The organism is Paenibacillus salivarius (assembly GCF_051307165.1).
Lineage (GTDB): Bacteria > Bacillota > Bacilli > Paenibacillales > Paenibacillaceae > Fontibacillus.
Genome location: NZ_CP195592.1, coordinates 3,624,044 through 3,679,994 on the forward strand (window position 1 = coordinate 3,624,044; position 55,951 = coordinate 3,679,994).

At 47.1% G+C, this 55,951-nt stretch carries 59 protein-coding genes and 2 pseudogenes; 6 read left to right on the forward strand and 55 right to left on the reverse strand.

What is annotated here, in order from left to right; translation table 11 throughout:
• Positions 1–312: 312 nt before the first annotated feature.
• The 14 genes and pseudogenes from ACSFXJ_RS16630 to ACSFXJ_RS16695 form a co-directional block, all read right to left on the reverse strand.
• Positions 313–1,329, reverse strand: a complete 1,017-nt coding sequence (locus ACSFXJ_RS16630; RefSeq protein WP_435921458.1) for an ABC transporter substrate-binding protein — start codon at positions 1,327–1,329, stop codon at positions 313–315.
• Between the two features lie 51 nt (positions 1,330–1,380).
• On the reverse strand, positions 1,381–2,442 hold the full coding sequence (locus tag ACSFXJ_RS16635) for an ABC transporter ATP-binding protein (RefSeq protein ID WP_435921459.1): 1,062 nt from the start codon (positions 2,440–2,442) through the stop codon (positions 1,381–1,383).
• A gap of 34 nt (positions 2,443–2,476) precedes the next feature.
• Complete coding sequence (locus ACSFXJ_RS16640; protein WP_435921461.1) at positions 2,477–4,132, reverse strand: ABC transporter permease; 1,656 nt, start codon at positions 4,130–4,132, stop codon at positions 2,477–2,479.
• A 33-nt stretch (positions 4,133–4,165) separates the two neighbouring features.
• Entirely contained in the window at positions 4,166–5,239 is a 1,074-nt protein-coding gene (locus ACSFXJ_RS16645) for an ABC transporter substrate-binding protein (RefSeq protein WP_435921463.1), read from the reverse strand.
• 203 nt (positions 5,240–5,442) lie between these two features.
• Positions 5,443–6,708: a PTS ascorbate transporter subunit IIC gene (locus tag ACSFXJ_RS16650; RefSeq protein ID WP_435921464.1), complete on the reverse strand. Its 1,266-nt coding sequence runs from the start codon at positions 6,706–6,708 to the stop codon at positions 5,443–5,445.
• Positions 6,709–6,769: 61 nt separating this feature from the next.
• Positions 6,770–7,063, reverse strand: coding sequence for a PTS sugar transporter subunit IIB (locus ACSFXJ_RS16655; protein WP_435921466.1), 294 nt, complete (start codon positions 7,061–7,063; stop codon positions 6,770–6,772).
• A complete protein-coding gene (locus ACSFXJ_RS16660; RefSeq protein ID WP_435921468.1) occupies positions 7,060–9,135 on the reverse strand; it encodes a BglG family transcription antiterminator in 2,076 nt (691 codons plus the stop codon). Before ACSFXJ_RS16660 ends, ACSFXJ_RS16655 begins: the two co-directional genes overlap by 4 nt.
• Positions 9,136–9,527: 392 nt before the next feature.
• On the reverse strand, positions 9,528–9,938 hold the full coding sequence (locus ACSFXJ_RS16665) for a hypothetical protein (protein WP_435921469.1): 411 nt from the start codon (positions 9,936–9,938) through the stop codon (positions 9,528–9,530).
• Between the two features lie 51 nt (positions 9,939–9,989).
• A complete protein-coding gene (locus ACSFXJ_RS16670) occupies positions 9,990–10,640 on the reverse strand; it encodes a DUF3885 domain-containing protein (protein WP_435921470.1) in 651 nt (216 codons plus the stop codon).
• A gap of 19 nt (positions 10,641–10,659) precedes the next feature.
• Positions 10,660–12,156: a serine hydrolase domain-containing protein gene (locus ACSFXJ_RS16675; RefSeq protein WP_435921471.1), complete on the reverse strand. Its 1,497-nt coding sequence runs from the start codon at positions 12,154–12,156 to the stop codon at positions 10,660–10,662.
• Between the two features lie 115 nt (positions 12,157–12,271).
• Positions 12,272–12,868: pseudogene (locus ACSFXJ_RS16680) on the reverse strand (CPBP family glutamic-type intramembrane protease); the annotation flags it as partial.
• Positions 12,869–13,600: 732 nt separating this feature from the next.
• Complete coding sequence (locus tag ACSFXJ_RS16685) at positions 13,601–14,032, reverse strand: hypothetical protein (RefSeq protein ID WP_435921472.1); 432 nt, start codon at positions 14,030–14,032, stop codon at positions 13,601–13,603.
• 222 nt (positions 14,033–14,254) lie between these two features.
• Entirely contained in the window at positions 14,255–14,824 is a 570-nt protein-coding gene (locus ACSFXJ_RS16690; protein WP_435921473.1) for a DJ-1/PfpI family protein, read from the reverse strand.
• Positions 14,825–15,039: 215 nt separating this feature from the next.
• Positions 15,040–15,492 carry a hypothetical protein gene (locus ACSFXJ_RS16695; RefSeq protein ID WP_435921475.1) on the reverse strand — a complete coding sequence of 151 codons (453 nt, stop codon included), beginning with the start codon at positions 15,490–15,492 and terminating at the stop codon, positions 15,040–15,042.
• A gap of 359 nt (positions 15,493–15,851) precedes the next feature.
• Between ACSFXJ_RS16695 and ACSFXJ_RS16700 the strand changes: the two genes are divergently transcribed.
• The gene (locus tag ACSFXJ_RS16700) at positions 15,852–15,935 is read left to right on the forward strand and encodes a putative holin-like toxin (protein ID WP_220687457.1); all 84 of its coding nucleotides are present in this window, start codon (positions 15,852–15,854) and stop codon (positions 15,933–15,935) included.
• A gap of 423 nt (positions 15,936–16,358) precedes the next feature.
• Here ACSFXJ_RS16700 and ACSFXJ_RS16705 read toward each other — a convergent pair whose 3' ends face one another.
• The gene (locus ACSFXJ_RS16705) at positions 16,359–16,985 is read right to left on the reverse strand and encodes a hypothetical protein (RefSeq protein ID WP_435921476.1); all 627 of its coding nucleotides are present in this window, start codon (positions 16,983–16,985) and stop codon (positions 16,359–16,361) included.
• 306 nt (positions 16,986–17,291) lie between these two features.
• On the opposite strand from ACSFXJ_RS16705, the gene ACSFXJ_RS16710 reads away from it, so the two are divergent.
• Positions 17,292–17,687: a hypothetical protein gene (locus ACSFXJ_RS16710; protein WP_435921477.1), complete on the forward strand. Its 396-nt coding sequence runs from the start codon at positions 17,292–17,294 to the stop codon at positions 17,685–17,687.
• Positions 17,688–18,092: 405 nt separating this feature from the next.
• Here ACSFXJ_RS16710 and ACSFXJ_RS16715 read toward each other — a convergent pair whose 3' ends face one another.
• From ACSFXJ_RS16715 to ACSFXJ_RS16745, 7 genes are all read right to left on the reverse strand, one after another.
• Complete coding sequence (locus ACSFXJ_RS16715; RefSeq protein ID WP_435921479.1) at positions 18,093–19,085, reverse strand: tyrosine-type recombinase/integrase; 993 nt, start codon at positions 19,083–19,085, stop codon at positions 18,093–18,095.
• 103 nt (positions 19,086–19,188) lie between these two features.
• On the reverse strand, positions 19,189–19,581 hold the full coding sequence (locus tag ACSFXJ_RS16720; RefSeq protein WP_435925786.1) for a DUF2628 domain-containing protein: 393 nt from the start codon (positions 19,579–19,581) through the stop codon (positions 19,189–19,191).
• Complete coding sequence (locus tag ACSFXJ_RS16725) at positions 19,476–19,979, reverse strand: hypothetical protein (protein ID WP_435925878.1); 504 nt, start codon at positions 19,977–19,979, stop codon at positions 19,476–19,478. Before ACSFXJ_RS16725 ends, ACSFXJ_RS16720 begins: the two co-directional genes overlap by 106 nt.
• A 144-nt stretch (positions 19,980–20,123) precedes the next feature.
• Positions 20,124–20,771, reverse strand: coding sequence for a pentapeptide repeat-containing protein (locus ACSFXJ_RS16730; protein ID WP_435921481.1), 648 nt, complete (start codon positions 20,769–20,771; stop codon positions 20,124–20,126).
• A gap of 141 nt (positions 20,772–20,912) precedes the next feature.
• Positions 20,913–23,123 (reverse strand): DEAD/DEAH box helicase, encoded by a 2,211-nt coding sequence (locus ACSFXJ_RS16735; RefSeq protein ID WP_435921482.1) that lies wholly within the window; start codon positions 23,121–23,123, stop codon positions 20,913–20,915.
• Positions 23,120–24,481, reverse strand: a complete 1,362-nt coding sequence (locus ACSFXJ_RS16740; protein WP_435921484.1) for an ATP-binding protein — start codon at positions 24,479–24,481, stop codon at positions 23,120–23,122. Before ACSFXJ_RS16740 ends, ACSFXJ_RS16735 begins: the two co-directional genes overlap by 4 nt.
• A gap of 332 nt (positions 24,482–24,813) precedes the next feature.
• Entirely contained in the window at positions 24,814–26,835 is a 2,022-nt protein-coding gene (locus ACSFXJ_RS16745) for a TerB N-terminal domain-containing protein (protein ID WP_435921485.1), read from the reverse strand.
• Positions 26,836–26,971: 136 nt separating this feature from the next.
• Between ACSFXJ_RS16745 and ACSFXJ_RS16750 the strand changes: the two genes are divergently transcribed.
• Complete coding sequence (locus ACSFXJ_RS16750; protein ID WP_435921486.1) at positions 26,972–27,661, forward strand: M50 family metallopeptidase; 690 nt, start codon at positions 26,972–26,974, stop codon at positions 27,659–27,661.
• 520 nt (positions 27,662–28,181) lie between these two features.
• Here ACSFXJ_RS16750 and ACSFXJ_RS16755 read toward each other — a convergent pair.
• The 32 genes and pseudogenes from ACSFXJ_RS16755 to ACSFXJ_RS16910 form a co-directional block, all read right to left on the reverse strand.
• Positions 28,182–28,937, reverse strand: coding sequence for an aminoglycoside adenylyltransferase domain-containing protein (locus ACSFXJ_RS16755; RefSeq protein ID WP_435921487.1), 756 nt, complete (start codon positions 28,935–28,937; stop codon positions 28,182–28,184).
• Positions 28,934–29,635 carry an HAD family hydrolase gene (locus ACSFXJ_RS16760; RefSeq protein ID WP_435921488.1) on the reverse strand — a complete coding sequence of 234 codons (702 nt, stop codon included), beginning with the start codon at positions 29,633–29,635 and terminating at the stop codon, positions 28,934–28,936. The genes ACSFXJ_RS16755 and ACSFXJ_RS16760 overlap by 4 nt, the downstream gene beginning before the upstream one ends.
• A 21-nt stretch (positions 29,636–29,656) precedes the next feature.
• Positions 29,657–30,808 carry an aminoglycoside phosphotransferase family protein gene (locus ACSFXJ_RS16765; protein WP_435921490.1) on the reverse strand — a complete coding sequence of 384 codons (1,152 nt, stop codon included), beginning with the start codon at positions 30,806–30,808 and terminating at the stop codon, positions 29,657–29,659.
• A 123-nt stretch (positions 30,809–30,931) separates the two neighbouring features.
• Complete coding sequence (locus ACSFXJ_RS16770; RefSeq protein WP_435921491.1) at positions 30,932–31,453, reverse strand: DNA topology modulation protein; 522 nt, start codon at positions 31,451–31,453, stop codon at positions 30,932–30,934.
• A gap of 24 nt (positions 31,454–31,477) precedes the next feature.
• Entirely contained in the window at positions 31,478–31,969 is a 492-nt protein-coding gene (locus tag ACSFXJ_RS16775; protein WP_435921492.1) for a GNAT family N-acetyltransferase, read from the reverse strand.
• A 17-nt stretch (positions 31,970–31,986) separates the two neighbouring features.
• Positions 31,987–32,866, reverse strand: a pseudogene (locus tag ACSFXJ_RS16780) (aminoglycoside phosphotransferase family protein).
• 59 nt (positions 32,867–32,925) lie between these two features.
• On the reverse strand, positions 32,926–33,507 hold the full coding sequence (locus ACSFXJ_RS16785; RefSeq protein ID WP_435921494.1) for a DJ-1/PfpI family protein: 582 nt from the start codon (positions 33,505–33,507) through the stop codon (positions 32,926–32,928).
• Positions 33,508–33,604: 97 nt separating this feature from the next.
• The gene (locus ACSFXJ_RS16790; protein WP_435921495.1) at positions 33,605–34,423 is read right to left on the reverse strand and encodes a hypothetical protein; all 819 of its coding nucleotides are present in this window, start codon (positions 34,421–34,423) and stop codon (positions 33,605–33,607) included.
• A 284-nt stretch (positions 34,424–34,707) separates the two neighbouring features.
• On the reverse strand, positions 34,708–35,205 hold the full coding sequence (locus tag ACSFXJ_RS16795) for an 8-oxo-dGTP diphosphatase (RefSeq protein ID WP_435921496.1): 498 nt from the start codon (positions 35,203–35,205) through the stop codon (positions 34,708–34,710).
• Positions 35,187–35,873 (reverse strand): class I SAM-dependent methyltransferase, encoded by a 687-nt coding sequence (locus ACSFXJ_RS16800; protein WP_435921497.1) that lies wholly within the window; start codon positions 35,871–35,873, stop codon positions 35,187–35,189. Before ACSFXJ_RS16800 ends, ACSFXJ_RS16795 begins: the two co-directional genes overlap by 19 nt.
• Before the next feature lie 203 nt (positions 35,874–36,076).
• On the reverse strand, positions 36,077–36,595 hold the full coding sequence (locus ACSFXJ_RS16805) for a CarD family transcriptional regulator (protein ID WP_435921498.1): 519 nt from the start codon (positions 36,593–36,595) through the stop codon (positions 36,077–36,079).
• A 159-nt stretch (positions 36,596–36,754) separates the two neighbouring features.
• A complete protein-coding gene (locus tag ACSFXJ_RS16810; RefSeq protein WP_435921500.1) occupies positions 36,755–37,177 on the reverse strand; it encodes a hypothetical protein in 423 nt (140 codons plus the stop codon).
• Positions 37,178–37,260: 83 nt separating this feature from the next.
• Positions 37,261–37,719: an NUDIX domain-containing protein gene (locus tag ACSFXJ_RS16815; protein WP_435921502.1), complete on the reverse strand. Its 459-nt coding sequence runs from the start codon at positions 37,717–37,719 to the stop codon at positions 37,261–37,263.
• A gap of 184 nt (positions 37,720–37,903) precedes the next feature.
• Positions 37,904–38,269 (reverse strand): DUF4180 domain-containing protein, encoded by a 366-nt coding sequence (locus ACSFXJ_RS16820; RefSeq protein ID WP_435921503.1) that lies wholly within the window; start codon positions 38,267–38,269, stop codon positions 37,904–37,906.
• Between the two features lie 43 nt (positions 38,270–38,312).
• Entirely contained in the window at positions 38,313–38,786 is a 474-nt protein-coding gene (locus ACSFXJ_RS16825) for a GNAT family N-acetyltransferase (RefSeq protein ID WP_435921504.1), read from the reverse strand.
• A 13-nt stretch (positions 38,787–38,799) separates the two neighbouring features.
• On the reverse strand, positions 38,800–39,651 hold the full coding sequence (locus ACSFXJ_RS16830) for an ornithine carbamoyltransferase (protein WP_435921506.1): 852 nt from the start codon (positions 39,649–39,651) through the stop codon (positions 38,800–38,802).
• Between the two features lie 118 nt (positions 39,652–39,769).
• Positions 39,770–40,318, reverse strand: a complete 549-nt coding sequence (locus tag ACSFXJ_RS16835; protein WP_435921507.1) for an AAA family ATPase — start codon at positions 40,316–40,318, stop codon at positions 39,770–39,772.
• Positions 40,319–40,385: 67 nt separating this feature from the next.
• On the reverse strand, positions 40,386–41,171 hold the full coding sequence (locus ACSFXJ_RS16840) for a DUF695 domain-containing protein (RefSeq protein ID WP_435921509.1): 786 nt from the start codon (positions 41,169–41,171) through the stop codon (positions 40,386–40,388).
• Positions 41,172–41,210: 39 nt separating this feature from the next.
• On the reverse strand, positions 41,211–42,086 hold the full coding sequence (locus tag ACSFXJ_RS16845) for an alpha/beta fold hydrolase (RefSeq protein WP_435921511.1): 876 nt from the start codon (positions 42,084–42,086) through the stop codon (positions 41,211–41,213).
• A 27-nt stretch (positions 42,087–42,113) separates the two neighbouring features.
• Entirely contained in the window at positions 42,114–42,539 is a 426-nt protein-coding gene (locus ACSFXJ_RS16850) for a DUF1801 domain-containing protein (RefSeq protein ID WP_435921512.1), read from the reverse strand.
• A gap of 358 nt (positions 42,540–42,897) precedes the next feature.
• On the reverse strand, positions 42,898–43,419 hold the full coding sequence (locus ACSFXJ_RS16855; RefSeq protein ID WP_435921513.1) for a hypothetical protein: 522 nt from the start codon (positions 43,417–43,419) through the stop codon (positions 42,898–42,900).
• Positions 43,420–43,485: 66 nt separating this feature from the next.
• The gene (locus ACSFXJ_RS16860; protein WP_435921514.1) at positions 43,486–44,475 is read right to left on the reverse strand and encodes a GNAT family N-acetyltransferase; all 990 of its coding nucleotides are present in this window, start codon (positions 44,473–44,475) and stop codon (positions 43,486–43,488) included.
• 49 nt (positions 44,476–44,524) lie between these two features.
• Positions 44,525–45,268, reverse strand: a complete 744-nt coding sequence (locus tag ACSFXJ_RS16865) for a class I SAM-dependent methyltransferase (protein WP_435921516.1) — start codon at positions 45,266–45,268, stop codon at positions 44,525–44,527.
• A gap of 133 nt (positions 45,269–45,401) precedes the next feature.
• On the reverse strand, positions 45,402–46,421 hold the full coding sequence (locus tag ACSFXJ_RS16870) for a hypothetical protein (RefSeq protein WP_435921518.1): 1,020 nt from the start codon (positions 46,419–46,421) through the stop codon (positions 45,402–45,404).
• A 107-nt stretch (positions 46,422–46,528) separates the two neighbouring features.
• Positions 46,529–46,750: a helix-turn-helix domain-containing protein gene (locus ACSFXJ_RS16875; protein WP_435921520.1), complete on the reverse strand. Its 222-nt coding sequence runs from the start codon at positions 46,748–46,750 to the stop codon at positions 46,529–46,531.
• A gap of 10 nt (positions 46,751–46,760) precedes the next feature.
• Positions 46,761–47,243: a DUF2975 domain-containing protein gene (locus ACSFXJ_RS16880; protein ID WP_435921521.1), complete on the reverse strand. Its 483-nt coding sequence runs from the start codon at positions 47,241–47,243 to the stop codon at positions 46,761–46,763.
• A gap of 144 nt (positions 47,244–47,387) precedes the next feature.
• The gene (locus tag ACSFXJ_RS16885) at positions 47,388–47,870 is read right to left on the reverse strand and encodes a hypothetical protein (RefSeq protein ID WP_435921523.1); all 483 of its coding nucleotides are present in this window, start codon (positions 47,868–47,870) and stop codon (positions 47,388–47,390) included.
• Entirely contained in the window at positions 47,871–48,473 is a 603-nt protein-coding gene (locus ACSFXJ_RS16890) for a hypothetical protein (protein ID WP_435921524.1), read from the reverse strand.
• Complete coding sequence (locus tag ACSFXJ_RS16895; RefSeq protein ID WP_435921526.1) at positions 48,470–48,874, reverse strand: SRPBCC family protein; 405 nt, start codon at positions 48,872–48,874, stop codon at positions 48,470–48,472. Before ACSFXJ_RS16895 ends, ACSFXJ_RS16890 begins: the two co-directional genes overlap by 4 nt.
• A gap of 58 nt (positions 48,875–48,932) precedes the next feature.
• Positions 48,933–49,415 (reverse strand): tetratricopeptide repeat protein, encoded by a 483-nt coding sequence (locus ACSFXJ_RS16900; RefSeq protein WP_435921527.1) that lies wholly within the window; start codon positions 49,413–49,415, stop codon positions 48,933–48,935.
• Between the two features lie 76 nt (positions 49,416–49,491).
• On the reverse strand, positions 49,492–50,061 hold the full coding sequence (locus ACSFXJ_RS16905; RefSeq protein WP_435921528.1) for a hypothetical protein: 570 nt from the start codon (positions 50,059–50,061) through the stop codon (positions 49,492–49,494).
• A gap of 63 nt (positions 50,062–50,124) precedes the next feature.
• A complete protein-coding gene (locus ACSFXJ_RS16910; protein ID WP_435921529.1) occupies positions 50,125–51,114 on the reverse strand; it encodes a phosphotransferase enzyme family protein in 990 nt (329 codons plus the stop codon).
• A gap of 189 nt (positions 51,115–51,303) precedes the next feature.
• On the opposite strand from ACSFXJ_RS16910, the gene ACSFXJ_RS16915 reads away from it, so the two are divergent.
• From ACSFXJ_RS16915 to ACSFXJ_RS16925, 3 genes are all read left to right on the forward strand, one after another.
• Complete coding sequence (locus ACSFXJ_RS16915; RefSeq protein WP_435921530.1) at positions 51,304–52,851, forward strand: hypothetical protein; 1,548 nt, start codon at positions 51,304–51,306, stop codon at positions 52,849–52,851.
• Positions 52,848–54,782, forward strand: a complete 1,935-nt coding sequence (locus ACSFXJ_RS16920) for a TOMM precursor leader peptide-binding protein (RefSeq protein ID WP_435921531.1) — start codon at positions 52,848–52,850, stop codon at positions 54,780–54,782. The genes ACSFXJ_RS16915 and ACSFXJ_RS16920 overlap by 4 nt, the downstream gene beginning before the upstream one ends.
• Before the next feature lie 113 nt (positions 54,783–54,895).
• Positions 54,896–55,003 carry a YjcZ family sporulation protein gene (locus ACSFXJ_RS16925; RefSeq protein ID WP_435921533.1) on the forward strand — a complete coding sequence of 36 codons (108 nt, stop codon included), beginning with the start codon at positions 54,896–54,898 and terminating at the stop codon, positions 55,001–55,003.
• A gap of 136 nt (positions 55,004–55,139) precedes the next feature.
• Here ACSFXJ_RS16925 and ACSFXJ_RS16930 read toward each other — a convergent pair whose 3' ends face one another.
• Positions 55,140–55,757 carry a hypothetical protein gene (locus ACSFXJ_RS16930; protein ID WP_435921534.1) on the reverse strand — a complete coding sequence of 206 codons (618 nt, stop codon included), beginning with the start codon at positions 55,755–55,757 and terminating at the stop codon, positions 55,140–55,142.
• Positions 55,758–55,951 lie beyond the last annotated feature (194 nt).

Sequence of the window (55,951 nt, forward strand, 5' to 3'; positions counted from 1 at the left end):
TAGCTCTTATCTTAGGCCGGGTCGTGTGTGGGACTAAATGCAACACGTTTAAGCCATCAACTTTGCTGACACTACCATTTATACCCAATATACACCATACGTAAATTTGAGGAAACCGCAAAAAGAGCCTAGCACACTATGGCAGGCAGGCTCACGATCATTCTCTTATTATCCTACAATTCATTCCAAACCAGGTTTACAAAAACGCCCCAGCCTTAGATAGCTCTGATCTTTGGCTGGGACGTTTATTTTGAGCTTATTTTCTTGTCTGGAAGATTGAGCTTGAAACACGTTAAGCAAAACGATTACCAATTACCCCGCCCCCAGCACCTCGGTCGTCCAATTGTTAATCAGACGCTCGCGGTTTTGGCCGGCCCAGTCGAGGTCGTAGGGGATGACGTTGAGCTTCTCCAGCGGAATGGCTTCCTCGGGCGCGACGGCGTCGCGATTGGTAAGCTGCTGGTAGTTGCCTACCTGCTTGCCGAGCTCCTGGGCTTGCTTGGTCAGCGCCCAGTCGACAAATCGTTGGGCTTCCTCCTGTTGCGGGCCGCCCTTGATGATGCCGACGGCGCCGGTCTCGTAGCCCGTGCCTTCCGTCGGGAAGCCGATGATGAGGTTTTGGAAGCCCTCTTTGTAGAACTTCAGCGCGTCATGGGAGAACATGACTGCCGTCCCGACCTCTCCCATTCCAACGGTGCGTCCAGGGACACTGCCGGAGGTAGTGTAAATGACATTCTGCTGATGCAGCTGACGCAAGAAGTCAAACGCTTCGTCCTCGCCGAACAGCTGCACGAGCGTCGCTAGCATGGTATAGGCTGTTCCCGAGGAGCGTGGATCCGCCATTGAGATCATGCCCCGGTATTCCGGCTTCAGCAGATCGTACCACGATTGAGGAGCCTGCAGACCGACCTCCTGCAGCCAGGTTTTGTTGGAGACGAAGGCGATCGCTCCGACATATATGCCGGTCCAATACCCTTCCGGGTCGCGATATTCCGGCGGGATGGCCCCTACATTCTTGGATACGTACGGCTCCAGCAGACCTTCGGACTTGGCCTGGATGAACGTATCGGCCGGCCCGCCGAACCAGATGCTCGCTTTGGGGGAATTCCGCTCCGCCCGAATTCTCGACAGAATCTCTCCGTTCGACATGCGCACATAATTTACTTTGATACCGGTCTGCTTCTGAAAAGTCTCCATCGCCTTGATCGCATGGTCCTCATACAATCCGGCATACACGGTCAGCGTGCCTTTGCTCTCCTTACCGCAGGCAGAAAGAAGAAATGACATCAGCAGGGAGAGCAGCAACGCGGACAGCGCTATTTTTCTCATGCAATCCCTTCTTTCTTGGCGTGATGTCATTTCTTCGGTTGTGTACAGAAGTTAAATTACATGAAGGGCGTCCTCCGCAAACTGTAGCGATACGGAAGAGCCGACCGGGTACACCTTCTCCTGAATCGGGTTATGCTCGGTAATCTGAAACAGCTGGCCTTCGAACAAAACCTCGTATTCCTGGGTCTGGCCCATGAACACGCTTTTCTGCACGATGCCCTGGTGGCTTGTGCCTTTAGCCAGGGTGACGGCTTCCGGACGGATCACCACGGTCACGCGATCCCCCGCTTTGTGCCCATCGCGGCGAATCCGCAGCACACCCGATGCTGTCTCCACGAGCAGCCGGCCGTCTTCCGTTCCCTTGACAGTGCCTTCCAGGAAGTTGGCGGTTCCGATGAAATCGGCCACGAACTTGGTCTTCGGACGCTGATAAATTTCCATCGGCGTGCCGACCTGCTCGATCTTTCCTTTATTCATGACGATGACCTTGTCGCTCATGCTCATCGCTTCGCTCTGGTCATGCGTTACATACACGGCGGTGATGCCGATCTGCTGCTGAATGCGGCGGATTTCATCCCGCATCACAAGGCGCAGCTTCGCGTCGAGGTTGGACAGCGGCTCATCGAACAGCAGCACGCCCGGCTCCATGACGAGCGCTCTGGCCAGCGCCACCCGCTGCTGCTGACCGCCCGACAGCTGGTTCGGCATCCGATCCCGGTAATCCTGTAAATTCATTATATCCAAGACGGATTCAATTTTCGAGATCATTTCGGATTTGGCCATTTTCTTGATTTTAAGCCCATATGCGATGTTGTCGAATACGTTCAGATGCGGAAACAACGCATACGATTGGAACACCATCGTGCAGTCCCGGCGGTTCGGCGGAATTTGGTCCACCGCCTCGTTTCCGAAGTAGATGTGCCCCTCGGTGATGTCCTCGAATCCGGCGATCATGCGGAGCGTCGTCGTTTTGCCACAGCCGGACGGACCGAGGAGGGTGACGAACTCGCCTTCTCCGATGTCCAAGTTCACCCCGGAGACAGCGTAGGACTTCTCGCCTCTATCGTTCGTGAAGGCTTTCGATATATTTTTCAATGTGACGGATTTAGCCATTTCCACATACCTCCTTAAGGATGGACGCGGCCGCTTATGCGGACCGCTCTTTGCCGCCCATCCATCTCACGAGCAAGTTTAACAGAATGAGCGCCACGATCATGATCAGGATCAGAATCGTACAGTAGGCGCTTGCGACACCGATCCGGCCGGCTTCGACCTGCGCCAGAATCGACGCGGTAATCAGATTGTACTTGGCCGAGATGAGGAAAATAACGGCGCTCATCGCGGTCATGCTTTTAACGAAGCTGTTCACGAGACCGCTGAAAAATGCGGACTTGATCAGCGGCAGCACAACACTGGTGAACACTTTGCTTCCGCTGGCGCCGAGATTCGTCGCGGCTTCCTCGATGCTCGGATCGATCTGCTGCAGGGCCGCGACCCCGGAGCGGATGCCCACCGGCATGGAGCGAACTACGAATGCGGCAACGATAATGATGCCGGTTCCGGTCAGCGCTAACGGCGCTTTGTTGAACGCAAGAATGTACCCGATCCCGATGACCGTACCCGGTACGGCGATGGAGAGCATGCTTATGATTTCCAAAGCTTTTTTACCGAAGAAACGTTTGCGGACAATCAGGAATGCGATAATCATGCCCAGCAATCCTGCAATCGGCGTGGCGACAATGGCGAGCGTCAGCGTATCCTTGATCGCCTTCTGTCCTATAGAGAATACATATTTGTAATGATCCAGCGTCAGGCTGTTGTTGATGCCCCACAGCTTGATGAACGAACCGATCGGTACAAGGGCATAGAAGGCAATAACGGCGAACGACATGATCATACAAAATGTGAATAGTCCATGTTTTATCGCCCCGGACTCGATCATTCTCCGTTGTCCGGTAGGCTTGCCTGTGACGGTAACGTAGCTTTTTTTGCCGACCCAGAAATTTTGCAGAATATAGACGATGATCGTCACCGTCAGCAGCACCATCGCCAAGGCGGCCCCGGCTTGCAAGTTGTAGCTTCCGACAGCCTGCAAGTAGATCTCTCTGGCTACGGTGGAGTAGTTCCCGCCGATCGTCATCGGGTTTCCGAAGTCCGCAAGCGACTGAACGAACACGAGCAGGAACGCGTTGGCGATTCCCGGGACGGACAGCGGCAGCGTGACGCTGATGAACGTCTTCAGCCGGCTGGCCCCCATGTTCTGACTGGCCTCCTCCAGTGAGGGGCTAATCGAACGCAATAGTCCGGACAATGTCAGGAAGGCAATTGGGAAAAAAGAAAGCGTCTGTACAAGAACCAGGCCATGCAGCCCGTAAATATTCGCATTTTCAAGTCCCAGCAAGTTTTTCGTAATCAGCCCCTGCTTCCCGAGAAGCAGCATGGCGGACAAGGCAATGACAAACGGCGGTGAAATGACCGGCAGAATGGCAATGCCGTTAAAGAGCTTTTTGAACGGTACCTTTACATAAGCAAACGTATATGCAAAAACATAGGCAATCACGGTGGACAACGTCGCCGTCAGGACGGCCAGCACGAGGGAGTTGATCAGGGCGTGGAATAATCCGCCCCCGGACAGCACCCGCTGATATCCTTGTAAGCCAACTTCGCCGGTGGACCCGACGAAGCTGGACTTTGCGATTTGGAATAGCGGATAGACGATAAAAACGAGTAAGCAGAGCATGACCAACACGATGAGAATCGGCAGGAGCGGCTCGCGCTTGAATCTCTTGAACATGGCGCTCATTCAAGCTCTCTCCTCTCTGAGTTCAAACTGTTATTATTTCTTAACTTCGGCACTCCATTTGTCGATCAGGCGCTGACGCTCTTTACCGGCTTCAACGACGTCGTAATCGATCGTATTAATTTCGGACAGATTAACGGCTTGCTCTGGTCCAACGGCATCCGGGTTCGTCAGATTCTGGAAGCTGCCTACGGTTTTACCCAGCTCTTGAGCGGCCGGGGACAGGGCCCAGTCTACGAATTTTTGCGCCAGCTCTTCGTTCTTCGTGTTCTTGATAATGCCGATCGAACCCGTCTCATAGCCGGTTCCGTCCTCTGGGATCGTCATTTCAAGGCTGCTAAAGCCTTCTTCCTGGTACTTGATAATGTCATGCGCGAACAGGATGCCTACGCCGGCTTCGCCCATACCGACCATCCGGCCCGGTGCGGCGCCGCTCGTCGTATACTGCTGAACTTGCGGATGCAGCTTCTTGAGGTATTCGAAGCCCTTCTCTTCGCTGCCCATTACCTTCAGCACCGTGTACATCGCGGTGTACGCGGTTCCGGAGGAAGCCGGGTCCGCCATGACGATTTCGCCTTTAAACGCCGGGTTGAGCAGATCTTCCCATGTCTTCGGGGCTTCTACGCCTTTTTTGGCCAAAAATTCTTTATTGGAAGCAAAGCCGACCGCGCCGACATAGACGCCTGTCCAATTGCCGTCCGCATCTTTATACTTCGCATCGATCTTCTCGGCAACCGGCGACTTGTACGGCTGGAGCAGTCCTTCCGAAGTCGCTTGCACGAAGGTGTCGGCCGGTCCGCCATACCAGACGTCCGCCTGCGGGTTATCCTTCTCCGCCCGGACCTTGGCGAGAATCTCGCCCGCCGACATCCGGATCATGTTGGCTTCAATGCCGGTGTCCTCGGTGAACTTCTTGATTGCGGCGACCGCGTGGTCTTCCTGGAATCCGATGTATACCGTCAGCTTGCCTTGCGGCTTCGCCGGAGCGGCATCTCCGCCTCCGTTAGCTGCTGGTGCAGCCGTGTTACCGCCTGAAGATCCGCAGCCCGTGAACAGCAACGCGGCCATCGTCAAAGCGGAGATTGTGCTGATCCATTTTTTCTTTCCCATCTGTAAAATCCCCCTTCAATGTTTATGGCTTAATTATATTGGTTGCGCTTACAAACCTGTGAGTCCAAGTCTCTGCCACTTCTCGCGGCAATAAAACAGACACACGAAAAAGCCCGATCCCCCTCTGATGAGGATGAGATCAGGCTCTCGTACTGCTGTTGTTTTAGAGGCATAACATATATTTTCCGAGGCGAGTACCGGTGTTATTGGAACCAGCTGAACAGCTGATGCACCAGCACCCCGATGACCGAGAAATCGCTGTCGGCAAAAGTCGCGCGCAAATATCCGAGGTTCGTCAGCAGCGGAATGAGGAATGCCGGCAGAATCGTAATAACGAATCCGTGGATCAAGGAGGACACGATCAACCCTTTGCGGCCGCCGATTTGATAAGCGATAACGCCCGCCGCGCCGCCAGCGAAGAAATGCGGGATGACTCCCGGAATAATGACGGTATACTGCACCTGCAGCAGCACGACCATCGCCGCCAGGCCACCGGTGAAACTGAGCAGGAATCCGATCATCGCGGCAAACGGCGAAAATTTGAACAGCACCGGGCAATCCAGCGCAGGAATCGCGCCCGGTACGACCCGGTCGGCAATCCCTTTGAAGGCGGGCACGATTTCGGACAACAGCATGCGCACCCCTGCCAGAATCACGTAGCAGCCCCCGGCGAACCAGGTTGCCTGTATCAAGGACACAACGAGAATATGCCGTCCCGAGAACATCTCTTCGATCCCGCCGGGCGAGATGAACAACCCGGAGAAGAGGAACAGCACGAAGGTAAACACCGTAATGACAACCATATGATCCTGAAAAAAAGAGCGCAGCTTCTGCAGCCCCTTCGACTCCGGCGGCTCCGGTCCCTTTTTGAACCAGGAAGCGACGAACCCGGTCAGCACATAGCCGATACTGTTGAAATGTCCCACCGCAAAGTCATTGTTTCCCGTTACCCGCCGAATATATGGCTGAGAGATCATGGGCGCCAAGGACATGCACAAGGCCAAGACGATCCCCCCGGCAACCGCGACCTTCCATAGCGGCATCGACATCGACACGAGCACTCCCGCGAGAAGCGAAGCCATGAAGAGCATATGGTGTCCCGTTAGAAAAATATATTTGATCCGCGTAAAACGGGCGATCATCAAGTGGACGATCATCCCGGCCAGCATAATGAGCGCGATCTCCTCGCCGTAATTGATCTGTGCGAGCGCCGTAATCGTCTCGTTATGCGGAATGATCCCGATGATTTGAAATCCCTTCTGGATGACCGCCGATAAATTGGATAGGGACGAGCCGGCGGCGTTCGCACCGATCTGGAGCAGCGTGTAGCCGAGCATCGTCTTGATCGTGCCGTGGATCAACCGTTGGAAGGGCTGCTTCTGCAGCAGCAATCCGAGAAACGCGATTAACCCGAGCAGCAGGGCAGGCTCCCCAAGCAGTCCCTTGCTGACCAATTGCGTTGCGTTCATGGGCAACCCCCGCTTTTGTCTGTAAGTTATATTGGTAATCCGCTCAATGACTCTAACAAGCCTACCCGGCCAGCCACTGTCTGAACGTCTCGCTGTCCAGCAGCTTCGCTTTCAAATATTGCCGGTCCGTAATATCGTCCAGGCCGATGATCTCGACCCCGCTGATCAGTTGCAGCGATTCCATAATATAATTGGAGCCGATAATCAGATCGGCATCAAAGGTGTCGACCGACGAAATGTCCGTGTGCTCGACCCAGGCCTTGAGGCCCCACTCCTTCAGGAGTGCCTCCACGTTCAGCCGGATCATCAGGCTGGTGCCGAGCCCGCTGTTGCAAGCTACGATGATTTTTTTCATTCGAAGCCCTCCTTCTCCCGCAGTCTCTGCCAAATCTCCCGGCCGTCGCGCGAACTTTTAAGCTCCTCCATAAACGCGTTATCGTTCAACGCATCCAGCAGCGTGCCGAGCGCGGCGACATGCCGCTCCCTGTCCACCGCAGCCAGCGTGATGACGAGCCAGACCGGCTGACCGGACGGCCCGAAGGCCAATGCCTCTCGAAAGGTCATAACACTGAAGCCCGTGCGCTTCACGCACTCCGGCATGTATAGGTGAGGAAAAGCCACTCCCGCACGGATGATGAACGGATGCTTGTTGGTGGAGATGATCTCAATCAGCTTCTCTCCATACCTGGCGTCCGTGACGCCTTGCTGCATAAGCAGCCGATTCCCCTCGCGCACCGCGTCCTCCCAAGGCATGGCCTCCCCTCCGAGCGAGATCGATTCCGGGGCCAGCAGTGCGGTCAAGCCATAATCCTCTTCGCGGGGTTCCTCCAACCGGCTGCCGCCTTGGAACAGATGCAATAGTTCTTCCAGCAGCCTGTTTCGGTTGTGGATATGCGCGTTTCTTTCGACCACCTGAAAAATATCGTTCACCGCCTGCACCGCCGCCGCAGCCGCCGCCGATTCGCCCGAAGGCGATACGCCCAGAAAGCCCGTGATCTGCTTTTGATCCTCCTGGTTCAGCAGCGGCGATACTTTCATCCACGGCACCTGCAGGGCATGGCTGATCTCCATCGTGCTGAGGATGGCATCCGCCGTCTGCAGCGTAATCTCCGCCGATTCCTTATACGAATAGGTACCGACGATATCGACCTGCGGAAAAATCGCCGCCACCCGACGCTTCAGCATCGCGGAGGTGCCGAGCCCCGAGCCGCATACGACCGCTACGCGCTTACGTGTCGGAGCCTTCGGCGGAATGAGCCCGCTGCCGATATGGAACATGATATAGCCGACTTCGTCCCGATCGAACGTAACGGACCAAGGAGCCATCACCTCATTGACGATCCGCTCCAGTACATTCAAGAGCGAGCCGTACTGGGCTTCGAGCTGTTCCATGAGCGGGTTTTTGGACTGCAGTCCGAATTTGGCCCGGTAAATCGCCGGCTTCAAATGAATCACGAGCCCTTGCACGATCTGGTCGATCATTTGCAGCGGCCGGCCGAGCTCTTGCTCGGTGAGCACAATGATTTGCTTGGCGAGATCGGCAATAACAAGATCTTCAGCCGGAAGGCTCTGCTTCTGCGCGCCCAAAATATGCTGCGTGATATACCCGATCTCCGTGGCGGGCAGATTCACTTGGAAATGCCGCTCAATCCGAGGTACGACCTCGGTCTTGACGAGTTCATACGCCTCATGGTCTTGCAGCTCGGACAGTGATTCGCGGTCCATCTCGATCGAATGCGTGCCTTTCAGCCGCTCCATCGCCATCAGCAAATGCAGAATCAGCGTGGAGTAACCCGCATCCGTAAATTGCACGCCCATCTTCTCCTCAAGCCGCTGAATCGTGTCGAACAGCATCGCCGCATCGTCGGCCTCGAACCAGTCCTTCCACGGCGTCATAGGCGAGTAATTCGCTCCCCGCTGATCGAGAATATACCGGAGCAGCTTGTCGTCCGTAATTTCCAATCGCAGCAGCTGCAAATAGGCCCTGCGCTTCCGCTTCTCCGAGCCTTCGATATGCAGCTGCCCGCGGTCTCTGATCAGGGTCAAATCCCAGCCGGTCAGTCGCTCCCTGATTTCGTTCAAATCCTGCAGCAGCGTATTCTTGCTGATCCCGAGCTCTTCCATGACCGTCTTTACGGACAAGCTCGTCTCCTGAAGCAGCTGCTTCATAAGCAGGCTGACCCTCTGCTCGGCATCCATGTAATCCGGCCGCTCCCCCATCTGGAGAGCCAACTGCTCCGATTGGCCGGTCGCAAGTCGCAGCAGAACCCCGGCGGAGCGGTCTCGCACCAGGCTCACACCGCGTTCCCGCAGCCAGTCTTCCAACTGCAACAAATCCGCCCGCACCGTCCGCAGAGAGATCCCGTATTCATCGGCCAACTGCTGCAGCGGAATGTACTTGTCGCTCTCCATCAGCTGCTTGACCATTCGCTGTTGCCTGCTTGATATCATCTATGATCACCCGAGCATTTAGTAAATTTGTATGCGCTATCATAACTATATAAGATAAACTATTCGAATGTGAGAGGGGCCAGTAATTGAATATATATAATTATTGCATATTTAAAAAGCAAGATATAGAGCAAGCGCGAAAAAAAACGGCCGCTCATCCGAGCGCCCGTCCAGTTATTGCATGAGTTTTCCTCGATGTCCTGATGCTTCCTCTTGCTTCGCGATTCTGGATCGCGGGGGCGGATAGCCCCGCAGCATGAATACGGTGTTTTATATATTAATCACGAACCAATTCATCTTCTTGAATTAACCTTGATACAGCATTCAATTTCGGAAGCACCTTCTTTCATGTGTATTTATTGGCGGTTTCATCTTGGCTCTTTCTTCAATTTTAGTTCGAATTCTTGGCATGCAATAACGAACACATCGTCATATGTATAAACTATGTATTGCTTCAACTCCAGACCTCTTGCATCCTTTATATCTTTAAGAATTTTTGTATTCTGTATTTCTGCAAAGCTACTATTTTCATTGTATGGATCATTAAACATCTGCATACTTACGTCTAATTCAACCATATTAAAGTAATAAACTTTCTTGAATAACAATTCAAAGCCAATAAACCCATCATCATTTGATGCTGAGCATAGTAGCCCGTTAATCTCACCGATTAATCTAACTTCATTCTTTTGATAATTGAATTGAATATCATCGAGGAAGATCGCGTCTCTTCCTTGAATTTCTCCTAGTTCGGTTTTTATAGCTTTAATTTTCTCCATTAAATTAATACCTCGCAGATTTAACTAAATTTCCTGAGGAACCGGGCGGATCTAGGATTTTCCTTCAAATGTCTTCTTTATTTCTTCTCTATCATAGTCTAAGATCCATTCATTAAACTTAATGTATATATCCTTCAACTGTATAATTGAGTTTGAAATCACATCACATCCACGATCATCATAAATATGAAAAATCAAACCTTTGTTCATATTGATGAAAAAAACATCATGATGAATTGAAGGTTTTATTCCTACATCCTGATTGCAGATAGCTTTGAGTAAGTTTAAATAGTCTACATCGCTTACTTTGCAATTTATAATATATCGGTACGTATTATTTTCTTCGTTAGGCTCTTCATCATCCTCAGCAAAAATATCGGGAATTATAGTGAGTTTTAAATTCTTTAACACTTGTTTGTTTCTAATGTATCTACTATAAAGTTTTAACTTCTTAACTTGATATTTATATCTGTAAGCGAAAGAGGCATTTGTAACAATAAAAATATCATCATCTCTCATGAACAGTGCTCGAAACAATTCAGTAGATCTACTATAGACCTGTTCCATATAATGACTTACATCCAGATCATATAAATGTGGATCACCGAGTTTAAATCGAATACCAATATTCCAATTATTAAAAAGCGGCGGTCTTACAATAAGATTAGGAAAATAATCATTAATAAATTTATCAAAAGTCATTTGATTCCTCCTTGTTCTTTTATAAACTGCTTCTAATAATACCGATTTTCTTCATATTAATTATTATCGATAAAATACAATTGATAGAAGTTAGCCCCATCCAAATAAAAATTGAATACGACATCCACACCCATATCATTAAATAACTACTGTCTAATAGATAAGGCCAGGTCATTACCAATACCAAAAGCATAATGCTTAAAATAAGTGCGATACTGCTTCCTGTCATTTTTCTGAACCTTGTTTTTTCATCTTTAATATTTAGTTTTTTTCCCCTAACGAGTTTAATTGCTTGGACACATAAGATAACGACAGCTATTATTACTAAGAATGAAAATACCCAATCAATTAATAGATACGCGTCATCATAATTAAATTTGTTCATATGATTTCCATTCATATTCTTATAAATGTTATGAGCAATAAGCGATGGTGCAGTTGAATTCAAATTAGCCAGAACAAATATGGCCTGCTGTTTGTCCAAATCAATAAGAACCTGTGAGGAGTAATTAGGATTAGATCCATTATGACTAACAACTCTATTTTTCGTATCAATGCTCCATCCGAATGAATAGTATTGATTCTCAGCTTCGTATCCCGCGGTTTGGATGTCGACTTGATGAGATTGTTCGATCGCTTTCAATAAATGATCCGATATATCGCCAATCCCCATTTGGGCATTGATCCAGCGTTCTATGTCTTTTGAATTCGTAACCAAATATCCCGCAGCGATATTCCCATAATATCTTGGGGCATCATATTCTAAGCTTCTTCCAAAAAATATACGATATCCTTTGGTAAGTTTATCAGATTCCTTTTCCTGACCTGTTGAAAAATAACTATCCGTCATCCCTAAAGGAAGCAGTATCTTTTCAGTCATGTAGTCCTGATAACGCTTGCCTGTGACCTTTTCAATCATCATCGCTAAAATATCATAATTAACTGTAGCATAATTATAGGCTGTCCCAGGATATGTATGTAATGCAATGTCTGACACATGATGTATCGTTTTTTCAAGCATATCCTCCGTAGTACCTTCAGGAATTAACCGAATACTCCACGGTGGAATTCCACTTGTATGGGATAACAACTGATGAATCGTAATATTAACTTTCTCACCCTTAATGGTTGGCTCAAACGATGGAATATAGTCTGTAATAGAATCTGAAAGTGATAAGTAGCCCTCATTTTCCAATAAAATAACGGCCAAAGCCGTAAATGCCTTTGTAGTCGATCCCAACTCAAATAATGACTCTTCCGTTACCCTTTTCTCATTATTAACATCTGCATATCCGTAACTCTTATATTTTGTCTTGCCCTGCTCCGATACTACCAAAGCCACCCCTGGAGTCGCTGACTTGGCCATGATGGTTTCCACCATATTATCCGTATTATCATAATTCCCCGTCCTTACCAAACTCCCAAGTTCATCCCAACACACTATAGTAGTAATGATTGCGATAAGTAGGATGACACATATTGTTGATGTGCTTGTTCTACTTAGTATTTTCTTCATTGTGATTCTCCCTATTGTAGGTCTTCTAAAAAAATAGGCATAACGGCCTGATTTGCGAGTAATTCTGCAAGTCGTACTTTCACATTGTTGGACTAAGACATACTGGAGAAAATACTTATACTATTCGCCTGCTCTTTTTGTGGTATATCACAACGGTTACAATGGAACCAAGAACGATCACAGCATTTGCGGCAATTGTTCCTGCCCAAGTCATAGGCAGGATGCCAGAGACGGAGCTCGCCGAATTGAACATTGGTATGGCATAATACGCACCATAAACACACGGCTTTTGCCTGATATTTTGTAGATTGCCCCGTATAAAAACCGAAACGCAATGAGTTGAACTGCAAACATTCAGAAGTCAATGAGGCCCTCATAGTGACCCGACCCTGGAATGAAGAAGAGAGGGACTTGCCACAAAATTGGAATCATTTGGAATAAATAGATGATACTACGTAACCATATTTCTTGTTAAACCCAGGCTGCAATATGTACGTCCAGCCAGTCTCCTCCAAGCCACCAATAATAAGGTTGCCAGGCAGGGCAAGGAAGAACATATAAAATGGAAGAGCCGTGTCAGTGCGGCCTGAAACTGCAAGATGTATCAAAAAATATAGCGCAAGCCCTGCAACAACGACAAATAAGGAAATGTGTTGTTTTTGGCGTAAAAAACAGTTTTCAACCATTCCTTAAAGTCTGCTATTTTGTTATTTGTGGTACCCATATACTCAATAGTCTTTCTTTGGTTTTATAAGATTCCTAATCAGATTACTCATCATCCATATAAAAATGGATAGGTTCACAAACAAAAAATACGTATTCAAATTGAAAAATTGGTTGTTTATGTGTATTGAAAATCCTGAAGTTATACTATTTATGTACTCCCAATCTATACTTCCGAACTGATCCTGATATACTTCAGCAAGGAATTCCCGATATTTACCGTGACTCACGCTTTGATAATATACTCCTACAATAAAATGGCTAAAAATTATAACAAGTACTGTTATCTTTTTAGTTTGACTTACTACCCATTTTCTAAAGAGAGTTTTCCATTGAACTATCAATATAATAAACAGTATGAGAAGAGGAAATAATAATAGAATAGCAGGGTTTCCATTCCCGGAACTGTGTCCTGGAGTAGTCGTCATTGAATTTCCAAATAGAAATATAAATAAAATTACTATCAAATTAAGTAACAGAAATATCTTGTTTTTCATTTTACCTCCTCGAGATAACCTACATTACCATATTGCAGTTGTTTCAGATAGCGTTTCTATATTTACGAACCCGAGAGGCTTGAGGCGCTTAGCGCCGGGTCGAAGACTTAGCCTCGCAGGGTTGTCTGAAGTCATAACTTCCTCGCCTTATCTTCTGCAGACCAAGGGGCCGTCAGGGCCCGCAGCGTGAATGTGATGTTATCTGCTGTTCCTCACTTCTTCGACTAAACAGTAAGTAAGTCTTTCATTAACCAATCGTTGTAGTTTCCATCCTTCGAGACAAACCATATATTCGTATATTTACTTGGCTTATATATCAAGTCTTTTTCTCTTAGAAAGCAACTCATTCCAAATATAGGGGAGGCGTTTCTAATTAATAGTGTTATTGGATATATAGTTTCGTACTTAAGTATCTTCTTTTCTTTTTGTTTTAGTAGTCCATTTAGTGTTTCTATATAATCTTTGGAGTTTTCTAATCCATGTATTTCGTTTGTAGATCTGCCTAGTTCGCCTTTCTCGTTTTTTAGTACAAAATCCGGACACTCACGTCTTTCTGCTATTTCCAACTTATCTTTGTGGTTTAGATTATATAGGTTTATATATATGCTAACTGCTGCTTCTTCTAATGCATATTTCTCATCATTATGATTGTTCATATCTTATAGTTCCTTTTATAGGTTTTGAAGAATTGCAGATAACGTTTTGTATTCACGACGTCCGACGAATGTCGGATGTGTCCGGCTGACTCTGCTCCCTGTCTACTGAAATGCTGCTTTGAAACTCATCGAGCTTCAGTCCGGGCCGAGGGGCGAATGCTCCGATGCGTGTATATGGTGTTATCTGCTGTTCGTCGCAGCTTTGAAGTTACATCCAATAATTTATCTATCCATAATATCTTTAAATAGTTCAATTTTGTCGCTATCTTTTTTATAGATTCCAAGATATTCAAATAATTCAAAAGAAAAATCAATGAAAGCTCGTCCTTTTGCTGTAATTATATGTTTATCTCTAACTACCCTCTTATCGATATAATTCTCCCGTGGAAAGGGATCTTCTACTTTCAATGTATTTATCTTTTCTATTGAGCATGATGTGGTGAACTTACATCTATTTAATATGCCGGCTCTTCCTAAATATTGTGGCCCGTTACAGATGGCTGCAAGCATCTTTTTAGATTGGTCAAGTTTAATTATCAAATCTGATAGCTCATCCTTCTGATTTCGAATCGGGCCACCAGGGATAATGAGTCCTTCAATATCGTTTAACTCTATTGCTTCTTTAACTAACAAATTAGGCCTATATTGCAAGCCAGATTCACTAATTATCGTTTCATATTTATATCCTACTGATAAAACTTCTTTCTTTCCTACATTTCTAATTTTATGGAGCGCTAAAGTAATCTCAAAATCTGCGAAATCTTCAGATATAAAACAAACTATTTTCCCCATCGATGATACCACCCTAAAATTAAATATAAGGTTTGACGAATTGCAGATAACGTTTCCGTGTTCACGAAACGACCCAGCCTTAGATAGCTCTTATCTTAGGCTGGGTCGTTTGTTGTCTGAGCTTCTCCCATGATTATACATCTTGACAACCAAGGGGCGATAGCCCCGATGCGTGAATGCGGAGTTATCTGATGCCAGTGCCATCATTGAAATACTTAAACCTGTCTACGTTCTACTTCTTTTATTATTGGACAACTACTTGCTACCACATCAATTATATGATCATAACAAACTACACCGTAATGCTTAAAAGGTCCTGGATAATCTTCTGATGCAAATGTTCCGATAGAAATAAAATCTAAGTATCTTGACCTTGAGTATATTCTAAAAGATTTCCCTGCAAAAACTTGATAATCATCCCATGACGTGAACGATTCATTCAAGACGGAATATCCAATATAGCTTTCAAAATCAATCTGAATGACAGGCGACTCTTCATCCACATTAACTGAATAACTATCGCCAAAGTTCTTATCATTAATAATTAATGGTTCAGGAATGTCACTTACTTTGCTTCTGCTAAAATAGAGGCTCAGTGAATTGCAACTAGGTTCATTGAGACCTAAAAAAAATATGTTCTTGAGATCCATAAGATCTTCGTACTTCATCGAATCACCCTTCGTACTAGTAATTGCAATGGTTTCAGATAACGTTCCCGCATCTATGAAACGACCCAGCCTTAGATAACTCTTATCTTAGGCCGGGTCGTGTGTTGTCTGAATTTACTCCTATGAGTTATCTTCTGACAACCAAGGGGGGAATGCCCCAAAGCATAGAGGCATAGTTAAGTGATGTTACTGCCTTCCCTGCGTTTAAATTCTCATATTCAGTTTGATTCCTATGTATTCTAGATAGTTATTTATAGTATTTTAATGGTATTTCATTACGTCTTATATGTTATAATTTTCTAGTACAATAAACGGCTAAAAGGGCGGTCGGCTAATCTCCCAGAAGGGAGGTGATGCCCATGGAGGTCAAAGATGCACTTTCCTTAATGTTCATGTTCGGCATGTTCATTCTGGCATTGCTCACCTACATGAAAAAGAAATAGACCGCCCTGGCTAGGATAACGGTCTATTTCCGACCCATCTTACGTGGCCGACTGCTCTTTATGCAGTTATTGTACTTTGGAGTCGTGTTCGCGCACGGCTCCTTATTTATTCTTACCTCAGTATAACTCAATTTATAACGATTTTATAGATATTATTTGTTAATTTTGCATTTCCGGTCTGTTATTCCTTATCGCAGTAATTTCACTTAACGTTCTTGTATTTACGAACCCTCACTGGCTAAAGCTGCCGTTCGATCTAGCGTAGCGATCGGAACTGCCGGGTCGGCTGCCGACTTTGCCCGTGCAGGGTTGTCTGCTGATTCCGCTTCTTCGAAACTCCTCTGCAGACCAAGAGCCGTCAGGACCGCAGCGTGAATACGGTGTTAGATGAAGGGTGTGCCATCTCTGAGTAAGCCCCGACATTTAGCCCTTAATACTTATTTTCAATAATTTCATTACTTCATCTTTACTCTTTGATAATTTGTTCATCATATCGTTTATCAAGTTATCAGAAAAAACGATTTCTCCATTAAAATTACTTAAATGTTCTTTGTAAGATACAATAGCACCCTCAACATCAATTTGTTCAAGCAACTGCACTCGATTAACTGCTAAATTTAGAAAAATGTCACAAAAGACTTTGACGCACTCCTCAATAACAGCTATGTCTATACCATTATTGGGATGCCACATTTCAAAACTTCTTGGCTTAACCCCATATTCATTTAGAGGTAGATTCGAATAAGGTAATTGATAAAAATCTTCATCTGAAGGATTATCATAAAAAAAGTGGTAGTGAATCTTATCACCATTTAAATATTCAATAATATGATCTTGAAATTCTCTCTCTTCGGGATCATCTGCTAGATCCTCTAATACATGACTAAGATAATCTTTAGTACAAATACAAGTTGATCCCAACTTATTTACTCCATATGGATCGTCGTAGATAAAAATGTCTTCCCAGCCTGTTAGCGGACATAATCCATATATTCCCCACCAGAGATTATATGAATTTGTACTTACATAAACGTCTTTTGGATTTTCCATAAATTCTTCTCCTGATTAACGTTCATAAAATAGTCTTTGCACATCTTTCATCTAACGTTGTTGTATTCACGAAGCGACCCAGCCTTAGATAGCTCTTATCTTAGGCTGGGTCGTTTGTTGTCTGCTATATCTTCCTCGATTATACAACTGACAACCAAGGGACGGTAGTCCCGCAGCGTGAATACTATGTTATGTGAAGTTGATTCTTCTAGAACCTACTAAAACCAGAACTTCTATTCTTGCAAAAATATAAGTTCTGGTTATTAATATTTTCTATGCCTTGATTATTTAGAACCAGTAAAAATAATGATCACGGAAGCTATTGTGGATATTTTCCCAAAAATCGAAAGGCCTCGGCCTTTGCTACAGTACAGGGGAATCTACGTCAAATTCAGTGGTTCCATACAGGCTGCGGCAATGAATTTAAAAATAAAAAGATGGACGAACTTCTGGAAACCTTTGAGATTGGTCGTTCCTTGCATGCAAGGCTGTCTCTATGACAACGCCGTAGAGGAAGCCACCTACAAGGTTATGAAAACCGAGTTCGTCAACCAAATGGTTGTGAGTATGTTGCATAACTTGCTTGGAGTGCTGCCATCTTTTGCTGCCATGCTGCCGATTCACTTGCAAGTTCGCTCTTTAACTACTCTTTACTTTTTTGGTGAACACTGCAAGCAATTTTCTTTATTAGCCAATCGATAAAGGATCCAACCACAAACCAAATTATTAAACTTAACAAATAAAATATTTGTATATTGTCAAAAGCTCTATGAATATCATTAATGAACCATAGTGGAGGGCTAGTAAAATAAATCAGTAAGTTTTTGTCGTCAATCTTCCAGGCAACATCAAGCTGAGTCCAGTTTAACAGCGCGATAACGAAATATATAAAGCTTAATAAATATTTGAACCTAATTAGTCTTTTCATTAAAGAATTTCCATCTCCGTACAACATATTTTGAGCTTATTTTAAGCCTCAACTACACTTCTGAATCCACCTTAGAGTGATTATAACTTATTTATCTCCATATGGGAATATTATACAAATACAGATGTAATGTCACCTAGACATCTACTATTTTCCAAAATGCATTGTATTTGCTCATGCTAAACTCCATCTCTGACATCGGACCGTCCTAGTGCTTCGGAAAAAACTTTTTGAAGCGATCGCTCGTGCAAATGGGTTCCCGGATATTGCCCAGGAAAAAGCCAGACGGACGGCTTCTCTAACTTGACGTATTGTTGCACAAGTTCCCATGCCGTTCGGGACAAAAGGGTGTGACGGTCTTTTTTCCCCTTCCCTTGCCGAATGGAAATGGTTCCCCGATCCCAATCGAAGTCGGTCAGCTTCAGCCGTACCACCTCACTGACACGCAATCCTGAGGAATAGGTCAAAAAAAGCATGGCACGATGCTTCAAATTGTTTGGGGCTTCAAGAATGCGAAGAACTTCTTGCCCGGATAAAACGTAAGGAAGCTTCTTCTCCTTTTTGGGACGCAGGTAACGCGCTTCTTCCGCGGACCGTTTCAAGACTTTGGCAACAAGAAAGCGCAAAGCGCTAATCGCTTGATTGACATAGGCATGGGAATGGCCCTGCTCCAATAGCTTTAAGGCGTATTCCCGAACTATCGTACGTTCGAATAAGGGCATGCTGTGATCGTCACGTTCTTCTGGCGAAAGAATGTTTTCTCGTTGCACATCAATGTACTCCAAGTACCTCCTAATATGCCCGCGATAGGCTTTGATCGTTTTGTAACTATAGCCCTTTGCTTTTAGAGTAAGAACTGTATCTTCTTCTACTTTGGCGACTAAACTATTCCGTTTCTTCGGCTCCCCCGGCTTGGCTTCCCCTTCCTTTATTGCTTCCAGAAACCGCGAGTCCACGGCAAGTTGCTCACTAGGCACAAACTGTCCTTCCGGAAAACATCCATACAACCGCCGAATCATATCCACGGAAAAAGAAAATCGCCAACTCTTTGACTCTGAATCCCAACGACAACCTGGTAGCGCAGAACGCAACCTCTTCAAATCCTCCGATTGGAAATGCCGTAATTTTACCCATAACTCCTTGTCATTGACCCGCCCGATATGAATGATCATCGCTTTAACCCCTTTCATTCTTTTTCCCCACAAAAAAAGACAGCCCTCCGCAGAGTTCTGCCTTTCCGATGCTTTCGGATACCCGGTTATGTATGATCGATCTTCAATATAAGAACATTTCATCCAACAAAATTTGCGCAAAAGCTCCAAATAAAATCATGCCGATCCCAAACACGATCCCCCACCCGGAGGTTCCGCCTTTTTGTAAAATTAATTGACGGCAAACTTCCGGATCCCGATGGATTCGAAAGATTTGATCCATTTCTCTCTTTGCTTTTTGGTAATACAGTTTATTTCCAAGCGTTCCATTTAAGATATAAATAGCAATAAAGGCGCCTTTTAGCGGGAAGCCCAATAGTAATTCAATAAAGGCCAACAAAATAATGATTCCTACGTAAATCGCGCACTCGGCGTACATTTTTCGATAACCGAACCATACCGGGTTAAGTAGAAAAGACGCCCAATTCCATTTTGAATTTTTTCGCCATTTTTCAATGTACCTTTGATTCTGGGTATACACCAACAGCCATTCTTCTTCCGGCGACATGGGAATTTGTTGTTGATATGGCTGCTGCGCGTATCCCTGTTGCCCATATCCTTGCTGCCCGTACCCTTGTTGCTCGTATCCTTGCTGTCCATATCCTTGCTGCCCATATCCCTGCTGGCCGTACCCTTGCTGTTCATATCCTTGCTGTCCATATCCTTGCTGTCCATATCCTTGCTGCCCATATCCTTGCTGCCCATATCCTTGCTGCCCATATCCTTGCTGTCCGTATCCCTGCTGCCCATATCCCTGCTGCCCATATCCTTGCTGTCCGTATCCCTGCTGGCCGTACCCTTGCTGCGGATAAGCTTCCTGCCCGGAAGCTTGCTGCTCAAATGCTTGTGGTTCACTCGCATACTGCTGAGTTTCTTGTTGCCCCAATGCCTTTCCGCAGCTCTCGCAGATACGGTCGGATTCGCTTAAACGCTGCCCGCAAAAGAAACAAAACTTCGTTTCCAAACCCATTCCCCTTTCTTCGCCATTTGGCCGCTCTTCTACCCTTTCACCTTCAACCCCAACAACTTCGAAAAACCGATTGCCTGCTCCGGCGCCACGGTACATCCAGCCAGTGCCTCTACCGGAACGTCGATTCGGTCATACGTGCAAGTACTGATGTCCATGCCCTTCAGCGAGGTGTTGTTGAAGTCCGCTTCGTTCAAGTCGCATTCATGAAGCTCCACGTCTTTGAATTTGCAGCCGTAGAACGTCGCATTCTGCAAGGCGCTGCCGGTGAAGCGCACCTGCTTCAGGGAAGCCTCGCCGAAATCGGACAGGTTCATGACGCAGTTTTCAAAAGTGACGAACCCGAGGTTGGCCTTGCTCAGATTAACGCCGGTCAATTTGCAATCCTTGAAATGGACGCGGTGGATCACGCCTTTTTGCAGGACAGCGTTGGACAGGTCGCAGTTCTCCAGAACCGCGTCGGTCAGGTCCATCCGATCGAAGGTGGTATGGGCAAAAGAACACCCGCGCAGCAGCACTTTAGCCAAAATGCACCGATCCATGACCTCATATTCGAACCGGTCTCCGCTGAGCAACCCGTTCACCAGTTCGCGGTCTTCGTCCTCCAGGACATCCTCCCACCGCACTTCGTTCAATTCCGCCGGAAGCTGAGGTGCCATCATTTTTATTTTCGCCGCCATGTCTTTATCCCCTTCAAAAATTAAATTTAATGCATATCTAAAGCGCTCATGCTCCGCCAGCTGTACGGGTTACAACCACAAAATTGCCGCAAAAAAGCACGGACCCGAGCACCGCAAACAAGTAAACCCAACAAGGTGTAACTATCCGGCAAAACCGGACCCCGGCACGCCGTTGAACGCTCCCTTCAAGCCCTTCAAATCCAATCCGTCCACGGCAAAAGCTTTCCGCACCAGCTCCGGAGGCACAAACTCGTCGTACTTTCCGAGATAAGGGGCTTCGGACGCATCCAGCAAACTTTCGGCGTCCAGCGCGCCGGACAGTTCGGATTGAATGGCGGCCAGCAGCTCATCCGCCCCGGCCCGTCCGGCGACGACCATGTAATACGGCTCCATCGGGACAACCTGCCGCAGTCCCATGGGCTCGGTCAGGTTGTGCTTCAGCAAACGCTCCAGCGTGCGGAACTGCTTGCTTCCCGCCCAAGGCAGCACGAACAGCGAGTCCCCGCCCGCCGGAATGACGGGGCTGCGCAGCAGACCGCTCTCCCGCGCCAGCCTGCGGGCCCGTTCCAAGCGGTTCACCGCGCCGGGCGCCAGGTACGGATAAAGCGTCTGCTCCTCCAGGACCTGGCGCATTTTTTGCACGACCCGGGTGTGGACGTCGCCCCCGGCACCGAGCCAGAGCGTGTCCACCTTGCCCCGGGAGGACTTCACGTACACGGCCTTGTGCTTGTTGTCCACTTCCTCGACCTTCCAAAGCTTGCCGGCCAGCGAAAAGCAATAACCCGGCGGCGGTACCGTCGTGATGCTTCCGATCTCTTCCGAGCCGTTGTACACCATATGTTCTTCATCGTCCTTAAACACGGCGTAGAACCGGAAGTTGTTCACGATCTTTTCCCCGCCGAGCCCGATGATCAGCGTGCCTTCCTCTGTCTGCTGAATATGGTCGGTCTGCAGCAAATACTGGAGCAGCTGCTTGTACTCGCCGGGCTCGACCTCCCGAAAAGCGGGCAGCGTCAGCACTGCCCGCGCCAGATCGGCGGGCTCGGCCTCGCCGATGCTTTTGAGCGTGCTCATCGTCTGATGATAGAGCACGCCGACCGGGAGCCGCCGCAAATCCAGCGGCTCCACCCACCGTTCGCGGACATACAGCTCGATGACCGCGATCGCCCGCAGCAGCATCCACGGCATGCGTGCCGGGAGCTGCGCTCCCTCGTCCTCCTCCTCGGCGACGAGGAACATCATTTCGGACGCCGCATCCCCCCGGCGTCCGGACCGGCCCAGCCGCTGCACGAAGCTCGAGCAGCTGTACGGCGCGCCGAGCTGGACGACCCGCTCCAGCTCGCCGAGGTCGATGCCGAGCTCCAGCGTCACCGTCGCAGCGGCCACCGCCGGACCCGGGCCGGAGCGAAGCGCGGCCTCGGTCTCCTCCCGCAGCATCGCGGATATGCTCCCGTGATGCACATGAAACACGTCGCGCTCCTCCCGCTTCGCGGCGATCCGGCGCATTTCGAGCGTGGTCATCTCGGCGTCGGACCGGCTGTTGGTGAAGATGAGCGCTTTTTTACGGTGCGTGTTGTCGTAAATGAAGTTGTAGTAGTTCTGCTTCGCGAGCTCCAAATGCTCGGCTTCCCGCTCGTCCCGCGCATCCGGGAACGAAAAATGCTCCACCGACAGCTTCAGCTTCCGCCCGCCCTGCGGCGCGACGACCTCGACCGGCTGCCCGGTGCCCGCCCCGAGCCAGCGCGCGGCGGTGTCGTAATCGCTCAGCGTCGCCGACAGCCCGATCCGGCGCGGCGAGCAGGACGCCATGCGCGTCAGCCGGGTCAGCTGGCTCAGCACCTGAATGCCCCGGTCCGCGCCCATAAACGCGTGCACCTCGTCGATCATGATGTACCGCAGATCATGGAACAGCGCCGGAATCGCGTTCGGCCGGTTCATCAGCAGCCCCTCCAGCGACTCGGGCGTAATCTGCAAAACGCCGGAAGGCCGCTGCATCAGCTTCGTCTTTTCAGACTGTGAGACATCCCCATGCCAGTGCCAAACCGGCACCTCGCCCTCGCGCAGCAATTCCTTGATCCGCTCGAATTGGTCGTTGATCAGAGCCTTCAACGGCCCGATATACAGAATGCCGACCGACTCCGACGGCCGTTCGAACAGCTCCGTCAACGCCGGAAAGAACGCCGCCTCCGTCTTCCCCGACGCCGTCCCCGAAGCGATCAGCAAATGATGCGGGGTATCGAACAGCACGCGGCAGGCTTCCACTTGCGCTTCGCGCAGGGTGTCCCACTTTTTGCGGTAAATGTATTCCTGAATAAACGGCGCCAGTCTGGAAAACGCATTTTTCCCGCTCATAGCTCAAACTCCGCCAAAAAGTCGTCCAACTCGTCCTGCCCGTCCCGCTTGCCTCCACCGCCGTGTACGCCGCCCGATGCAGCCGCAGAAGCATATTCCTGTTCCCGCTCGCCCATCAGCTCCTCGAACGTCAGATCCTCATGCTGGTGCAGGATGTGCAGCACATCCATAAAGTCCCGCACGACCTCCCGGGTCGTCAGCAGCTCCTCGGCGCCCAGCCGGTTCACCGCCGCCTGCATGAACGCGATCAGTTGCTCGTCGCGGAGCCGCGGCTCATAGCCCATATGCATCGCATGGATGTCGCGCAGCTTTTGCAGCAGGATCAAAATTTCCTCGTGCGACAGCATTTCCAGCTTCAAAATCGGCGACGTATACGTCCGCCGGCTTCCGCTGCTATAGCGCCCGTCCATGAGCCGCGACCGCAGGGCGTCATAGCTGAACAGCCCTCTGCGCTCGTCCTCCACAAACTGCGGCGTACCGCCCAGGTAAATGCCCAAATGCTGCGCCTTGCCCTGCATCGTGTCGTTGAACATCGTCAGCAGCTTTTCGTAATTGCTTTGGCGGGACACGCTGTTCGTAATTTTGTACAGATTGACCCCTTCATCGATAAAAAGCAGCAGCCCCTTGTATCCGATCTTCACCGAAAACTCCGCCCACAGCTTCATGTACTCGTACCAGTTGTCGTCATCAATGATGACGCCGACGCCGAGCTCCTTGCGGGCTTCCGTCCGCGTTCCGAACTCCCCGCGCAGCCAGCGGAGCGCCGCCGCCTTCAGGTCATCGTCCCCAAGCTTGTAACCGGACCAATACGCGGCCAGCACCTTGGCAAAATCAAACCCGTGCACCATGCTCTGCATCTCGTTCGTCACGGCATAAATGCGGAGCTCCACCGCTTCATGCAAACCGGGATCGCCCGGACGCAAGCCGGTTGCTTGCATTTCCTGCTGCTGGAGCGCGGCGATCCACTTTTGCAGCATCGTTTCCAGCGCGCCGCCATCCGGTCTCGTCCGGGTGGACAGATGCATCATGAGCTCGCGGTATGTAGCCAGCCCCTGGCCCTTGGTCCCGACCAGCCGCCGCTCCGGCGACAAGTCCGCATCCGCCACGACAAATTCGCGGTCCATGGCATAATTACGGATCATTTGCAGCAAAAAGCTTTTCCCGCTGCCGTACCGTCCGGTAATAAGCCGAAAAGCCGCTCCGCCTTCCGCGATATTGTCCATGTCCTGCAAAATCGACGCCACCTCGGGCTTGCGTCCGACCGCGATATGCTCCAGCCCAATCCGCGGCACCACGCCGGCGGTCAGGGAATTCACCAACGCGGTGGTGAGCCGTTTCGGAATTTGCATCGGTTTCATCGTTCATCACCTCATTAACTCGTCTTAAATCAAAGGTAACTCTCTTTAACGGAACTAGCAGACGCTATTCTCGTTAGATTGAGTTGTTTTAGAAACTTAACGGAAATGAGAGCCCTTATGGCGCGATATTCCAACGATTTTGGCACATATCGAGGCAATTAAAGGCGCTTATTTCCGTTAGATTCTGCAAACCGCCCCATTTTGGCAAAATAAGATCTCTAGGTTCCCTTAGCTTAACGTCAGCGAAGCGAATACGGGGGATAGGGGAACCCAGGGAATCCGGTCAAAAATTTACGATAACACGATAGCACTTCACCTACTGTTCACTACCATCAACGTCCAACCGCCCGCCACATCCCCTCGACCTTGCCCATGTAATCCTCGGCAATCTCATCGCCGTCAATCAACAAATCTCCGATCACGTCCATGGCAGCCTCGTTGATCTCATCCATGAGCAGTTCCGGCATCGAGCCCGCTTGCTCCGCAATCCGTTGCCGCTCCGCCGATCCTTCTCCATTCAACATTATAGCCAGTATATTGAAATGAACCTCGGATAACCGGTCGCCAAGCGCACGCCATTCTTCCTCAAGCTCCACGCCGCTATCATCAAAAATATCCGGCACAAGCTGTGCAGGGGGCAGCGCCTTTTCAGGTGCCTCCCCAGGGTTCTCCGTTCGTGCTGCTTCATCCTCGGATCCTGCGAAAACGAATACTCCTTCTGCTTTTTCAACCTGTACCCCTGACGAGACAATTGTTCCCGCTTCTTCACTCGGTGCCCTTACGGAGTCAAATGCTTCCGCCGCTTCATTCGGTACTCCTCCGGCTCCAGCCGCTGATTCATCATCCTGGAACCCTACCGAGACAGCTGCCCCCACTTCTTCACCCTGGGCCCCTGAGTACATCTCCAACCTATGTTCCTCAACCGCCGCCTGGGCCACCTTCCCCGGCACTTGATCTCTGTCATCCAGTAACGCCGGCATTTCTGTCTCCCGCTTCGCTGCCCGTTCTTCCTCCTGACCGATCCATCCCCGCTCAAAATCAAACTCGGCTTGCACCGGCCCATTCGGGGCCTTTCTTCGTCCGCTTCCTTCCGGTCTCCGATCCTCCGCCACGCGTCCCCGCTCTTCCGCGGCCCCCGGCGGATCTTCGGTCAGCAGCATATCCCGGACCTCGTCCGACTCCCGCTGCAGCTGCCGCAGCTTGGCGGCATTGATTTTGACCGCGGGAATGCTTTTCTTGGCTTCCGCCGCTTTTCGCTGTTCGAATTCCTTGTGTAGAAAACGATGCACCAGCTGCTCCACTTCGGGCTCCACTTCGATACCCCGCAGTTTCCCTTTGAACCCTGTAAGCTCCCGCAGCTTGTTCTCCGTCAGTCTGACGAGCTGCGTCAGGTAGGCGCGAAGCGGAAGATGTCCGCTGATCGGCAGCATCGTTACCGTCACGGTGCGTCCGTACAGATCGTGATCATAAACGGCGCTCCGAAAAAGATACCGTGTCGCCGTTTTTTCCCTCGGCATGAACCGTTCCAGCAACCGCTGCCCCTGGATTTTCCCTAAATACCCGTCCACCAGAGTCACGACCTTCGGAACATATTCCCTCAGTTCCTTCCGCCCCCGCTCCGCATAAAAACGGCTCTTCTCGACCTCGTAGTCGATCAACTGCAGCAGCATATCCCACTCCAGCGCCAGCGGTTCGGCGGAAAACCGTCTTTTCCACTCCAGTTCCTTCAATTCGGGAGACATGCTGCGCGGAAGCTTCCGCATCGGTAAGCTCGGCTCCAAATCCAGCTTATACGCGAGTCCGAGATCATACAGCCATTCCCGTACATACCCGTCCAGTTTCGGGTACCGCTCACGGTATCCCAGCCAAACCCGCTCCATCAATTCGTATCCTTGCGCCGGTTCCTCCCAGCCCACGCCATGGATCAGCTCATACAAGTACACAAAAAGATAAGACAGGTCCGTATCGGGATACCGCCCCGACCGAACCTCTCCGCGCCAGTGCAGGTACCAGCTCAGCTGCCTCGGCTGCATCTCGTCATACGTCGGCCAATACGTTTGAAAAGGGACGAATTCCGCCGGATCCCCCGATTTCCACTCCAGCTCGCGCGCCTTCTGCACAAACTGCTGTTCCCGGGAGACATAGCGAAATTGCTGACGAAAATCCAGTTCCCTTTCCCCGGTGTCCGGCTCCACGATCCTGCTGATGACAGGCTCTGCCACTCCTTGCCCCTTCTCCGATGCCTCCGAAGACCCGCCGAGATCGAATTCCGCAAAAATAAGCCCCCGCTCACGGGCGGCTTGTCCGTTATTCAGTTCTATGTGAAAGTTTTGCCGATCTTTTTCGCCACTCATCTTCCATAGACCTCCATCATACAATCATTATACCATCGAATGGACGTTCTAACCGAAAATTTGTTCGCTTTTTTGAAAGGCTTTTTGAACTCTATTATAATGAAACCAATCCTTCTAGATTTGAAAGGAAAACCTAATGAATAAATGGCTGAAAGCATTTCTGTTCCTGGCGGGGGCCGGGATATTGACGAGGCTGATTCCGTTCTCCGACTGGTTCCGCGTCCTGGATACGATGGTCCATGAGCTGGGCCACGCCGTGATGACGCTGTTCATGTCGGGCCGGGTGCTCCGTATCGAATTGAATCCCGATCACAGCGGGGTGACATACTCGATCCTGGGATCCACCGGGTGGAGCCAGGTGGCGGTGTCGCTGGCCGGTTACATCTCCGCATCCTTGTTTGCGATCGCCTTGTTTTACGGCTATTACAAGCAAAAACAAGCCGCAGGACTTGTTGTCAACACCGCGCTCGCTATAACAATGATCGTCTTTTTCGTGCGGTCCGGTTACGGGCTGAGATGGCTTCTTATTTTTATCGTCGTCAACGTGTTGTTCTATCTGATCGGCGGGCGGATTCGGAATTTCTATTATTTGCTGCTGGCGTTTCTCTGCTTGGAAGAATCGGTCATGGGGCCGTTCACCATATTGGTGAGATCCCTCACCGCTCCGGGTCAAGCCGGGGATGCCACGAATTTGGGAACCATCACGATCGTCCCTGCTTTCGGGTGGGCACTGCTTTTCCTCGTCATTTCACTCTTTTGTGCCCTGGCCGCATTGCAGCTGTTCTGGAAAGAAAGACAAGACAAAAAGACCGCCGCTCCAGGCTAACATGCCGGGCAGTGGTCTTTTTTCATGGGGATAGTGGAATCGGTGCGACTGTTTATGATATTTAGACTAAATTTTGCTTGATGGCTACTATTGGGTGGCATGCTGTAGGAGCATTATGGCGAGTTTTCCGCACACATTTTTCCAGATGTATAGCTACGTGGCGAGTTGGGGTCGATTTTTCATACACATTTCGCAAAAAACCGCCGATTCCACGCATTATGGTCGATACTTCATACACATTTCGCACAAAAACCGCCAATTACTCATAATATGGTCGATATTTCGCCCACAATCCGCAAAATGGGTCGTATCACGCATAATATGGTCGATTTTTCATACCCAACTGCACCATTTCGCTTCGACCTTGCTTAACCACTCCACCGTACACGACAGCCATCCGAACATGCCCCGGAACAATGCCCCCGTACAGGGAAAAGTGCGCACGATGCCTGTTCAACATGCCGGCGGCGACTTCAAGTTACTGGGCAAAAAAGTTCATGACGAGCATACACCGCAACAGCTACTTCATCCCCATCCGCTCCAGCATAAACTCGGCGAAATCCTTCAACTTTCCGGCATCCAGATCCACGTCGCTTCTTTTTCCCGTATACTTATCCAGGCAATGCTCCACGATTTCCGTATAAGGAGCGGGGAGGTGGGACAGCCCCCATTCGCCGCCTTCTTTTTTGGAGGCAACGCCTCCCTCTTCCTTGTAAAAAAGCACCCGGCACAGGTTCAGGACATAATATACCGGATTGTCCGCAATTTCTTCCGCCGCATTTTCGATATCGCCCTTTATGGCATTCAAGTAGTATTTTTCGTCGATCGGGTTGAACCGTTCGTGAAAAGGCCTGCCGTACAGGGCAACCCCGCGATGATAAGCTACCATGAAATGCGCCGCCAAATCGGGATCCCCGAACCCGCCGCACATATAATTGTCGTCGGTCCGATATCTCTCCCTGTGGAAAGCGGAGTAATGAAACTCAAACGGCGCCGGGTGCGTGAACTGCTCAAAATTCCGATCCAGCACCACGCTTAATTCGATGCCGTTCGCGGCGGTCAACTTTTCCTCGGCTACGATCAGGCGTTTGGCAATTCGCTTGTACGTCTCATGGGCCTGAGGCGCGCCGACGGTAATCAGCAAATCGATATCGCTATGAGACGGATGAAAGCAGTTCATCGCCATCGACCCGTGAAGATAAATCCCTGTCAGCGCATCGCCCAGTTCTTCTTTAAAAATCCGGACAATATCGTCCAAATGGACTTGATGATTCATAACAGTTCCCTTTCTTTTATCCGACGAATCAGATCCGTCACTTCCGTTAAGTTGTTGCAAATATAATCCGGCTCCGGGCCACCCGTTTTTTGTTTGTTCAAGCGGTTCAGCCAGACCGTTGTGATGCCGACGCGGCTGGCCCCGCCAACATCGCTCGTTAGCGAATCCCCGATATGGATCACTTCCTGCGGCAATAGCCCGTTTTTGCTCAGAGCCTCAAGAAACAGCTCCGGCCTCGGCTTGTACGACCTGACATCTTCGCTGGTATAAATGCCGTCCACCCGGATTCCGTGTGCGGTGGTTGCCGCAAGTACATCGGCGGTATCTATATTCGATAAAATGTAAACTTGGAACCCTTTCAGCTCCTCCAAAAAAGGAAGCGTATCCGCATAGATTACTGGCTCCACCCAATGAGCGAATTGTTTTCGGACAAGTTCACGAACATCGCCCGTCGACTTGAATCTGGACATCGTCTCCTGCAACGAATCGATGGTGAGCTCCCGTTGGGATCGGAAAGAGTCGCCGTAACTATTCTGGAACAAATTCGAGAATCCCTGCCACCAATGGCTTCCGATTTCTTTGATGTCGCAGGGTTCAACCGCATTCTGCCGCACCTCTTTACAAATCAACGGGATGATCTCATCATCCTCATGGACCAATGTTCCGTAAAAGTCCAAAAATATCGCCTTTACGCTCATCTTGCCGGCTCCTCCCGCGGATTAAAATGGTTCCTCACGTACAATTCCTTTCCAATAGTCCCATGCCTTCAAGTACTCCGGCAAATCATGAGGATGGTGTCTTATACTCAAACCAACCCGGCAATACAGCTGCACGGATACCTCGGCGATTAACTTCCGCTTGTCCACCCGCCCTTGCTCCAGATGCTCGTAGGCACCATACAGCGTATCCAGGCTGATTTCTTCGGGTGAAGAACAAAAGGCGTAAACAAAGTCATAGATGAGCGGCCCAGCCATCGGCGAGGGATCGATGACACCTGCCAACAAGGAGCGGTCAAACACAAAATTATGCACCCCGGTATCACCATGCAATACATACTTTTCTTCGGGTGGCATTCCAGGACCAAACCATTTTTCGACCTGCGCTTGGATGAACGTATAATCTTCCTCTGTCAGAATATCTCCGATATTGTCTTTGGCTTGCTCAATGCTGATTTCATGGAATCTCTTCCAGGACTCGAGAGGATATTCGAGCCTTCCCCACGCTTCGAGCGGCGCCGGTTCGTATCGATTCAGCAATTCCTTAACCAGCTTGGTTAGCCATTCTTGTTTTGGACCCTGGGGAATATGAGTGGTCCCTTCAATGAAAGTATAGATAAAGAACGAGTGGTCGGGAGCCGTATAAAGGAGCTTCGGAAGTAACGGGGAGCTTTGATAGGTAGCCAAAAGTCGCCCGACCATTTCGATTTGGTAGGGATCGTCAAATTTCAATGTATAAGCTTGGCCCTGGTCGGATTCCAGCTTATAGACAAGACCGCTCGTTGTCCCGGACAAGCGCTTCATGTTTATAATCTCACCGCGGCCGATATACGACCCAAAAATATCGTTTGCTTCATGGAGCGTAATTTCCGTTCTCACGGATCCTCCTGGCCTTTTCATATCGTTGACGGATTTAATTTTATTTTGATCAAAAGCGAATACCCACTTTTCGGCCTTTACCGCATAATCGTCTTCTGCCGTTACGCGTTGCACGATTCTTACCGTTAAACCCGTAGCCGTTCGAGCAACGGGCCTCATATCTACGATACTTCCCATATTATACGTACCTGCCGGAAATTCAAGGTAAACATTGGTTATAAAATCATCGGTAACGAGCGAATTGACTTCATCACGATCCCGTTCGTCATAGGCCATAATCCACCTTAATGCCACATCACGATTTGCGGTATAGGTCACGCTCGAATTGGAACATAGATAGATCCATCAATGATTTTAGGTTCCGTGCTTGTTTTGACGTGAGTTTCTCATAAAAACCTCCTAGTTCATCTTTTTTGATCCCCAGCTTGCTATAAACGCCTCGGCTTCCTTGGTAGATTTGAAAATATGAATCTCCTTATCGCTTTGGACCCGTTCCAAGGTGTTCACGATCTTTCCTCTGCTGCGCTTTTTAAAATTCCAAATCCATTTCAAAAATTCGAAATCTATTTTTTCTTTGCAGCCTTCCGCCATATCCGCCCTTGTTTTCCCGTGATACATCACCCTTCGCTTGATGACCCTGTAAATGCAAAGCCATCTGGGCAGGTCGAAGAAAAACACGGTGTCCGCACCCGCCAGCCGCTGCTCCAGCGTCCGCGAGAAATTGCCGTCCATTATGAATGCATCCCGCCGCAGCAGCTCTTCGATCGTCCGGTCCCATTCCTCCTCGGCCGAGGCGACCCAGCCCGATTTCCAATATAACGCGTCCAGATGGATGACCGGCAGATTCGTGACCATCCCAAGCCTTTTGGAAAAGGTGGATTTTCCCGATCCGGCACAGCCCAGGACCAATACTTTTTTCATGACTGACAATGCCTCCACGATTTGTTATGAATCTGTTTCCGTCTGTACCTTATATCTCATCCGAATCATGTCCCTGCACTGAATCCCGTTCTCGTAGATTTCTTCGTCGTAGTTTCTGACAAAAAAATCCGGGTCCACGCCGACGATGCGAAACCCGCATTTTTGATAAAGCGCCAACTGCAAGAGACTGGAATTCCCGGTTCCGATTTCGATCGTTTTGACGCCCTGTTCCTTTGCGATTTCGATGGCTTGCCGCACTAAAAATTTGCCGTATCCTTTTCCCTGGGCATCCTCCCGAACCGCGACATTCATGATCTCGACCGTCTCCGGTCCGGTATTCAGAAGAACAAAAACTCCAATCACTTCCTCGGAGCTCGAGGCCGGGTGGGCCACATAACAGCTCCCTCTACTTAAGTATTCGTCCACCTTCACCCGGGAAGGGTCCGCTAGCAGCAGCAAATCATAAGGAATGGGATCACCCGGTGAAAGTTTTTTTAACGTTAGTGTAATTTTCATAATTCCTCTCTTTTCCTCTAATCCTGATACCAACCCGGTTGAATCCGGTCAAAATAATGATGATCCTCCAGCACCATGTCAATCTTCTCCATCATATCCCGGAGCGTGTCGGGGACCACTTTTAAAGTCCAAACGACGGACGAAAACACGGAACATGGCCGTGTAAACGGAGTAGAGTCTCCAAAACGCCTCCGGTGGCCGCCCGCCTTTAAAATAACCATGAATTTGCCCGATGGAAAAAGGGACGCTAATCTCTCTGCTGAAAAATCCGAGCTTCAAAAATTCGTGCACGGGGTCGCCCCAATCGTACCGGTTGAAATCAATCACGCCCGATAACCGCTTGTCCTTCACGATCAGATTGCCGACGTGAAAATCATCGTGCTGAAACCGGTTCGGCCTGTTCTCCATACAGCTGAGATTATGTTCAATGAACGACATGATCCGGTCGTCGTTTTTCACCCTCACTCCGCAGCTCAGATACTGTTCGATATAGCGCTTATGCTTGGCCGCTTTCCGTTCAAACCAGGGCGGGACGTCGGACGGGGCGGGGAGCTGATTGATTTTCCGCAGTACTTCTCCAGCCTCCAATCCGATGGCGTACTGTTCGCTTTCCGAACAACTAGGCAGTTCATCCGTCGCATCCATACCGTCAATATATGAAAAGAGCATGTAACCGGCCGTTGAAAGCTTGCCGATTTCCACCGGCTTCGAGCAATTCACGCCTAGCATTTCCATCTGCCGCATGAGGCCAAATTCTTCATGTTTGCGTCCATATTCGTTTAAATCAAAGATTTTGAGCAGCAGATGGTTGCCATCCTTGGTCCGGACCAAAAACTTTTGATCGCCGGAATATCCTTTATGTATGGGTTCTATGCTGCATTCTTGGATCGATTCCATTTCCGCGCGAATGCTCCCGATGTCATTTTCAGAGCTCACCGTAAAACCTCCTGTCCTGGTTACCATTCAACGATGCCAGTGGCGGTATAAGGGTAATCGAGCTGCTTTTTCACCAATTCAGCCGCTTCCGCTCCCGCAAATTTTTCAATCATATAAACGCCCAGGTCAATGGATGTCGCCACGCCCCCTGCCGTAATGACGTTGCCGTCCTTCACGATTCGGGATCGGATGACCTCTTGGCAGTAGGGCTCAAGCAACTCGTACACGTTGGGATGCGTCGTCGCCTTTTTGTCCTTTAAAAATCCCGCAGCTCCCCAGATCAAAGCCCCCGTGCAAACCGAGACTTTATAGGGGGCAGGTTCCGCCGTTTTGATCCAGTCGACGAATTCCCGGTCATCCTTTAATTTTCTTGTGCCCATTCCTCCGGGAATAAAAACAAGATCGTATCCGCCAAGATCAGGTTTAAGCACGTTTACTTTCACCTTCATACCAAGCTCATCCGTGACCTCGTCGGTCAAGCCGCAAATATCCCAGGTGGTGCCTTTCGTGGGCTCGAACAGATTTAACCGGTAGATCACGTCATAGAATCCGACAAAATCAAGAAACGTCACGCCGTTGAACAATACGAATGCGATTTTCATAATAGGCCCCCTTTTTCCCGAAAAACGAAATACCCGACAGCCTCTTGTTCTGTCAGGTATTCATCGATGAAAGTATTCTTTTTCCAATATATCATCCTCACGGCATTAATTCATCTCTTCTTTGCCGGATTAATTTTTCGATGTACTCCGCGTTTTTTTTCGATTCGTCCGTTCCGTGCCCCGACTCCAACCGAATGATGTCCCGATAAGAGACTTCCTCCGTATTGCCCCATTTTTTCCAAGGCTTTTTATCATAGAGATGATGTTTAAAATACTCTATCGGATGAATCGATCCGGGGGCGTAATTATAGGTTCCCATGTTATAGGGGTCCACGACCATTTGCCCCGTCTCCGTATTGTAAACGGCCTCAAACCTGCCGTTCGCCGAAACGAACTTGACGTTTAATGCGGCGTTCAATCCTTCGTTGCTGTACTTATGATATTTTGCGCTGAATAACCTCCACTCGCCTTTCGCGGCCAAGGTGATCATGTCGTCCAAATTCTCGGGTGCATCGCTGTACTCGTTCAGCGTGTTCCTGAAGTAATGCAATTCCTGGGTGATCCCGCCCAGTTCTCGAACATGTTTATCAAAGGTTTCGAAGAACCGGTTAAAGTTTTTATGATCGGTTAAGGCATCCGGGTTCTTTTCGAGATCTTCCATCATTCTGCTTAGCACGGATTGGGCCGCGATTTTTTTTGAACCGTCGAAAACATACCATGTATCGTTCCGGTTGTTTACCGTTTCAAACAGTTCGCCGAGTTCCAAGAAATAATCATCGGATAAAAATTCCGACGTCCGGGGGTGATCTATATTTGCATTCCAAACCGTTCGGTTCTCGGCGAGACCCATGGATAGGAGACCGATGATTAGAATCAAGATGACAGTGAAGTATTTAGCCGCTCTTTTTCTAACCATGGATCATTCCTCCTACCCTTTTTCTTCCTGTATTATATCCATTCATGCCTCCGATTGATCCGGTTTCCACCCGTTTGATGAACCGGAAATCTTCCCGCTAATTTCGCCACATATGGTGATTTCCCATCACTAACGGGAATTTCTCCCTCTAATTCGGGTAAAAACCCGACTCCACGGCCAAAAGGAACGATTTAACGGGAGCTTTTCCCGTTAATCCGGCTCATCATGCCCTATTGGCGAAATTAGCGGGAGAAATTCCTGTTTTTCTCAGCCCTGCCCCCGGCTCAAGTCCGTTTCACCGATTCCTTGATCGTGACGTCTTCCGCCTGATCGTAAATTTCATAAATTTCAAAGGTCCCCTCTTCAAAAAATAACGGGAATCTTCGCTGAAACCACGGCTGCATCGGGTAATTCAACGCCTCACGGATCGGGATCCACGCCAACTCTCCTTCCGGAGGGTCCGCCAGCAGTTCGCCTTCATACGAAGTCGCCACGTAGTTGAAGACCATGTATCTGAAATTTTGCTTCGGATCCACAAATTCATCCAGGCCCTTGTAAACAAGGTCCTTCACTCTCAACCCGGTCTCTTCCCAAACTTCGCGGATCGCCCCTTCGGTTAAGCTTTCGGGAAACTCCACCTTCCCGCCGGGACCGATCCACCCGGGAAACCCGCGTTTGCTGGGCCGGTTGACCAATAATACCTTGTCCTCATCCCGAACCAGGCACATCGTGTAAAGCACAACTTTAATATCTTCTTGTTTGTTTATATATGTTTCCACCATATCCCCGCACATTCCGGAACCGTTGTCCATTGATTGTTTTTTACTTTCGCCGCCAGCTCGTCACCGAAGAAAAATCCGGTCAGCTCCTCCGCCTCTTCCAGACTTGAAAAAGCGTAATCCATCCTGATCCAGCGATGATCAAATCCATAATCTTCTTCAAGAACGCGGTAATACTCCGTAAGAAAAGCCGGAGGATCCGGAAGCTCCGTGCCGGTTCCCATCGTTTCGAAAATGATGACCGTACCGCCCGGCTTTAACACGCGACGTATTTCCGACATCACCCGGTCTATATTTTCCCGCCAATTCGGATCATTGGAACTCGCCAAATAACAAATGCTCCACCCCGACACGACCAAATCCACGCTTGCGGTCTCGAGGGGAAGATCCCGGTGATCGGCTTCAACCGTAGACCAACGGGTTAGCTGCAGCGCGGACATTTTTTCGGCCAGCACATCCAGCATCGCCTGCGAACTGTCCGTGCAAATAAGCGACTTCGTTTCGGCCCCGATCACGCACGACAATCTACCCGAGCCCGCGCCAAGATCCGCGACATCCAGATTCCGGTAAGGCCGGATCTCCCGGATGACCTCCGCGAGACTCGGCTGCCTGCTGATCATTTTCTCGTACATTTCGGCTTGCTTCGCATAGATTTCCTCATGATTCGGCATGTTAAAAATAACCCCCTTTTTACGGTTTTCGCCCTTCATTCATACACAATGTATACGAATTCATAGGAAATTGTAAAGATTTGATTCTTCGCCAAGTTTCAAAAAAAACTTGAAATTTATAAATATAAAAGAAACGGGGCTGTCATCCCATCTAACACTGCATGTGTTTGAGATGACTCCCCGTTTGATTTTTCCGTATGAATTTAACCGCAAACCTTGATCATCCATGCCGACAACGCCTTTTCAATAATGGATTTCGTCGTATCCAGGTCGTTGCCCGAAGCGACGGACAATTCGCTGCAAAGCAATTCTTCCGCTTGTTTCAACATCCTTTGATCGGTCATCGTCAGTTTTTTTCCGTTTTGGGTGCATTCGTATCTTTTAAAATGGATGATTTTCATCACGCGAATCAGATCTTCGCAATCGTGAGTTTTCAGCAGTGCTTGACATTCGTCCGGCGTATTCGGCTTCGGATTCGACGGAGTCTTGGTTTCGCCCGTAATTTCCACAACCAGCTGCTTGGCTTGCTCTCTAGTGACCACGGGACGCATATACACTTTGGTATCTACCGGCGTGTAGATCACCTCCGAGCTAAATACGGGCACCAACTTGTAATACAGCTTTTTTTCGCCGCCTTGGACTACAACTTGAGGATAATCGATCGAAGTAATTTGACACACGCCGCTTTGACCGTAAACAATGAAATCTCCAATTTCAAACATGGGTTACCTCCTTCGTAAAGTCGGAAAAACCCCGAAGCAAACGGGTCACAAGCGATCCTTTGCTTGGGGCGAGTCAACTTACTATCTTAAATTCGATATATCTTAAGTATAACACATATATGTCAAGTACCTTCGTTCAGACTTTTCCATTCCAGCCATCTAGATAATCGTCGAACACTTCCCGGTGGATTCTCCTTCTTTTACCGCCTGGATATATCCCTCAAAATAGAACGGAATATGATCCTCCTTGCCATTGACGATTCTTCCCCTGGCTTTTTCAAAAGCAAATATCGATACCGCAAACGCCGGCTCTCCCGTAACAAGAACCGGTTGTTCTTTTTCCTGAACCCAATAGTAGTTCCCGCCGAAATTCCTTCTCGCCACCTCAAAAATATAGCAGCCCGCCATGGATGACGCGGAATCCAACGTATCGCCGTCAACCTCGAATTCGCTGAGTTCATCCAACAAATCGTCTACACCCTGCAAACTTTCCACACTAAAATCAAAGTGTCCGCGATCGGCAAAGTTTTCTTTAAAGCTTTCCGCCGTGGCGACAATGTCTTCCAGCAGCCGGTTTTCCATCCTGGATTCCTCCTATTTTACCTGAATTATTTGCAGTGCTCATGAGAAAATCATACCCCGTGGATTCTCTAACATCAGGGTACTCATGTTCTAAGCAAAGCCGACTTATTGTTTTTTAGATCTTCAAATATCGGTTTCTGTACAGCATTAATATCTTCGATTCGGATAGATTCAAGATCAACGAATTTAAGCTGCAATGACTCTTTAGAATTATCCTCATATATTAAAGTTTGTCCGTCGGGCTCTATTCGATCTCGCAAATCTGCATCCGCATTAAAAAGAAACATGACGAAAACCACTTCATTGCCATCAGGGTATGTATACTGCATTCTTTCTCCGCTATAAACGGCATAAAACTCGCATTCACCTACTTCTAATCCCGTTTCTTCCAACACTTCTCTTCTCATGGTGGCCTCGACGGTCTCCCCGGGTTCCATGCCTCCACCAGGTAAGCCCCAATCCCCATAATCCGATCTTCTCTGGAGTAGGATCCTTCCTTCAGGATCCCGTATGATTGCTCCAGCGGTAACTAAGATGTTCATGTTTAAGGGCATCCCCTTTCCCTTTTCATTTCTTAAAGATTCAGGATATAAGCTTCCTTTTCTTATATGATCGGTTATTTTATGCCTAAAAACGATCTGGCGGCCGGGTTTGAAAAGATCTCATTTCCTCCGCAAACGTATGCTATTTTCTCCACGGGAATATATCCCGACGGGGATAATCGCCTTAAACTACGCTCAACTTCTCGATCGCCTGTTCTTGAGTAGGCAGGAAGAAAATATCTTTTCCATGATTGCATTCATAGATGAAATCCTTGAGGCTTTTGCTCGAGTACTCGGAAAAATCCCCGACAATCGCAATCTTGGCTTGGTAGTTGATGAATTTTTGCAGGATTTCCCCGGCAATTCGCGTTTTCAAATCAAAAAACGGTTCGCTCACCGCCGTCTTGTCCACAACGATTCGATCGCACACCGCCTCATACCGTACGGTTGCCATAAGATCCAATGCGGATTGAACATCGGTAATCAGTTCTTCTTCGCTATCGACAATGGCAATCTCTACGCCGTTCCGATGAACTGTCGTTATTTTCATAAACCTATCCTCCATTCGTTTTCATGCATAATATGTTCAAGCATCAAAGTTCTTTTAACATTTGGATCGTGATAACCTTCTTCTCCTCAAGGCTTTGAATCTTCATTCCAACCGGAGTAAAGCCGAGCCTGTGGTAAAAAGCTAAGCCCCTCGTATTGGTGTTGTGGCAAGAAAGTATCAGTTTTTTCGCGCCCAGGGTATGCTTGGCTTTCTCCATCATTGTGCTTATCAGCAATTCGGCGGCTCCTCTTCCCCGATGTGCAGGGGAGCAGATCACATTTCCAAGCCAGCAAAGCTCCTCGGTCTTGTCATACAAATTCGCGTAGGCTGCAACCTGTCCGGTCGAGGAATGCTCAATCACGGTAGGTTCAAAACGATTGGCCAATAAGGACATGATTTGATCGGGAGTTAACGGATACCGGAATTTGGGGCTCATGTAAAACAACTCTTCTTCGGATTGGGGAAAGGCGCATATGGCTTCCAAGTCGTTCTCCCGGAGCTTTCTTGCGACATACATGGCATTCACACCCTTACATCTGGATTTGAAGGCAGTTTAATAGAATGGCTTGCTGAATATAAAGCAAATTTTTCTTAAATGCATAGCCGACAAAATAACCGGAATCGATCACGTCCTTGCTCACTTCCTGATTTCTAAAAAAGGGCGGACAAGGATTGAGCAATGCATTCGGTTTTGCCAATTTCATTCTTTGCATATTAATTTGATACTTGGAATAGTATTCGTCGTTTTGAAGCTCTTGCGGCAATGAATCGGTAAGCACGACATCCGCATGGACCATAGCGGCTTCCAGGTCTGTCGTGAACGAATAGTTTTTATCTAAGCGGCTCATTTGGTGGTTAGCGGTACAAACATGATGGAAATCAAGATCCAGTACTTTGGCGATTTCAACCCATGACTTCAAGATGTTTCCCGCCGGTCCTACAAATACATACTTGAGTTCTGTAAAGTCGGGCCGAAGCTGACGGATGGAATAGATGTCGGACAGGATTTCGCAAGGGTGGTTTTCGGAGGACATCGCATTAATGATCGGTATTCGAGCATATTTGGACATTTCAGTCATCTTATGTAGTTTCGGATACCTAATGATGACCCCATCGATCCAGTTTTCCAAATAACCCATCACATCCGTAAGATCTTCCTTCTTGTCGAGCGTTTCGGGAGGAAAAAGAATGCATTCCCCGCCCAACTCTTTAATCCCTTTCTCAAAGGTGATTCTGGTTCTGAGGCTCGATTCCGGGAAAAACAAGGCAAAGCATTTCCCTTTAAGATACTGGCCGCCGTCCCCGGTTCTTAGCTGATCCCCCATCCGGAATATCGCTTCAATTTCTTCTACGGATAAATCGGAAAGATGCAAAAAGTTCATGGGTTAGCTCCTGAAATGGTATAGTTACATATCTTATAGAACGCTTTGTTGCGGGGATTAGTTCCCAAAAAGATAACCCTCCGTCATTTCAAATGGAGGGTTATTCTTTAAGTTGCCTTTAAAGAGTGGACACCAGCGCTTCCTCGCGGAATCTCTTTAAGATTTCATCCACGGTTTCTTCCTCCGTTAGGTCCGAGGAGTCCAGCCACATTCCGATCCGAGGCGTCTCCTTGCGTAGAACTTCATCCAGCGCCTCAACGCTCCAGATCCCGTATCCTTTCTTGGCCCGGGCTTCTTCCCTCCGGCTTACGGCCGTCGTGCTCGGGCACAGAACAACCACGTAAAGCGGACGATTTCGAACATAAGAAATAAAGTCATTCAGCACTTTGCCGACGACAACATCTTGAACGACTACCGTGAATCCGGCTTCCGCATAGGCATCCGCGGATTGCGCCGCCAGCCGATACCGAAGACGCAATTGCTCCAATTCTTCATCTCCGGCATGAGGTTGAACCTCCCTGCGGTCATTGACAATCATTTTGCGAAACATATCTCCGCGCAAATGAACCGATCTCTCAAAGCGTTCGGCGAGCAGTTGAGCAACGGTCGACTTTCCGCTTGCCATGATTCCCGTGATGAGAATGATGCTTGGCTGTTCCGAGTTCATTTGATCTACACCTCCTTAAAGTTGCCGATAAGGATAGCTCTTTTCCTTAGCGAACCTCTCCTTATCATCACGATTTCTTCGACTTAAACATCCTTTTCAACCCGCCGAGAAAACCTTCCTCCTCTTTAATCACCATCGTTTCCCAACCATCGTATTCGCCTTCGAATTGTTGAGCCGCATGGACCAGATAATCGGTGACACCGCCGATGGAATGGAGCTCCACAGCATCGTTTCTCGAAATCCGAAGCGAGAATGCATTCTCCTGCATACCTTGATCCTCAATATGAAATCCTTCTTTTTGAACCTTCTCCTTGAAAAGTTTCCGCGACTCCTCCGAGTTGAAATATATCCAGTGCTGCACGGGACGAGGTTTCTCCGACCGGTCTCCCAGTTCCTCCAGTTTATCCACCAACTGCCTATTCATCATCCGATGCCAATCGGATTTGCTCGGATATAGAAACTGATGATAAAAAGCCCCCGGTTCCTCTTCCTCAATGAAGCCGATACTATATCTATAGTTTCCAAGATTTTGTTCGGCCAGCTCCTTCAATCGGCTTCCATCCGCTGAATCCGTATAGTAAAAGAAATCCCTTCTTCCGTCCGTCGTGACTCTTCCGACAAACATATAATGATCCCCCAGGGAGTCATGGATCGAATCCTCAAGCTCGTACAAAACGTTTGCTTCTTGATTGCTCGTAAGCCCGTTTCCATCCGGTTGGTTTAAGATGATCCGCAGCCGATACAAGTGCACGAATGTTTCGTACCCTCCGCCGCTCCAAGGTTCCAAATCCAACAGGAAGGAAGCCGGTTTATCGTCAATATAGGTAAAATATGTATTCCAGTTTTCCGACATGGGGTTATACCGCCTTTTTTTATAATTTGCTATTTCTGTTTATATTAAAAAATCGATGATTTCCTTGTTCACATCATCCGCTTTTTCATGGTTTAGGGCGTGGCCCGCATCATTAATGATTTTATACGGAAGACGGTTATTCTCTAATCTCTTGATCGCTTTTGGATAGTAAGTGAGTCTGTCTTTCTCGCCAATCAAAAAGATCACTTTTTCTCTCAGCTTGGAAATTTCCGCATCCTCATGTAGTTCAATTTTATGCTTCATCATCGATTGGTTATTGAAGTATTTCAGCAAATAATACCAATGTTTCATGAGCTCCTCATTCTCTTCGAATATCGAGTAATGAGACCCGCTTAGTTTTCTTAATAGTTTCTTGCAGTTTTTCTCGGACGGAAACAAGGCTTCAGGCAAAAAAGCCGCCGTCATTTTAGCGAAGACCTCAAACTGACTCGAAGGAATTCGTCCTGCCAGGCATACCGCTTTATTCACTTTATCGGGCCTCATTAATGCGTAGTAATAAGTTAAGTATGCACCGTAGGACACTCCGCAAATATGTGCGGTATGTAGATTTAAACCATCGTAAATATCATCGATCCAAGTCACTTGGTTGAAGCTCTTAAAATATTCCGTATTGGGTTCGCTTTTTCCCGAGCCTCCGACGGCGTCGATGGCGATGACGTAAAATTTGTCCGATAGCCCCTGGATATTGTATATCCACATCATTGCCGAATTATCAGCGGTTCCATGAAAAAGCAGCAAGGGAGGATTCTCCGGGTTACTAACCGTAATCACATGCGTTTGGCCGTAAGTCGTCTCGATGTCCTTTTCCTCAAAATCCACTCCCCAGGAATGTAACAGCAAATCGTAAGAATCATATATTAATTGCTTGCCGGACGAGCCCTTATACCTTTTCATCGAGGATATCCCCCCTTGTTTTTGCTGCTAATTTTGGTGCGGATAGGTTTCTTTCAGGAACCTGACGGATTGGTTGATCAACTCGACTAATACATCGATATGAATATCTGCCACTTTATTGATATACACGCATCCTTTTCCGCTCGTGTGCTTTCCAAAGTCCATTAATAACTTCTCCCGCTCCGGATCCCCTGTCGCAAAGTACAAACTGATTTTCGCTTTTCGCGGGGAAAAACCCACGAGAGGAGCGTCTCCTTCATGACCCGACTCGTATTTGTAATGGTACGACCCGAATCCGATAATGCTGGGCCCCCACATCTTCGCTTCACAGCCTGTCGTTTCCGTAAAGATATCCAATAATCGATATGCGTCTTCACGTTTTTTAGGATTCTCGACATTTTCGATAAATTCAATGACACTGTTATCCGTTTCCTTTGTTTTGAGTTCGTACACGAGTTGTTAATATCGCTCCTTTCAATCTAAGTGATTAAAATTCCAACTTCATTTCAATATTCCAGTAGGTTTACCTGAAACCCTGCTTTTTGGAGCCTTTATCTTATGTATCGTCTTGAGTGTTGTATTGGGTTCACCTTTTCCTCCAAAATATGTGGAAACCGGTAAAGCTCCCGATCTAAAAGATTCGGTATCCCTGGATTGATGAGCGAAACACTCCCAATATGGCTCCCGGGGATCGAACATGATGGAATCCGTTTTTGCGTCAAATGCCTTTTGATAAAGCTCGATTGCCTCGCAACAACGCCCATCCAAATACAATTGCTGCACTAACATTCTTTGATCTGCCTCATTTCATCTAATTGCTCAACTGAACATAAAGCTTCTTCATATGATTATCTTTGCGATATCTCACAAAAATTTCAGCCTCATTACGAATCCAATCGGAATCTATGATCATCTCCATTTCCTCGCTCCCTTCGCCCTCTAACAGCATGGATTCAACGGAAGCACAAATTCTGTCCGACCCCTTCACCTCGGAATTTGTCAGCAGCATGCCGCAATCATATATGAGGTCTATCGAGGTAGTTGTTTTATTTTGAAATCTCATGGTTGTTAAATACCCGGATTCTTCTTCATTTAAGGCCCCTTTTATAGAAACCTTCAAGTTTTCATCCTCGGCTTCTCCCGCGATATATTCCGCTAGTTCCTCGTTTCCTGAATTCGCGGGATCCAATGATTCCATCAACGGTGACCTTTCTTGAAGAACAGGGCTCGCATGTTGCTCTGTTTCATTCATCCGTTGATTTTCTGCAGGGCTGCACCCCCACAAAATAAACAACCCCAGCACGCTCATACAAAAGAATACATGTTGCTTCATAAAAAACATCCCTCATTTAAAATGATCTTGGGGAGCCGCTGCCTTGCATTTGAAATCATTCCCGGATCATATTCGGTCATTTTTCGAATGGATATATTCACTAACTACTCCTCTAATCTGGCTCATATGATGCTTGTCATGCCAGATAAAATCTTTTAAATACGTCTCAATCGTAAACGGATTACCATCCGCATCCATGTACTCTTTTGAAATCTGATCCTGGTCCATCATGCTTATGCGATTTATAATGGACTTCCGATATTCCGCCGCCATGCTGATCAAATCGTCTTTGTTTATATGTTTGCCCTGCTCCATCGCATCCTGATTAAAAAGATCATAGTCGAGATGCTTTAAGGTTAAATTTTGTCCCTGGGCGATACGTTCAATGGCTTCCTCTAAAAAGTACTTATCCCAAAAGGCAATATGGCTAACCACATCATGGATTCTCCATTTCCCCGCTCCAAGCGGTGTTTCCCAGTTCAAATCTCGAATGCGAAGGATAAAATCGTTCCATTCTCCAAATTCGTTGAGCAGTCCGTTCATGACAGAGGCCCCGTTTATGCCCCGCACCAACTTGCCGTCACTTAATACGACCGAAGTCTCTATCTGTCTCTCGGGAACGTTCCAATACGTATTTAATAATTCCTTTTTTTCGTCCGGGGAAACAAGTTTAAAACCATTTTTCTCATAAAAACGAATGGCCCAATCCGCCGAGGCCCAAGTACCTATTAGGACACGTTTATCGGTTAAAGACATCAGATGGGACAGCAGCTTAGTGCCTATTCCTCCATTCCGTTGCCGGGTTCGTACATACGCATGTCTGATCAAAGTTACCTCGCCCTTATCCTGGATCCCCATAATTCCTAATAACTCATCGTTTTCTTCAATCCCCCAAAACACGACTCCATCCTTCATTTCATGATTCAGTTCTTCCATGGACATATAGGGTTCATGATATCTGTCGTCAGGTATCACCCCTTTATAGGCCCTTGCGGCATCGTTGATGATCTGATGGATTTCCGCGATATCTTTGTCATTGCACAATCGAATGGACATGTTATTTCCTCCTGTTTATACACAAATGGTATCGGTTTCAAAGATACGGCTACCTTGAATCTATCCCGTGTTTTTGAGCTTTAATAATAATAAAAGAGGGTCTTCTTCTTTCGCTCATTAATTTTGGCATTTTCTCTAGCCCCTCGACTGTAGATTCCGGTTCGTCGATTTCCTGGATCATCAATCCGCTATGGATCAAACCGTTGATTAACGTCGATATTTTTCGATGGTATTTAATGACCCCGTCGATCCCCCAAAACTGACTTCGCGGACCTTCCTCATTGTAATTATCGATAGGCCAATGAAGCCGGTTTCCATTGGAATCCGTAATCCAGCCTTCCTGGCTTTTATGGGCCAGCACCATGGGATGCTCCGTCGAGAAGATGAGGAATCCGTTCGGCTTCAACCATGTTGCAACCCTGCCGATCAAAGAACCGTAATCCTCAATATAATGAAAAGCTAATGAACTTACGATCAAATCGAACTCATGTCGCTGAAATTCAATATCCTCCATCGAGCTTTGAAAATAATCGATCTGCGGGTGTTTCTTAGCGATCGATAACATCCGCTCGGATATATCTACACCGGTAACTTGCGCTGCTCCACGACGGATAAGATCGATCGCCAGCTCACCGAACCCGCACCCCAGGTCAAGAACTTTCAACCCCTTCAAGTCGGGCAGCATCTTCTTGATTGCGGGTTGTTCAATAAAGTCGTTGTAAGTGATTTTGGATTCCCTTAAACTTTTGTACATTTCGAAAAACTGCGGGTTGTCGTAAAGGTTCTGCTTCATACCCACCTCCATAAATGAAAAGACCCAGCCCTAGATAGCTCATATCTTGGGCTGGATCGATGAATGTCTAAGCTTCTTCCATCATTATACATCCTATAACTAATGGTCGGTAGTCCACCATGTGGATACGGATTTAAATGCTGCTCAAATCCTTTAGAACCACCTTGAGTATATCCTTAGTCTCTTCATGAAGTTCATCATTCAAAATCTGTTGAATAAAGGGAAGGGCTTGCCCTCCGAGTTGTACAAGCTGTTCGTATGCATCATAGTCGGTTCGCCAAAAGCTTTCCATGCTCCCCTCACAAAATTCTCCTCCGTCAATAACTGTCACCCAATGTTTTACCTGCTGTTCAAGAGGGAGCTTTTTTACAGTATTAACCGCCGATCGGAATTCCAGATCTTTCTCCCTCAACTCAGGCATAGCCTCATGCAGCCGGTCTTCGGGTTCACACTTTCGGATGAGCTGGCTCAGAGTTAAATAGTCTCCTCCAACGCCATCTGCAGCCGATACGTATGCGATGAAATCCTCGGTACGGTCCAGCTGTTGGAAGTCGTCCTGCAGACGATGAAGCACATCGATTGCGATCAAAAAGAGCTCGGAATCGGCGATTGTCTTCTCTAATATGTAGTTCTGTTCAATTCTTAAGTTCCTTGGATCTTCCTCAGAAATGCAGGAGATGATATTGAGATAGCTTTCAAGGGTATCCGGCATCTCTTCAAACATAAAAGGATAATCGCCTTCCCCGAATTGAAGTGAACGGTAAAGCTGCTCCCGGCTTTGGCTATAAATCTCGTTCCCTGTCTTTGCATATGTATCTTGGTACCTTGCGAAATATTCATCTACAGTTTCGTCTAACGAAGCACGATTATTTATATACACCACATAGCTGCTAGGATAGGTATCGGTATAGATCGAAAAGGTGTACACTTCTTTGTTTCTTCCTTCTTCAACATAGCTGGCCAAAGCTGCTTTGCAGAAGTCGTAAAGTGCATTTTCCACGTCCTGTCTGCTTACGAATATTCCCTCATCGGGACTAAAGCTCGTGATTTCTTCAATACTTCGTTGCGGTGAGCAAAGCAAATAATTCCCTTTGCCTTCCAAAGCTCTTTTCCCGCTGATTAACTTACCGATATGCACATCATAATAACTCATTCATAATCCCCCTCAATAACGAAACAACCCAGCCCCAGATAGCTCATATCTTGGGCTGAGTCGTTGGTTGTCTAAGCTTCTTCCACCATTATACAATACAACATTCATTAGTCTAAAGGCTCTTCTTCCATCTGGTATTCCAAAATATCTCCGGGCTGGCAGTCCAATGCCTTACAAATCGCCTCTAACGTGGAGAACCGGATGGCTTTTGCCTTTCCGTTTTTCAATACAGAAAGATTTGCCATAGTAATTCCAACCTTTTCCGAAAGCTCGGTTACGCTCATTTTCCGTTTCGCCAGCATCACATCAATATTAATGACAATTGCCATCGTATTCACCTCAGACCGTCAAATCATTTTCCGATTTTATATTTATCGCTTCCTGCAGAAGCCTTTGAAGAACAGCAGCGAACACGGCAATCACCATGGAGGCGAAAATCAGGACCAATCCAATCAGAATGATGCCGGGAGCGTCATCGAGCTCCGCGATCATATAGAACAAAGGCATGCCGAGCACAAACAGAGCGCTGATTGCGACTGCACAGAGTTTGATGTTTTTCAATGCTTTAACGGATAACTCGGAAAATGCATTGTTGTTGTCAATGTAACTTAACAGTTTAAATGCTTGATACAGGGCAAAGTAAAACGGGATCGCCGTAGCATACAAATCGATAAATACAAGATATTTGATAACAGAGATATCCGGATACAACTCTGCCGCAAAATTCGCGATCTCAGGCACCACAAAAATGTATAACGCCAAAATCGGGATTCCAATTAGAATAACAGCCAACTTTAAGAAAAGTGTTGAACCGCGTTTCATGAAAAGCACCTCGCTAAATTTTTGTATTTTGAATTTAACATATCATTTATCGTTTATCAATAAATTTTTATTAAATATTAATGTGTTTTTGTTGTTATACAAAAAAAGAGCATTCCTTTTAATAAGGAAATGCTCTTAGTAATTTCAAACGGGTTGGTGATGACCCGCAATGAATCGTTTTAAGGATAAGCCGATCCAATACATAAGGCTTGGTATCAAATTCAATAGCAACATGACTATATAATAATGTTCAATTTCGGACTCACCGATAAACACAATCATGTTAAGATTGTTATAGTATGTAAAAAATATCCAAACCCAATCATTCGTGATATAAACAAATAAAGACAATAACCAAAGTACGATTCCTATTATAGCTATTACCGAAACGGAATAAAAATCAGAAAGATGGGTTTTGTTATTCTTCATTAGACTGAATCCAATAATGGCATAAATGAGGAGTGACCCGCTGATGACCCAAAGAAGAACGGTTTGTCCATCAAAAATGGATAAAATCACATCCCCGATCACCTGAACAAGAATATAAAAGAAAACAGACAAAGCACTATTCTTCCCATAGTATTCCGATGTCTTCATATCCATTCCTTTCATATAACGTTCCTGCAACTATCTATCCGCTTCTTCTCGTAATTTGAGCAGCTCTGCACCAGAGCCTTTATACTGGTAAGCGTAATTATTGTCGATGTAGTACCTATCAATTAACATAAGTACTTGTCGTTTATACGCGTACGCTTCTACAAGCATAGATGAGCTGACTGCACCTGTTCCTGCCGAATGACGATCTTCAAGCGGAATTGATGTATCCGTGAAGGTTAGCCATTCCAAATCGGATGCGCGTTCAGCGTAGTCTTCGAAACTTTGTTGATATGCCTCAATCACTTTTTTATCTTCATAGAATGAATACTGGGTCTTTTGAACACTGATAATATGATCCCACTCCATCTTCCACGCTTCAAGATACTGCTCTGCCAAGTAATTCAATTCCGGCGTTGACGACGCGATCTCAAAATCGTTCTTAAAAGCATCGTCAATAGGATTGCCCGGGATTAGCTGCAGCTCCCAATTGTATCCATCCTCCGAAATATAATGATTACCTGCATGATTATTGTTCTTTGCTCCATCGTGATATTCAGCGCTATTTTTGCAACCACTTAATGTAGAAGCAAGTAATATTATGCAAATTATGATTGCGGATTTATGATTTGTCATTTGATAACCTTCCTTAATAAATCAAGCACTTCTTCCCATTTTGCTTTCATGTCTTCCCGATCCTCAGCACTCGGCAAGTTCTCTTGATGAAAACTGATGGTACACTTATCATTTATCTGTTCTATCGTGCGAATTTGTAAAGTCGAAGCGTTCTCCCAATGTTCCTTTTTCCAAGTCAATCTGACATTTTGGTTTTCATTGACTACCCTGATCTTTCCGGAAATTCCGCTGCTCGTATGATATTCGGTCCCCACACTTATATCATAGGAGGATATTTTCCCCAGCCAAATTTCGATTCCTTCACGCGACATGAGCATTTGCCATACATGTTCTACACGGGCTGGAAAGGTTCTTCTTACTCCGACCTGGTAACCAACTGATTTCGTTTTGCCTACTTCCATTTCGAATCACCTCTAATAAATAATAATTGAGGAACTGCCCGCAACGGGCTTTACCACATTAATTCCAAGTTTGATTCAACTTATCCGAATAAAATAAAATGGCCTGCTTATACGATTGAATGCCACGATCATTACTTGTTTCCGCTAATTGCTTTAACAAAATTCCAATCGATTCCTCATACTCTTTCTGATTAAATCGAACCATGGCATAAAACACTTGAAATTCTCTTCGATCAGGATATTTTTGAATAGCTTCCTCCAGGATGAATTGAGCTTGATCATACAAGCCTAAAGTCCGGTAAGTACTTCCTAATCCTAAATAAGCACCTTGCCTTTCTTCGTCCTTTAATCCAAGTTCCAATGCCTTTTTATAATAAGGTACTGCTGCTCCTTCCAACCCCATCACGTCATGGATCCACGCACATTGATACCAAACGGATGCATTCATCGGTTCTTGCTCTACTAATTCAAGTAATATACTTCTTGCTTCTTCTAAATGGCCTGCTTCTCTCAATTGCACGGCTTTTTCTAGTGATTTCATGATCAATCAATCCTTATTTTCTTATGTCATTATAGAGAAGGTTCTTGTATCAGTGAACTGCCTAGATTTAGAACTCTTATCTTAGGCGTGAATAGGCATACAAATTATATCCATTGTACTTTACGTAAAATCCTTCACTGATTAATTTTTGTTCTTCAGGTCGTATCCCGAATGAAAAGGCCGCCTCTGGACCAAATCCGAGCTGACCTACTGTAAACTCATTCATGTCCTTATCATATAATTTCACGTCCCCTGATGGGCTCGTAAAAGTTCCATCTGTATTAAAAATGCCATTATATAAGAACTTCCCTGCTTTGTAATTCATATTAAAAGAAGTCGTAAAACTAAAATAGATATCGTCCCCCCTATTCCATACATTATCCAACCATATAGTAGTGTTATGGAGCTCTAGAAGCTTAACTTTCAATTCTTTTCGTTCATCCTGGTAAAATGCAATCCATTCAGGTTTAATAAATAATTCTAACGGGATTTGTTCGGTCTCTAAGGATAGGGAGTACCCATCTTTATCAATAACATGGTTAAGAATGCCTTCGTTTGTATAGTTTGAATCATAGTATTTATAAGCAAATATCAAGACAACTATTGATGTTAAACAAAAAAGCACAATCCTTTTTGGTTTGGTCATTTTTCCTCCCTTGATAAAGTTAGTAAACTTGCATCGGAGAGTAACTTTTAGTATTGGCCTCAATTACCTTCCCAACGAGATTCCTAAATATGTATCCTGATTTATTATCATTTGTTTCATCTCTTCCAGATACTTCAGTTGTTGTCTAGTCAATTGATCCGTTTTCAGGAAATGATGGTGATAGACGTATGAATATAAGTGCCTATAATTAATAAAAAAGTCGACATCCTTCACTATTTCTTCTACTGAATTTTCCTTGGAATATCCCTCTATGAATGATTCAAAAAATTGGGACGCAAATTTGTCCCTTTTACCTTTCCCATTAATAATTTGCGAAGCATGATAAACAGCGATAGCAATATCGTATGCAAACCAATTGAACTCACTGTCTCCGAAATCAATAAACGTAATTTCATTATTATTGTATAGAAAATTATGATGATGCAAATCGCCGTGTATAATTCCATAAAGTTCTTTAGAACAACTCATCGATTTAATGACTTGAAGATTGTTCTCCCATTTTTCTTCAATCTCGGGATCCAACGAATTCATATTCATCTGATAAATCTTGTGCTGATTCCATTCTGGCCGTTTATACTTACCCTTGTACATCTTAGATAGGAAGTGCATCCTCCCCATTCCCGTACCCCATTGCATAAACAACTTGTCGTTCCAGTCTTCACCGTTAGGATCAATATGATTTCCCTTCGCCTTCTCGTAGGCAACAAAAAAGAGATTGTCGTCCGTCAGATGATTAACATAGGACTCTCCATTAATTAATTTTGGAACCGTCACATGAACACCATTCGCATGCAAATATTGAGTCCATTCCACTTCAGACAGAATCTCTTTTTCAGTATCCGACGTTTTATGAAATACTTTAATAATCATTGGCACTTCTGAAGAGACTTCAAAAACGTTATCATCATATCCGCCAATTAAACGGATATCCGCTTCATGACCGTTCAAAAGATCAAGAATCTGATATACTACTGATTTTTCAAGCCTCGTTGAATTCTCCCCCAATTCATGAAACGCCAAATCTCCTTCCATGATTATACATCCGATAACCAATTGAATCCAAATTGTTCACGTTAAACAAGACTCTCCAGTGTCCAGCAAGAAAGTCATATAAAGACAGCAAGCCACATATGTTGAAATGGAATTTTGTCGTTCGTGAGAAACGGGATTTTGAGAACGTTTCATTAATGCTTCACAACGTTTGGGAAGGAGTTGTGCCGGATGTCTTTTCAGGAGGAAGGCGCACTTGCAGTCGGTTCGGGCCGAATCTTGCTCTCGCTTGCTGAATCATGGTATGAATCCGGTTTATCCAAACTCACGGTTTATGTAACAAACAAGCAGCCAACAGATACGGGAAAACTTAAGGAACTTGGCGATCTTACTCTTCGCAACGGGACCGGGATCACATTACATGTAATTGACGCAGAAGGAAATGAGGAGCCGGATTGGGGGGCCATCGTTCGGCCATTTCCATTTATTTTGTATGTTTCGGAGCATGGAGAATTGGAAGAACTTCGGAATATTCAGCGTGCTTGTATCGCGGAAAGGAAACGGATGCTCCCTGCCATCGCGATAAATGGAATAGGGATGGCAGGCCCGCTGCTCCATCCTGACGGGCACGGACACTGGGAGTCGGCATGGATGAGAATCCACTCGTCCGTCTTTCCCGAGAATCACTCGCTGGAGGTCTTCTCCGATGCCGCCGCAGGGATTTTATCTAATCTTATTGTTCATGAATGGCATAAGGCGATTATGGGTGAACATGATTTGGACTGTAGAAATCAATGCTTCTTACTTGACCCGGTCACGTTAACCGGAAGATGGCATTCCTTTCCATCTCATCCTTTAGTATCCGGGTATGACGCGGCCCGCCCGGTGGATAATATGGCGCTCAGCCTAGGCCCAGGAAAACACCATGAACTGATAAGCCCGGAGGTATGGTTTCCTGCATTTAACCGACTAACCTCGAAGGTAACCGGCATTTTTCATGCATGGGAAGAAGCGGACTTAATCCAACTACCGCTGGCGCAGTGTCTTGTTCAGCCCGCAGATCCCTTGTCAAAAGAACCTGTACAACTTCTGCCAACCATAATCCGAAGTGGGCTTACGCATGCGGAGGCTCGGCAAGAGTCGGGATTGGCAGGACTGGAAGCCTATGTAACCCGCCTAATTCCACTGTTGTTTGCTGACTTGCCTCCCCATCGGCAAGAAAGAACCGGCATTGGTGCAGGATGTGATATAACTGAAGCCGTCGGGCGAGGGCTCAGGGCATGCTTATTTCATGAATTAAACAAGCGGATTTTGTCTGGTGAACCGACGGTTGTTCACCGTATAGCAAGCACGCAAATTGAAGATGTTCGATGCCTCTATTATTCGCAAGCGTTAGCCACCTTAGATAGGGAACCTCTTTTTGCTGTAGGTGAGCCGTTGCTCGGATTTCCGACGGTATGGGTATATTCCGATTCCTCGTGGTATGGCAGCGTAGATCTTAGCTTCACGCTTGCCCTTCGCCAATCTCTGCAGAAGGCGTTGAGTAAGAGCGATCGCACTGCGGTCCCTCCGGTCCTTAGGAACGATCATGAAGTGCAAAACATTAATATCGCGGATGCCGATCCTCTAAGCTATCGTTCTTTGATATTATCAGCCATCGAGACGCTGAAGCAGTGTCATAAACGTCTTGAGGTGTTTGAACTTAACAGCGAGTCTTTATGGGGCAAAGGACCGTTTGTTGCTTACGGAGTCGTTCTCGGAGAGGAGGAGACCACATGAATACGGTTGCTATTATTGGGGAGGGAATGCTTGCCAATACCGTGTGCAAACGTCTTTCCGGGTACCTGCTTGTCCGACGAAAGGACTTCAGCGATGACTTACCCGCTGTAGACTTGGTATTGGTGCTGAATGATGAGGATAACTCCTCCTATTTTGATGAGGCTGAACAGAAGTTGCGACCGCACGGCATTCCTTGGTTATGTGCCTATGTATCCTTGGGAGAAGGAATCATAGGCCCGCTGATGGGGCCGGGAAGGACCGGATGCTTTCACTGTGCAGAAACAAGGTTATCTTTTGCGGGGACCAACCGCAAAGAAGTCCAGGATTTACTTCTAAATCTCTTGTCCGCTGACGATGTTCCCCAGAATGCATCCGGATTGTCTCCGGCGGGAGCTGGTTATATGGCGCACATCATCTCAGCGGAAACGGATAAGGTGCTGCGGGGCGGTAAAACGAATACGGATGGCCACCTCTATTTAATCAATTTGAAAAATTTGAGCAGCACCATCCATTATGTCATGCCGCTTGGGACATGCTCGGTTTGCGGGCAACTGCCGGACGATTCCGCGGAATTAGCGAAGATATCTTTACAGAAATGCCTAAAAAAGAGCAATAGCTACCGCTCCCGCCCGATGAGCGAATTGAAGAAGGTTCTGCTCAGAGATTATTGGGACAGCCGCACCGGAATCTTTAATGATAAAAAGTGGGGTCTCGACTCTGTTTTTGCCATTGCCGGGATAAACCTTTCTTTAGGTTTTTACGATGAGATGACGGGAGGACGTTCACACTCCTTTGTTGACAGCGAGCTCGCGGGGATATTGGAAGGTCTGGAGCGCTATTGCGGTGTGACTCCACGCGGCAAACGAACGGTCGTGCAGGGCAGCTACACCCAACTCAAGGCTACTGCGCTGGATCCGACTACGGTAGGGCTTCATGCAGAGGAGCACTATGAACACCCCGATTTCCCCTTCATCCCGTATGATCCGGAGTCATCAATGGAATGGGTCTGGGGATATTCGTTTCTTCAGGAACGTCCCGTCCTGGTACCCAAGCTGTTGGCTTATTACAGTCCGAGCGAAGGTGAAGGATTTGTTTATGAGACCTCCAACGGATGCGCGGTAGGAGGAAGCTTGGCAGAGGCCATCTTGTACGGGATTTTCGAAGTGGTTGAGCGAGATTCCTTTTTGTTGACCTGGTATGCAAGACTTCAGGTTCCGCGGCTTGACTATAATTCATCGGGAGACTCGGAGCTGATCCTGATGATTCAACGTTTACGCGCGGTTACCGGTTACGAAGTGAGCTTATACAATACCACCATGGAAAACGGAATTCCCAGCATATGGGCAATGGCAAAAGGACGGGCGGAACACAGTGCCAACGTCGTTTGTTCCGCCGGAGCTCATCTCGATCCGATACGGGCGGCCAAGAGCGCCATACATGAGCTGGCGGGGATGATCCCGACGGCTGAAAAGAGATTGAAGGAACGAAGGCTTGAAGCCGAAGCCATGCTTGATGACTCGTCCCTTGTGGAGTATATGGAGGATCATTCCCTGCTCTATAGCTTGCCGCAGGCAGAGGAACGGCTTCATTTCTTAATGAACGAACGGAACCCCGTCCGTACTTTTGCGGAAGAGTTTCCATCCATGCCATGGCAAGAAGATTTAACGGAGGATTTGAGACAAGTACTCCGGGTTTTTCACCGTCTTCACATGGATGTCATTGTAGTTGACCAGTCTTCAAGTGAGACACTTCGCAACGGACTGCATTGTGTGAAGGTACTCATACCGGGAATGCTACCCATGACCTTCGGACATCGTCTTACCCGGCTCCATGGCCTGAATAGGGTATTGGATGTACCGATGAAACTAGGTTACGCAAATCGCAGGCTGACACGGCAGGAGCTTAATCCTTATCCGCATCCGTTCCCGTAGACAAGGACGAATTTTTTTTAAGGTATTCGCCGATTTTTCTAAACAAGAGTCCAATCCACAAGTCGTTAACATTCATACAATTTAGAATAAACAGCGAAGGGAGGAATATCGCAATGGGAGAACTGGGTGGAATCGGAAGCTGTGCCGGCTTGTTTACGAGTACAGGTGTAATCCTCGTACTGTTCATTCTGCTGGTTATTGTTTCTCGCACATTCATCTAATGCTTGCAGCATAGAGACTATCGTTCCTTTGTTGATTAATGAAAAGACAACTGCAACATCCTTATGACCTTGGTAAGATTTTTTATCTCGTCTGTTAAAGCTTAAGTGGAGATACCGCTTAAGCTTTTTCATTTTTTTACTGAATCAATTGTTTAACTTGTTCCATATTAGTACTGGATAGGGCTTTCGCTAATAATTCCTTGTTGTAACCATGAGTTAATAATGCATTCAAAATGGCATCTGCCCGATCCCGTCTCTTCCTTCTAAGGTTGGATTCCAATTGAATTTCTAAGGGGACAACCGGAATTAAACGGTTTTCAAATTCAACATGTTTAGTTAATTCCCATATATGTCTTCCACCTTCCCAGATCCCTTCCCCTGAATCGGAATCGGGAATTCCGGCAGAATTCGAGATTTGTACAACTTCTACGTCAAAATCATGAATCTTCCATTTACCTTTTGTCCACGTAAATCCTGAATCAAATGACTGAGTAAAAATGGGTTCTTCATCAGAGGAGTGCCAATGGGGATCAAAATAGGATAATTCGGATTTTCCCTTTAGATTGTATCGATTCAGAAGGGCTGCTATTTGTTTCACATCTTCAATGTCTTTAACATATATATCTAAATCATTAGGAGTCATACTAGCACGTTGTAATACTGAGGCCACAGAACCCACGATAATCCACCTGTTGGTTCGTTTAGATTCAAAGTAAAGATCACAAAATGTTTTCAGAGCTTGGTTCCAGGTCATTTTTGTCTCCTTATCTTTTTCCTGTTACATTGATCTTAATATTGTTTTCTCTCGCGACCTTGTGTTTTCCTCATCTTTATTTATCATCCATCTTCCAATCAATCGTGCGCCATATTTAAGCTGTGATGGAAGTAAGATGTCATTAAATAATGCATTGAATTCTTCGATGAACGATGATTCTATTATGTATGTTT

What these genes read in the sequence shown, in the direction of transcription:
- ACSFXJ_RS16630 (WP_435921458.1), bottom strand. Translation starts at nt 1,329, where the DNA reads ATGAGAAAAATAGCGCTGTCCGCGTTGCTGCTCTCCCTGCTGATGTCA.
- ACSFXJ_RS16635 (WP_435921459.1), bottom strand. Translation starts at nt 2,442, where the DNA reads ATGGCTAAATCCGTCACATTGAAAAATATATCGAAAGCCTTCACGAAC.
- ACSFXJ_RS16640 (WP_435921461.1), bottom strand. Translation starts at nt 4,132, where the DNA reads ATGAGCGCCATGTTCAAGAGATTCAAGCGCGAGCCGCTCCTGCCGATT.
- ACSFXJ_RS16645 (WP_435921463.1), bottom strand. Translation starts at nt 5,239, where the DNA reads ATGGGAAAGAAAAAATGGATCAGCACAATCTCCGCTTTGACGATGGCC.
- ACSFXJ_RS16650 (WP_435921464.1), bottom strand. Translation starts at nt 6,708, where the DNA reads ATGAACGCAACGCAATTGGTCAGCAAGGGACTGCTTGGGGAGCCTGCC.
- ACSFXJ_RS16655 (WP_435921466.1), bottom strand. Translation starts at nt 7,063, where the DNA reads ATGAAAAAAATCATCGTAGCTTGCAACAGCGGGCTCGGCACCAGCCTG.
- ACSFXJ_RS16660 (WP_435921468.1), bottom strand. Translation starts at nt 9,135, where the DNA reads ATGGTCAAGCAGCTGATGGAGAGCGACAAGTACATTCCGCTGCAGCAG.
- ACSFXJ_RS16665 (WP_435921469.1), bottom strand. Translation starts at nt 9,938, where the DNA reads ATGGAGAAAATTAAAGCTATAAAAACCGAACTAGGAGAAATTCAAGGA.
- ACSFXJ_RS16670 (WP_435921470.1), bottom strand. Translation starts at nt 10,640, where the DNA reads ATGACTTTTGATAAATTTATTAATGATTATTTTCCTAATCTTATTGTA.
- ACSFXJ_RS16675 (WP_435921471.1), bottom strand. Translation starts at nt 12,156, where the DNA reads ATGAAGAAAATACTAAGTAGAACAAGCACATCAACAATATGTGTCATC.
- ACSFXJ_RS16685 (WP_435921472.1), bottom strand. Translation starts at nt 14,032, where the DNA reads ATGAACAATCATAATGATGAGAAATATGCATTAGAAGAAGCAGCAGTT.
- ACSFXJ_RS16690 (WP_435921473.1), bottom strand. Translation starts at nt 14,824, where the DNA reads ATGGGGAAAATAGTTTGTTTTATATCTGAAGATTTCGCAGATTTTGAG.
- ACSFXJ_RS16695 (WP_435921475.1), bottom strand. Translation starts at nt 15,492, where the DNA reads ATGAAGTACGAAGATCTTATGGATCTCAAGAACATATTTTTTTTAGGT.
- ACSFXJ_RS16700 (WP_220687457.1), top strand. Translation starts at nt 15,852, where the DNA reads ATGGAGGTCAAAGATGCACTTTCCTTAATGTTCATGTTCGGCATGTTC.
- ACSFXJ_RS16705 (WP_435921476.1), bottom strand. Translation starts at nt 16,985, where the DNA reads ATGGAAAATCCAAAAGACGTTTATGTAAGTACAAATTCATATAATCTC.
- ACSFXJ_RS16710 (WP_435921477.1), top strand. Translation starts at nt 17,292, where the DNA reads ATGATCACGGAAGCTATTGTGGATATTTTCCCAAAAATCGAAAGGCCT.
- ACSFXJ_RS16715 (WP_435921479.1), bottom strand. Translation starts at nt 19,085, where the DNA reads ATGATCATTCATATCGGGCGGGTCAATGACAAGGAGTTATGGGTAAAA.
- ACSFXJ_RS16730 (WP_435921481.1), bottom strand. Translation starts at nt 20,771, where the DNA reads ATGGCGGCGAAAATAAAAATGATGGCACCTCAGCTTCCGGCGGAATTG.
- ACSFXJ_RS16735 (WP_435921482.1), bottom strand. Translation starts at nt 23,123, where the DNA reads ATGAGCGGGAAAAATGCGTTTTCCAGACTGGCGCCGTTTATTCAGGAA.
- ACSFXJ_RS16740 (WP_435921484.1), bottom strand. Translation starts at nt 24,481, where the DNA reads ATGAAACCGATGCAAATTCCGAAACGGCTCACCACCGCGTTGGTGAAT.
- ACSFXJ_RS16745 (WP_435921485.1), bottom strand. Translation starts at nt 26,835, where the DNA reads ATGAGTGGCGAAAAAGATCGGCAAAACTTTCACATAGAACTGAATAAC.
- ACSFXJ_RS16750 (WP_435921486.1), top strand. Translation starts at nt 26,972, where the DNA reads ATGAATAAATGGCTGAAAGCATTTCTGTTCCTGGCGGGGGCCGGGATA.
- ACSFXJ_RS16755 (WP_435921487.1), bottom strand. Translation starts at nt 28,937, where the DNA reads ATGAATCATCAAGTCCATTTGGACGATATTGTCCGGATTTTTAAAGAA.
- ACSFXJ_RS16760 (WP_435921488.1), bottom strand. Translation starts at nt 29,635, where the DNA reads ATGAGCGTAAAGGCGATATTTTTGGACTTTTACGGAACATTGGTCCAT.
- ACSFXJ_RS16765 (WP_435921490.1), bottom strand. Translation starts at nt 30,808, where the DNA reads ATGGCCTATGACGAACGGGATCGTGATGAAGTCAATTCGCTCGTTACC.
- ACSFXJ_RS16770 (WP_435921491.1), bottom strand. Translation starts at nt 31,453, where the DNA reads ATGAAAAAAGTATTGGTCCTGGGCTGTGCCGGATCGGGAAAATCCACC.
- ACSFXJ_RS16775 (WP_435921492.1), bottom strand. Translation starts at nt 31,969, where the DNA reads ATGAAAATTACACTAACGTTAAAAAAACTTTCACCGGGTGATCCCATT.
- ACSFXJ_RS16785 (WP_435921494.1), bottom strand. Translation starts at nt 33,507, where the DNA reads ATGAAAATCGCATTCGTATTGTTCAACGGCGTGACGTTTCTTGATTTT.
- ACSFXJ_RS16790 (WP_435921495.1), bottom strand. Translation starts at nt 34,423, where the DNA reads ATGGTTAGAAAAAGAGCGGCTAAATACTTCACTGTCATCTTGATTCTA.
- ACSFXJ_RS16795 (WP_435921496.1), bottom strand. Translation starts at nt 35,205, where the DNA reads ATGGTGGAAACATATATAAACAAACAAGAAGATATTAAAGTTGTGCTT.
- ACSFXJ_RS16800 (WP_435921497.1), bottom strand. Translation starts at nt 35,873, where the DNA reads ATGCCGAATCATGAGGAAATCTATGCGAAGCAAGCCGAAATGTACGAG.
- ACSFXJ_RS16805 (WP_435921498.1), bottom strand. Translation starts at nt 36,595, where the DNA reads ATGTTTGAAATTGGAGATTTCATTGTTTACGGTCAAAGCGGCGTGTGT.
- ACSFXJ_RS16810 (WP_435921500.1), bottom strand. Translation starts at nt 37,177, where the DNA reads ATGGAAAACCGGCTGCTGGAAGACATTGTCGCCACGGCGGAAAGCTTT.
- ACSFXJ_RS16815 (WP_435921502.1), bottom strand. Translation starts at nt 37,719, where the DNA reads ATGAACATCTTAGTTACCGCTGGAGCAATCATACGGGATCCTGAAGGA.
- ACSFXJ_RS16820 (WP_435921503.1), bottom strand. Translation starts at nt 38,269, where the DNA reads ATGAAAATAACGACAGTTCATCGGAACGGCGTAGAGATTGCCATTGTC.
- ACSFXJ_RS16825 (WP_435921504.1), bottom strand. Translation starts at nt 38,786, where the DNA reads ATGTATGTCGCAAGAAAGCTCCGGGAGAACGACTTGGAAGCCATATGC.
- ACSFXJ_RS16830 (WP_435921506.1), bottom strand. Translation starts at nt 39,651, where the DNA reads ATGAACTTTTTGCATCTTTCCGATTTATCCGTAGAAGAAATTGAAGCG.
- ACSFXJ_RS16835 (WP_435921507.1), bottom strand. Translation starts at nt 40,318, where the DNA reads ATGAACTCGGAACAGCCAAGCATCATTCTCATCACGGGAATCATGGCA.
- ACSFXJ_RS16840 (WP_435921509.1), bottom strand. Translation starts at nt 41,171, where the DNA reads ATGTCGGAAAACTGGAATACATATTTTACCTATATTGACGATAAACCG.
- ACSFXJ_RS16845 (WP_435921511.1), bottom strand. Translation starts at nt 42,086, where the DNA reads ATGAAAAGGTATAAGGGCTCGTCCGGCAAGCAATTAATATATGATTCT.
- ACSFXJ_RS16855 (WP_435921513.1), bottom strand. Translation starts at nt 43,419, where the DNA reads ATGAAGCAACATGTATTCTTTTGTATGAGCGTGCTGGGGTTGTTTATT.
- ACSFXJ_RS16860 (WP_435921514.1), bottom strand. Translation starts at nt 44,475, where the DNA reads ATGTCCATTCGATTGTGCAATGACAAAGATATCGCGGAAATCCATCAG.
- ACSFXJ_RS16865 (WP_435921516.1), bottom strand. Translation starts at nt 45,268, where the DNA reads ATGAAGCAGAACCTTTACGACAACCCGCAGTTTTTCGAAATGTACAAA.
- ACSFXJ_RS16870 (WP_435921518.1), bottom strand. Translation starts at nt 46,421, where the DNA reads ATGAGTTATTATGATGTGCATATCGGTAAGTTAATCAGCGGGAAAAGA.
- ACSFXJ_RS16875 (WP_435921520.1), bottom strand. Translation starts at nt 46,750, where the DNA reads ATGGCAATTGTCATTAATATTGATGTGATGCTGGCGAAACGGAAAATG.
- ACSFXJ_RS16880 (WP_435921521.1), bottom strand. Translation starts at nt 47,243, where the DNA reads ATGAAACGCGGTTCAACACTTTTCTTAAAGTTGGCTGTTATTCTAATT.
- ACSFXJ_RS16890 (WP_435921524.1), bottom strand. Translation starts at nt 48,473, where the DNA reads ATGACAAATCATAAATCCGCAATCATAATTTGCATAATATTACTTGCT.
- ACSFXJ_RS16895 (WP_435921526.1), bottom strand. Translation starts at nt 48,874, where the DNA reads ATGGAAGTAGGCAAAACGAAATCAGTTGGTTACCAGGTCGGAGTAAGA.
- ACSFXJ_RS16900 (WP_435921527.1), bottom strand. Translation starts at nt 49,415, where the DNA reads ATGAAATCACTAGAAAAAGCCGTGCAATTGAGAGAAGCAGGCCATTTA.
- ACSFXJ_RS16905 (WP_435921528.1), bottom strand. Translation starts at nt 50,061, where the DNA reads ATGACCAAACCAAAAAGGATTGTGCTTTTTTGTTTAACATCAATAGTT.
- ACSFXJ_RS16910 (WP_435921529.1), bottom strand. Translation starts at nt 51,114, where the DNA reads ATGGAAGGAGATTTGGCGTTTCATGAATTGGGGGAGAATTCAACGAGG.
- ACSFXJ_RS16915 (WP_435921530.1), top strand. Translation starts at nt 51,304, where the DNA reads ATGTCTTTTCAGGAGGAAGGCGCACTTGCAGTCGGTTCGGGCCGAATC.
- ACSFXJ_RS16920 (WP_435921531.1), top strand. Translation starts at nt 52,848, where the DNA reads ATGAATACGGTTGCTATTATTGGGGAGGGAATGCTTGCCAATACCGTG.
- ACSFXJ_RS16925 (WP_435921533.1), top strand. Translation starts at nt 54,896, where the DNA reads ATGGGAGAACTGGGTGGAATCGGAAGCTGTGCCGGCTTGTTTACGAGT.
- ACSFXJ_RS16930 (WP_435921534.1), bottom strand. Translation starts at nt 55,757, where the DNA reads ATGACCTGGAACCAAGCTCTGAAAACATTTTGTGATCTTTACTTTGAA.